At 59.2% G+C, this 56,101-nt stretch carries 60 protein-coding genes, 4 pseudogenes and 2 riboswitches (1 of these 66 running past the window's edge); of the genes and pseudogenes, 40 read left to right on the top strand and 24 right to left on the bottom strand.

Annotated features, from left to right (window positions below; all coding sequences use genetic code 11):
• Positions 1 to 1,292: the 3' portion of an NAD-dependent succinate-semialdehyde dehydrogenase gene (locus ACX80T_RS10460; protein WP_019482251.1), read on the top strand. Its footprint begins 202 nt before the window's first position; only the last 1,292 of its 1,494 coding nucleotides appear in the window; its start codon lies off the left edge, out of view; it ends in the stop codon at positions 1,290 to 1,292.
• Between the two features lie 20 nt (positions 1,293 to 1,312).
• Here ACX80T_RS10460 and ACX80T_RS10455 read toward each other — a convergent pair whose 3' ends face one another.
• The 4 genes and pseudogenes from ACX80T_RS10455 to ACX80T_RS10440 all read right to left on the bottom strand — a co-directional run.
• Entirely contained in the window at positions 1,313 to 1,531 is a 219-nt protein-coding gene (locus ACX80T_RS10455; RefSeq protein ID WP_024475856.1) for a hypothetical protein, read from the bottom strand.
• 255 nt (positions 1,532 to 1,786) lie between these two features.
• Positions 1,787 to 2,179 (bottom strand): MFS transporter, encoded by a 393-nt coding sequence (locus ACX80T_RS10450; RefSeq protein ID WP_237742080.1) that lies wholly within the window; start codon positions 2,177 to 2,179, stop codon positions 1,787 to 1,789.
• Positions 2,180 to 2,417: 238 nt separating this feature from the next.
• Positions 2,418 to 3,071 carry a GntR family transcriptional regulator gene (locus ACX80T_RS10445; protein WP_024475854.1) on the bottom strand — a complete coding sequence of 218 codons (654 nt, stop codon included), beginning with the start codon at positions 3,069 to 3,071 and terminating at the stop codon, positions 2,418 to 2,420.
• 133 nt (positions 3,072 to 3,204) lie between these two features.
• Positions 3,205 to 3,356 (bottom strand): annotated as a pseudogene (locus tag ACX80T_RS10440) (IS982 family transposase); the annotation flags it as partial.
• Between the two features lie 240 nt (positions 3,357 to 3,596).
• Between ACX80T_RS10440 and ald the strand changes: the two are divergent.
• Positions 3,597 to 4,715, top strand: a complete 1,119-nt coding sequence (ald, locus tag ACX80T_RS10435; protein WP_459304372.1) for an alanine dehydrogenase — start codon at positions 3,597 to 3,599, stop codon at positions 4,713 to 4,715.
• 354 nt (positions 4,716 to 5,069) lie between these two features.
• Here ald and ACX80T_RS10430 read toward each other — a convergent pair whose 3' ends face one another.
• The 3 genes from ACX80T_RS10430 to ACX80T_RS10420 form a co-directional block, all read right to left on the bottom strand.
• Positions 5,070 to 5,348: a LysE family transporter gene (locus tag ACX80T_RS10430; protein ID WP_459304371.1), complete on the bottom strand. Its 279-nt coding sequence runs from the start codon at positions 5,346 to 5,348 to the stop codon at positions 5,070 to 5,072.
• Positions 5,349 to 5,481: 133 nt separating this feature from the next.
• Positions 5,482 to 5,811 (bottom strand): LysE family translocator, encoded by a 330-nt coding sequence (locus tag ACX80T_RS10425; protein WP_459304370.1) that lies wholly within the window; start codon positions 5,809 to 5,811, stop codon positions 5,482 to 5,484.
• A complete protein-coding gene (locus tag ACX80T_RS10420; RefSeq protein WP_459304369.1) occupies positions 5,808 to 6,014 on the bottom strand; it encodes a hypothetical protein in 207 nt (68 codons plus the stop codon). Before ACX80T_RS10420 ends, ACX80T_RS10425 begins: the two co-directional genes overlap by 4 nt.
• A 75-nt stretch (positions 6,015 to 6,089) precedes the next feature.
• Between ACX80T_RS10420 and ACX80T_RS10415 the strand changes: the two genes are divergently transcribed.
• Positions 6,090 to 7,073 (top strand): LysR family transcriptional regulator, encoded by a 984-nt coding sequence (locus ACX80T_RS10415; RefSeq protein WP_459304368.1) that lies wholly within the window; start codon positions 6,090 to 6,092, stop codon positions 7,071 to 7,073.
• 489 nt (positions 7,074 to 7,562) lie between these two features.
• Here ACX80T_RS10415 and ACX80T_RS10410 read toward each other — a convergent pair whose 3' ends face one another.
• A complete protein-coding gene (locus tag ACX80T_RS10410) occupies positions 7,563 to 7,868 on the bottom strand; it encodes an SOS response-associated peptidase family protein (RefSeq protein ID WP_051317599.1) in 306 nt (101 codons plus the stop codon).
• A 1,170-nt stretch (positions 7,869 to 9,038) separates the two neighbouring features.
• Between ACX80T_RS10410 and ACX80T_RS10405 the strand changes: the two genes are divergently transcribed.
• Together ACX80T_RS10405 and ACX80T_RS10400 are read left to right on the top strand one after the other, a co-directional pair.
• Positions 9,039 to 9,545, top strand: a complete 507-nt coding sequence (locus tag ACX80T_RS10405; RefSeq protein WP_019483900.1) for a DUF6328 family protein — start codon at positions 9,039 to 9,041, stop codon at positions 9,543 to 9,545.
• A gap of 94 nt (positions 9,546 to 9,639) precedes the next feature.
• Positions 9,640 to 9,873: pseudogene (locus tag ACX80T_RS10400) on the top strand (IS3 family transposase); the annotation flags it as partial.
• 45 nt (positions 9,874 to 9,918) lie between these two features.
• Here ACX80T_RS10400 and ACX80T_RS10395 read toward each other — a convergent pair.
• Positions 9,919 to 10,746, bottom strand: coding sequence for a GAF domain-containing protein (locus tag ACX80T_RS10395; protein WP_024477259.1), 828 nt, complete (start codon positions 10,744 to 10,746; stop codon positions 9,919 to 9,921).
• A gap of 221 nt (positions 10,747 to 10,967) precedes the next feature.
• Here ACX80T_RS10395 and ACX80T_RS10390 point away from each other — a divergent pair, with 221 nt between their 5' ends.
• Positions 10,968 to 11,723 (top strand): GAF and ANTAR domain-containing protein, encoded by a 756-nt coding sequence (locus ACX80T_RS10390; protein ID WP_024477258.1) that lies wholly within the window; start codon positions 10,968 to 10,970, stop codon positions 11,721 to 11,723.
• Between the two features lie 129 nt (positions 11,724 to 11,852).
• Here ACX80T_RS10390 and ACX80T_RS10385 read toward each other — a convergent pair whose 3' ends face one another.
• The 3 genes from ACX80T_RS10385 to ACX80T_RS10375 all read right to left on the bottom strand — a co-directional run bounded on the left by ACX80T_RS10385 (position 11,853) and on the right by ACX80T_RS10375 (position 13,752).
• Positions 11,853 to 12,485, bottom strand: coding sequence for a class I SAM-dependent methyltransferase (locus ACX80T_RS10385; protein WP_024477257.1), 633 nt, complete (start codon positions 12,483 to 12,485; stop codon positions 11,853 to 11,855).
• Between the two features lie 170 nt (positions 12,486 to 12,655).
• Positions 12,656 to 13,549: a bifunctional hydroxymethylpyrimidine kinase/phosphomethylpyrimidine kinase gene (gene thiD, locus ACX80T_RS10380; RefSeq protein ID WP_024477256.1), complete on the bottom strand. Its 894-nt coding sequence runs from the start codon at positions 13,547 to 13,549 to the stop codon at positions 12,656 to 12,658.
• Complete coding sequence (locus ACX80T_RS10375) at positions 13,537 to 13,752, bottom strand: thiamine phosphate synthase (protein ID WP_084442919.1); 216 nt, start codon at positions 13,750 to 13,752, stop codon at positions 13,537 to 13,539. Before ACX80T_RS10375 ends, thiD begins: the two co-directional genes overlap by 13 nt.
• Before the next feature lie 324 nt (positions 13,753 to 14,076).
• Positions 14,077 to 14,186: riboswitch (TPP riboswitch) on the top strand.
• 2 nt (positions 14,187 to 14,188) lie between these two features.
• Here ACX80T_RS10375 and thiC point away from each other — a divergent pair.
• Positions 14,189 to 15,910, top strand: a complete 1,722-nt coding sequence (gene thiC, locus ACX80T_RS10370) for a phosphomethylpyrimidine synthase ThiC (RefSeq protein WP_156911348.1) — start codon at positions 14,189 to 14,191, stop codon at positions 15,908 to 15,910.
• A gap of 241 nt (positions 15,911 to 16,151) precedes the next feature.
• On the opposite strand, the gene thiE is transcribed toward thiC, so the two are convergent.
• Positions 16,152 to 16,886: a thiamine phosphate synthase gene (thiE, locus tag ACX80T_RS10365; RefSeq protein WP_459304367.1), complete on the bottom strand. Its 735-nt coding sequence runs from the start codon at positions 16,884 to 16,886 to the stop codon at positions 16,152 to 16,154.
• An 11-nt stretch (positions 16,887 to 16,897) separates the two neighbouring features.
• Positions 16,898 to 17,032, top strand: a riboswitch (TPP riboswitch).
• Here thiE and thiO point away from each other — a divergent pair.
• The 3 genes from thiO (at position 17,024) to ACX80T_RS10350 (ending at position 19,297) form a co-directional block, all read left to right on the top strand.
• Positions 17,024 to 18,283 carry a glycine oxidase ThiO gene (gene thiO / locus ACX80T_RS10360; RefSeq protein ID WP_459304366.1) on the top strand — a complete coding sequence of 420 codons (1,260 nt, stop codon included), beginning with the start codon at positions 17,024 to 17,026 and terminating at the stop codon, positions 18,281 to 18,283. It overlaps the preceding riboswitch by 9 nt.
• Positions 18,280 to 18,516 (top strand): sulfur carrier protein ThiS, encoded by a 237-nt coding sequence (gene thiS, locus ACX80T_RS10355; RefSeq protein WP_459304365.1) that lies wholly within the window; start codon positions 18,280 to 18,282, stop codon positions 18,514 to 18,516. The genes thiO and thiS overlap by 4 nt, the downstream gene beginning before the upstream one ends.
• A 4-nt stretch (positions 18,517 to 18,520) precedes the next feature.
• Complete coding sequence (locus ACX80T_RS10350) at positions 18,521 to 19,297, top strand: thiazole synthase (protein WP_459304364.1); 777 nt, start codon at positions 18,521 to 18,523, stop codon at positions 19,295 to 19,297.
• A 112-nt stretch (positions 19,298 to 19,409) separates the two neighbouring features.
• Here the strand turns inward: ACX80T_RS10350 and ACX80T_RS10345 are convergent.
• A protein-coding gene (locus ACX80T_RS10345; RefSeq protein WP_459304363.1) for an IS3 family transposase occupies positions 19,410 to 20,698 on the bottom strand; the annotation gives its coding sequence in 2 pieces (ribosomal slippage) (positions 19,410 to 20,425 and positions 20,425 to 20,698; 1,290 coding nt in all).
• Positions 20,699 to 21,015: 317 nt separating this feature from the next.
• Here ACX80T_RS10345 and ACX80T_RS10340 point away from each other — a divergent pair.
• The 12 genes and pseudogenes from ACX80T_RS10340 to ACX80T_RS10285 all read left to right on the top strand — a co-directional run bounded on the left by ACX80T_RS10340 (position 21,016) and on the right by ACX80T_RS10285 (position 30,858).
• Positions 21,016 to 21,450 (top strand): PDDEXK nuclease domain-containing protein, encoded by a 435-nt coding sequence (locus ACX80T_RS10340; RefSeq protein ID WP_459304362.1) that lies wholly within the window; start codon positions 21,016 to 21,018, stop codon positions 21,448 to 21,450.
• 190 nt (positions 21,451 to 21,640) lie between these two features.
• Positions 21,641 to 22,180, top strand: coding sequence for a DUF5655 domain-containing protein (locus tag ACX80T_RS10335; protein WP_459304361.1), 540 nt, complete (start codon positions 21,641 to 21,643; stop codon positions 22,178 to 22,180).
• Positions 22,181 to 23,090: 910 nt separating this feature from the next.
• Positions 23,091 to 23,513, top strand: a complete 423-nt coding sequence (locus ACX80T_RS10330) for a four-helix bundle copper-binding protein (RefSeq protein ID WP_459304360.1) — start codon at positions 23,091 to 23,093, stop codon at positions 23,511 to 23,513.
• Positions 23,514 to 23,695: 182 nt separating this feature from the next.
• The gene (locus ACX80T_RS10325) at positions 23,696 to 24,439 is read left to right on the top strand and encodes an MBL fold metallo-hydrolase (protein ID WP_459304358.1); all 744 of its coding nucleotides are present in this window, start codon (positions 23,696 to 23,698) and stop codon (positions 24,437 to 24,439) included.
• Positions 24,440 to 24,905: 466 nt separating this feature from the next.
• Entirely contained in the window at positions 24,906 to 25,787 is an 882-nt protein-coding gene (locus ACX80T_RS10320; RefSeq protein ID WP_459304357.1) for a manganese catalase, read from the top strand.
• Between the two features lie 98 nt (positions 25,788 to 25,885).
• A complete protein-coding gene (locus ACX80T_RS10315) occupies positions 25,886 to 26,359 on the top strand; it encodes a DUF4383 domain-containing protein (RefSeq protein ID WP_459304355.1) in 474 nt (157 codons plus the stop codon).
• A 35-nt stretch (positions 26,360 to 26,394) separates the two neighbouring features.
• Positions 26,395 to 26,799: a DUF6098 family protein gene (locus ACX80T_RS10310; protein ID WP_459304354.1), complete on the top strand. Its 405-nt coding sequence runs from the start codon at positions 26,395 to 26,397 to the stop codon at positions 26,797 to 26,799.
• 49 nt (positions 26,800 to 26,848) lie between these two features.
• A complete protein-coding gene (locus ACX80T_RS10305; protein ID WP_459304353.1) occupies positions 26,849 to 27,040 on the top strand; it encodes a hypothetical protein in 192 nt (63 codons plus the stop codon).
• A 15-nt stretch (positions 27,041 to 27,055) separates the two neighbouring features.
• Positions 27,056 to 27,415, top strand: coding sequence for a hypothetical protein (locus ACX80T_RS10300; protein WP_459304352.1), 360 nt, complete (start codon positions 27,056 to 27,058; stop codon positions 27,413 to 27,415).
• 111 nt (positions 27,416 to 27,526) lie between these two features.
• Entirely contained in the window at positions 27,527 to 28,546 is a 1,020-nt protein-coding gene (locus tag ACX80T_RS10295; RefSeq protein ID WP_459304351.1) for a glycosyltransferase family 2 protein, read from the top strand.
• 122 nt (positions 28,547 to 28,668) lie between these two features.
• Positions 28,669 to 29,076 (top strand): cupin domain-containing protein, encoded by a 408-nt coding sequence (locus ACX80T_RS10290; RefSeq protein ID WP_459304350.1) that lies wholly within the window; start codon positions 28,669 to 28,671, stop codon positions 29,074 to 29,076.
• 620 nt (positions 29,077 to 29,696) lie between these two features.
• A pseudogene (locus ACX80T_RS10285) lies at positions 29,697 to 30,858 on the top strand (IS3 family transposase).
• A gap of 253 nt (positions 30,859 to 31,111) precedes the next feature.
• On the opposite strand, the pseudogene ACX80T_RS10280 reads toward ACX80T_RS10285, so the two are convergent.
• A pseudogene (locus tag ACX80T_RS10280) lies at positions 31,112 to 31,667 on the bottom strand (MBL fold metallo-hydrolase).
• Positions 31,668 to 31,791: 124 nt separating this feature from the next.
• A complete protein-coding gene (locus ACX80T_RS10275; RefSeq protein WP_459304349.1) occupies positions 31,792 to 32,673 on the bottom strand; it encodes a manganese catalase in 882 nt (293 codons plus the stop codon).
• A gap of 614 nt (positions 32,674 to 33,287) precedes the next feature.
• On the opposite strand from ACX80T_RS10275, the gene ACX80T_RS10270 reads away from it, so the two are divergent.
• The 9 genes from ACX80T_RS10270 (at position 33,288) to ACX80T_RS10230 (ending at position 39,647) form a co-directional block, all read left to right on the top strand.
• A complete protein-coding gene (locus tag ACX80T_RS10270; RefSeq protein WP_459304348.1) occupies positions 33,288 to 33,830 on the top strand; it encodes a hypothetical protein in 543 nt (180 codons plus the stop codon).
• Positions 33,831 to 34,353: 523 nt separating this feature from the next.
• Positions 34,354 to 35,109, top strand: coding sequence for a hypothetical protein (locus ACX80T_RS10265; protein ID WP_459304347.1), 756 nt, complete (start codon positions 34,354 to 34,356; stop codon positions 35,107 to 35,109).
• Positions 35,109 to 35,567 (top strand): phage holin family protein, encoded by a 459-nt coding sequence (locus ACX80T_RS10260; RefSeq protein WP_459304346.1) that lies wholly within the window; start codon positions 35,109 to 35,111, stop codon positions 35,565 to 35,567. The genes ACX80T_RS10265 and ACX80T_RS10260 overlap by 1 nt, the downstream gene beginning before the upstream one ends.
• Positions 35,564 to 36,220: a DUF3618 domain-containing protein gene (locus ACX80T_RS10255; protein WP_459304345.1), complete on the top strand. Its 657-nt coding sequence runs from the start codon at positions 35,564 to 35,566 to the stop codon at positions 36,218 to 36,220. Before ACX80T_RS10260 ends, ACX80T_RS10255 begins: the two co-directional genes overlap by 4 nt.
• Positions 36,221 to 36,268: 48 nt before the next feature.
• Positions 36,269 to 36,736, top strand: a complete 468-nt coding sequence (locus ACX80T_RS10250) for a DUF4383 domain-containing protein (protein WP_459304344.1) — start codon at positions 36,269 to 36,271, stop codon at positions 36,734 to 36,736.
• A 114-nt stretch (positions 36,737 to 36,850) separates the two neighbouring features.
• Positions 36,851 to 37,933 (top strand): fatty acid desaturase family protein, encoded by a 1,083-nt coding sequence (locus tag ACX80T_RS10245; RefSeq protein ID WP_459304343.1) that lies wholly within the window; start codon positions 36,851 to 36,853, stop codon positions 37,931 to 37,933.
• Positions 37,934 to 37,987: 54 nt separating this feature from the next.
• Positions 37,988 to 38,422: a MarR family winged helix-turn-helix transcriptional regulator gene (locus tag ACX80T_RS10240; protein WP_459304341.1), complete on the top strand. Its 435-nt coding sequence runs from the start codon at positions 37,988 to 37,990 to the stop codon at positions 38,420 to 38,422.
• 35 nt (positions 38,423 to 38,457) lie between these two features.
• A complete protein-coding gene (locus tag ACX80T_RS10235; RefSeq protein WP_459304340.1) occupies positions 38,458 to 39,093 on the top strand; it encodes an NAD(P)-dependent oxidoreductase in 636 nt (211 codons plus the stop codon).
• Between the two features lie 167 nt (positions 39,094 to 39,260).
• Positions 39,261 to 39,647, top strand: a complete 387-nt coding sequence (locus ACX80T_RS10230; protein ID WP_459304339.1) for a DUF7793 family protein — start codon at positions 39,261 to 39,263, stop codon at positions 39,645 to 39,647.
• Between the two features lie 32 nt (positions 39,648 to 39,679).
• Here the strand turns inward: ACX80T_RS10230 and ACX80T_RS10225 are convergent, their stop codons facing one another.
• The 3 genes from ACX80T_RS10225 to ACX80T_RS10215 are packed head-to-tail and all read right to left on the bottom strand — an operon-like array spanning position 39,680 to position 42,809.
• Positions 39,680 to 40,558 (bottom strand): carbohydrate ABC transporter permease, encoded by an 879-nt coding sequence (locus ACX80T_RS10225; RefSeq protein ID WP_459304338.1) that lies wholly within the window; start codon positions 40,556 to 40,558, stop codon positions 39,680 to 39,682.
• Positions 40,559 to 40,598: 40 nt separating this feature from the next.
• Entirely contained in the window at positions 40,599 to 41,564 is a 966-nt protein-coding gene (locus tag ACX80T_RS10220; RefSeq protein WP_459304337.1) for a carbohydrate ABC transporter permease, read from the bottom strand.
• Between the two features lie 3 nt (positions 41,565 to 41,567).
• The gene (locus tag ACX80T_RS10215; RefSeq protein WP_459304376.1) at positions 41,568 to 42,809 is read right to left on the bottom strand and encodes an extracellular solute-binding protein; all 1,242 of its coding nucleotides are present in this window, start codon (positions 42,807 to 42,809) and stop codon (positions 41,568 to 41,570) included.
• Between the two features lie 445 nt (positions 42,810 to 43,254).
• Here ACX80T_RS10215 and ACX80T_RS10210 point away from each other — a divergent pair, with 445 nt between their 5' ends.
• The 9 genes from ACX80T_RS10210 to ACX80T_RS10170 all read left to right on the top strand — a co-directional run bounded on the left by ACX80T_RS10210 (position 43,255) and on the right by ACX80T_RS10170 (position 51,622).
• Positions 43,255 to 43,407, top strand: coding sequence for a hypothetical protein (locus ACX80T_RS10210; protein WP_459304377.1), 153 nt, complete (start codon positions 43,255 to 43,257; stop codon positions 43,405 to 43,407).
• A gap of 290 nt (positions 43,408 to 43,697) precedes the next feature.
• Complete coding sequence (locus ACX80T_RS10205) at positions 43,698 to 45,164, top strand: glutamine synthetase beta-grasp domain-containing protein (RefSeq protein ID WP_459304336.1); 1,467 nt, start codon at positions 43,698 to 43,700, stop codon at positions 45,162 to 45,164.
• A gap of 536 nt (positions 45,165 to 45,700) precedes the next feature.
• A complete protein-coding gene (locus ACX80T_RS10200; protein WP_459304335.1) occupies positions 45,701 to 45,985 on the top strand; it encodes an alcohol dehydrogenase catalytic domain-containing protein in 285 nt (94 codons plus the stop codon).
• A 420-nt stretch (positions 45,986 to 46,405) separates the two neighbouring features.
• Entirely contained in the window at positions 46,406 to 46,867 is a 462-nt protein-coding gene (locus ACX80T_RS10195) for a DUF4383 domain-containing protein (RefSeq protein ID WP_459304333.1), read from the top strand.
• Positions 46,868 to 46,932: 65 nt separating this feature from the next.
• Positions 46,933 to 47,346 (top strand): CBS domain-containing protein, encoded by a 414-nt coding sequence (locus ACX80T_RS10190; RefSeq protein WP_459304332.1) that lies wholly within the window; start codon positions 46,933 to 46,935, stop codon positions 47,344 to 47,346.
• A gap of 340 nt (positions 47,347 to 47,686) precedes the next feature.
• Positions 47,687 to 47,959, top strand: coding sequence for a DUF7218 family protein (locus ACX80T_RS10185; protein ID WP_459304331.1), 273 nt, complete (start codon positions 47,687 to 47,689; stop codon positions 47,957 to 47,959).
• Positions 47,960 to 48,098: 139 nt separating this feature from the next.
• The gene (locus ACX80T_RS10180) at positions 48,099 to 49,877 is read left to right on the top strand and encodes a thiamine pyrophosphate-requiring protein (RefSeq protein WP_459304330.1); all 1,779 of its coding nucleotides are present in this window, start codon (positions 48,099 to 48,101) and stop codon (positions 49,875 to 49,877) included.
• 387 nt (positions 49,878 to 50,264) lie between these two features.
• Positions 50,265 to 50,615 carry a transporter substrate-binding domain-containing protein gene (locus ACX80T_RS10175; protein WP_459304329.1) on the top strand — a complete coding sequence of 117 codons (351 nt, stop codon included), beginning with the start codon at positions 50,265 to 50,267 and terminating at the stop codon, positions 50,613 to 50,615.
• The gene (locus tag ACX80T_RS10170) at positions 50,612 to 51,622 is read left to right on the top strand and encodes a cation diffusion facilitator family transporter (protein WP_459304328.1); all 1,011 of its coding nucleotides are present in this window, start codon (positions 50,612 to 50,614) and stop codon (positions 51,620 to 51,622) included. The genes ACX80T_RS10175 and ACX80T_RS10170 overlap by 4 nt, the downstream gene beginning before the upstream one ends.
• Before the next feature lie 51 nt (positions 51,623 to 51,673).
• Here ACX80T_RS10170 and ACX80T_RS10165 read toward each other — a convergent pair whose 3' ends face one another.
• From ACX80T_RS10165 to ACX80T_RS10145, 5 genes are all read right to left on the bottom strand, one after another.
• Positions 51,674 to 52,552, bottom strand: coding sequence for a cytochrome P450 (locus ACX80T_RS10165; RefSeq protein WP_459304327.1), 879 nt, complete (start codon positions 52,550 to 52,552; stop codon positions 51,674 to 51,676).
• 214 nt (positions 52,553 to 52,766) lie between these two features.
• On the bottom strand, positions 52,767 to 53,084 hold the full coding sequence (locus ACX80T_RS10160; RefSeq protein ID WP_459304375.1) for an SDR family NAD(P)-dependent oxidoreductase: 318 nt from the start codon (positions 53,082 to 53,084) through the stop codon (positions 52,767 to 52,769).
• A gap of 292 nt (positions 53,085 to 53,376) precedes the next feature.
• Positions 53,377 to 53,985, bottom strand: coding sequence for a flavodoxin family protein (locus ACX80T_RS10155; protein ID WP_459304326.1), 609 nt, complete (start codon positions 53,983 to 53,985; stop codon positions 53,377 to 53,379).
• A 435-nt stretch (positions 53,986 to 54,420) separates the two neighbouring features.
• Positions 54,421 to 55,565 (bottom strand): IS3 family transposase gene (locus ACX80T_RS10150; RefSeq protein ID WP_459304324.1). Its coding sequence is split into 2 segments (ribosomal slippage): positions 54,421 to 55,289 and positions 55,289 to 55,565, totalling 1,146 coding nucleotides; the frame shifts between segments, so codons are not numbered across the junction.
• 297 nt (positions 55,566 to 55,862) lie between these two features.
• Positions 55,863 to 55,991, bottom strand: coding sequence for a hypothetical protein (locus ACX80T_RS10145; RefSeq protein ID WP_459304323.1), 129 nt, complete (start codon positions 55,989 to 55,991; stop codon positions 55,863 to 55,865).
• Positions 55,992 to 56,101: the final 110 nt, after the last annotated feature.

Below are 56,101 nucleotides of genomic sequence, written 5' to 3'. Positions count from 1 at the left end.
AAACGGCCGGCCGGGTGCAGAAGCAGTGGGCCAAGACCGCGCCCCGGGAGCGCAGCGAGATCTTGCGCCGTGCCTACGACCTGATTATGGCCCGCCAGGACGAGCTGGCTCTGATCATGACCACGGAAATGGGCAAGCCCTTCGCCGAGGCCAGGGGCGAGGTGGCCTACGCTGCCGAGTTCTTCCGCTGGTTCTCGGAGGAAGCCGTCCGTATCGGCGGTGACATGACCACGACCGGTGACGGCAAGAACCGCATCCTGGTCACGAAGGAGGCGGTAGGGCCATGCGTCCTGGTGACGCCGTGGAACTTCCCGCTGGCGATGGGTACCCGGAAGATCGGCCCCGCCATCGCAGCGGGCTGCACCATGGTCTTCAAGCCGGCCAACCTCACCCCGCTGTCCTCGCTGGCGCTGGCGGACATCTTGATCGAGGCCGGCCTTCCCAAGGGCGTGCTGAACGTTGTCACCACCACCAAGGCCTCCGACGTAGTGACCCCGTGGATGGAAAGCGGCATTGCCCGCAAGGTCAGCTTCACCGGTTCCACCGGCGTGGGCGTGCGCCTGCTGGAGCAGGCTGCCAAGAACGTGATGCGCTCCTCGATGGAACTGGGTGGAAACGCACCCCTCATCGTGTTTGAAGACGCTGACCTGGACCGCGCCGTGGAAGGTGCGTTCGCTGCCAAGATGCGGAACATGGGCGAGGCCTGCACGGCCGCCAACCGTATCTTCGTCCAGCGCTCCGTTGCCGCCGACTTCTCCGCCCGGCTCGCCAAGCGCCTGGGTGAGCTGAAAGTGGGCGACGGCGCAGTGGACGGCACCGATGTCGGACCCCTAGTGGAGGAGAAGGCACTGAATAAGGTCCAGGAGCTCGTGGATGACGCCGTTTCCAAGGGCGCCACCGTGGTTTGCGGCGGGTCCCGTCCCGAGGGTAAGGGCTACTTCTACTCCCCCACTGTGCTGTCCGATGTAAGCTCCGACGCGGCGCTGATGAGCGAGGAAATCTTCGGCCCGGTGGCTCCGGTCATCCCGTTCGACACCGAAGAGGAAGTGCTCCGGCTGGCCAACGACACCCCGTGGGGCCTGGCCAGCTACGTGTTCACCCAGGACCTGGACCGCGCCTTCCGCGTCGGTGACGAACTCGAGGTGGGCATGGTTGGCCTGAACACGGGCATCGTCTCCAACCCGGCGGCTCCGTTCGGCGGCATCAAGGCCTCCGGCCTGGGCCGTGAGGGCGGACGCGTGGGTCTGGACGAGTTCCTGGAGATCAAGTACATGGCCATCCCGCGCGTCTAAGCATCGCAAACCAGAAGCCGCTAGCCATGATCATGTGCATCGGGATGGCCAGCACAAACAGGCCAATCAAGGAAAAGAAACCACATTGGCTTGCCTCCGATCTTGTCGGAGCGGGCGCCGGCCAGCGGAATCATCAGCATCACGGCAATCTGCCCCACGAACATCAGAGTCAGCACCGTATTGGCAACCATACCCACCGAACCCTCAAGGTACGTAGGCATGTAGGTGAGCGCCAGCATGGGGGCGCCAATAATGCCGCACCAGGTCCTTTGCAGCTGTGCTCGTGGCCGGTTCCGGCTCTCCGCTGGCCGCCAGTTCCCGAAAAACCGGGGTGACTTCAAGCCTGTTACGCAGGTACATGCCGATAATACTCACCGGACCGCAATCAGGAAGGGAAGCCGCCAGCCCCCTTCGGTCATGGCACCTTCACCCAGGATCAGCATGCAGAGCAGAACAACGAGGGAACCGAGGGCGAAGCCGCCCAGCGTGCCGAACTAAAGGAAGATGCCATAAAAGCCGCGCTTCTTGTCCGGCGCGTATTCGGCCATGAAGTCAGCCGCACCGCCGTACTCTCCGCCGGTTGAGAATACCTCAATCATTCGCAGCAGGATCAGCAGGGCCGAGGCCAGCCAGCCGACCAGCGCGTGCGTCGGGAGAAGGCCAATTGCGAAGGTCGGGGCTGCCATTACAATAATGGTCAGCGCCAGGACCCTCTTGCGTCCCATCCGGTCGCCCAGGGGACCCCAGAACAGCCCGCCCAGCGACCGCACCAGGAAGAAAGGGCAAAGGAGGCGAGCGTCCAGACTCTTCCCACGGCGCCTTCGCCGGGGGAAGAAGTTGGCGGTGATGTATGTGGCGGCTACAGCGTAACGCCATAATCGAACCATTCAGTGGCATTACCCATAGCCGAGGCAGCGATGGCCCGATGGAGCACTTTCTTGCCTGCTCGGGACGTTTCGTCTGGAGTCGTGAACCCCGCGCCCGGAGCAAATGTGTCGTTCATCAGATTACGCCCCTGTCCCCTTGTCGAGGCAACAGGTAGGAAAGTTATCGGGGCACAGCAAAGGGCCGTTGGCACATTGCACCGGCGCCCTTCTGGGAAGGCTCAGGGTGTATCGAAGGCGATTAGGGGATCAGCCGCATCAGCGCGTCATCCATATGCTCGGCCATGAGCTTCTCGGCGAGGTCCGAGTCACCGCGGGAAATAGCCTCTGCAATGCCCTTATGTTCGGCAATACGCCGATCGGCCGTGTCGTAAGTGCTCTTGAGGGCATTGAGGCACATCTGCGTCTCCGTCAAAAGTGTGTCATGCATTTTCTTCAGGCGTGGACTCCCTGCGAGCTCTACCAGGAGGGCATGGAAGCTCATGTCCGCTTCTGTCATCGCCTCGCTGTTCGGGGACTCGGCGGTGTCCTCCATGGCTCGCACAGTTTCCATCAGCTTGGCGGCGCTACCCTGGGGGTCCGTACTGATCACGCGGCTGATGGCGGCAGCCTCAACAGCGGAGCGGGCCAGATAGATGTCCCGGAAGTCGTCCTCGTCCATCGAGACCACAAAGAGGCCCCGGTTTCGATGACTGACCAGCAACCCTTCCTGGGTGAGGCGCTGCATGGCCTCGCGCAGAGGGCCGCGGCTAACGCCGAGTTCTTTGGCCAGTTCAGCTTCTCCGAGCTGGACGCCCGGAGCGAAGTCACCGCCGGCAATAGCATCGCGGATTTTGCGGGCGATAATGACCGGAGTGGACTCCTGTACGACCGAGCCTAAGGCTCCCCTTTTCATCCTGTTTCCGTCCTTGCTGCGATGAGCTCCACCAAGCGGACCCGGTTGAGTTCTGGAACTTTTAGCGACCACTGCCATCCTGTCTCATAGTTGACAATTTAATAGTTTACTAGATGTTTAATTGCTATTGGATTCAGTGGTCGTTGGCGATCAGCGATCCTTTTCGGGGCGTGCCGGTCAGCCAGTTATGCCAGATTCCGCTGCGAGGGCCAGGAGCCGTGCGACGACGCAGGCTTTGACACCTTCAAGGGTGCGCCCGCCGTGTTTTTCGAGGGTGGGTTGGCCCCAGGTCAATGACGGCCGAAGTGGCCTCGAAGCTTCGTCTCCACTCGTCCGGCCCCGCCGGCCACTAAATCAAGGGACGCTTCGCTGTGAGCTGGGTTACACAACCCAACGCTTTGTGTAGTATTGTCAACAATACTAATGTAATTAAATTTGAGACGCCGCCCTTACAAAGGCTGTCAAGGGGAAGCCCGGACACCGAGTATCCGGCGGCCTCAGAAGAGTCTGGACTGGAGCTACGAAATGATCATTGGTGTCCCCGCAGAAATTAAGAACACCGAGTTCCGGGTGGCGATCACCGCCGCCGGAGTCCATGAGTTCCGCACGCACGGCCACGCGGTCCTGGTGGAGCGCGGCGCAGGGCTAGGCTCGGGCATCACGGACGAGGAATACGCCATCGCCGGCGCAGAGATCGTCACCGAAGCGGACGATGTCTGGTCCCGCGCTGACATGGTCATGAAGGTCAAGGAACCCATCAAGTCCGAGTACCACCGCTTCCGCAAGGGCTTGATCCTCTTCACCTACCTGCACCTCGCCGCCGAACCCGAACTCACCCGGGAGCTCATCAACTCCGGCGTCACCGCCATCGCCTACGAAACCGTGCAGGTAGGCCGCGCCCTCCCTCTGCTGGCCCCCATGTCCGAGGTAGCCGGCCGCCTCTCCGTGCAGATGGGCGCATCCTCTCTGTTGGCCCCTGCCGGCGGCAAGGGCGTGCTGCTCGGCGGCGTACCCGGCGTCCGGCCCGCCAACGTGGTTGTCCTGGGTGCCGGCGTAGCCGGCACCAACGCGGCCGCCATGGCCCTGGGCCTCGGCGCCGACGTCACCATCCTGGACATCAACATCAACCGCCTGCGTGAACTGGACGCCCTGTACCGGGGCCGACTCAAGACGGTTGCGTCGAACAAGTACGAGATCGAGAAGTCAGTGGTGGACGCGGACCTGGTGATCGGTTCCGTCCTGATCCCCGGTGCCAAGGCGCCCAAGCTGGTGACCAACGATTTGGTGGCCCGCATGAAGCCGGGCTCAGTCCTGGTGGACATTGCCGTGGATCAGGGCGGCTGCTTCGAGGACACCCGCCCCACCACGCACCAGGAACCCACGTACAAGGTCCACAACACCATCTTCTATTGCGTGGCCAACATGCCCGGCGCCGTGCCGAACACCTCCACCTACGCGCTTACCAACGTCACTCTTCGGTATGCGGCGGCCCTCGCGAACCTGGGCGTCAAGGCCGCCTTCGACCGCGACCCCGCCCTCGCCGCCGGCCTGAACATCGCTGCCGGTCATGTTGCCCACCACTCCGTGTCCGAGGCCCACAACCTACCCCTCGTGGCGGACTGGCACGAACTGGTCTCGGCCTAGCGCTTGCTGCCCCAACTCCCAAAGGACGCTATATGATCCGGAAAAGGGCGACGCCTACGCTCCGGCTGTTGTGGCCGCTCCTTCTTTAGGTTGTTCCCCTCGATTCGATAACGGACATCCGGCCCCAGCCGACTTTCTGCCCGCGATGCACACCTTGTAGCGAATTCGTTCGTATCCGCAATAACGGAGCGTAACTTGGTCAGTTGTGACTGTTAATTGGGAATAGCGGTTAATTGCGGTCTGGTATGGCGGTTCAACTGATTCCGATTGACGAGGGTTGAGCGTGCGGCTTTGGCGAACACATCGGTGATTGTTTTGGCTAGCTCTTTGGTGGCTGACGGCTAATCGGCAGTGTTAGATCAGCACGACCGTGATACCCAGGACGATGAGCACTACACCTGCTACGGCATCAATGACGATCGGTCCGGAGCCGGCGGTGAGTGACCGACCGACCCGGTCGGCAACCGCGGACAGTAGCGCACCGTAGAGCAGGATGCAGCCGGCAACTGTTGCCACGAGCAGGGTGTGGTCGATCGGACTGGGCGACTGCGGGAGAAATGGTGGCAGTAGTGCCAGAAAGAAGAGGCCGGTCTTCGGATTCGTTAGTGAGCTGATGACGCCAGTGCGGAACACGGAGCGGGCAGTGTTCCTTGTGCCGTCACCGGCTGTAGATGTTCGGGGCACAGCCGTGATTGCATCGCCTGAGCTGCCAGCGGTCGCACTCCGATCGTTCTCGGTTCCTTCCGAGTAGCGGGTCGGCAGTTCACTAGTAGTTGAAAGGGCAGGCGCTGCGGTTCCTGCCCTTCCGGCTGCGTTTCACTTGGTAGAGGGCTGATATACCCAAATACGTGAGGTAGCTGCCGCCAATCCACGTTAGGCCAGTACGGACGCCAGGGAACTGCTCCAGCAGCACCGCGACTCCCGTCAGTGCGAGCACCGCCCAGACGATGACGCCCAGGGTGACGGCTGCGGTGTAGATGAGTCCGGTACGCACATGGTGGGTACCGAATTTCAACATGAGGAAGGTGTCCGGCCCGGGTGTCAGCGCCAGGATGATGCTTGCTCCGAGGAAGGATAAGTATTCTGCGCCTGTCACCGGTGCTCCCGCTGCATCTCACCCATCACCCGGGCCAGGTCGGAATGCTGCCCGAGAGCATGCCAGCCGCATCGCAGCGTGGCCAGCACATCACCGTGGTCAAGCTCATGCCACGGGAGGCGTTCTGCCCGCGGGCAGGCGCCTCGTCCGATGCCGAAATACACCGCGCCCACAGTGCAAAGTGGAAATATCAGTGCGCCCATGGTCGACTCCTTGTGCCTCGTCCTCCTGTACCCGGTCCTCCCAGAGTGACTGGTCTTGAACAGAATGAAAAGCACATGATCGCGTACAACCATAAGGTGACGACTTATGATGGTGGGGTGTGGGATTTGAACAGGTTAAGGGTTTGGCGGGCGGTGGTGAGAACAGCTTCCGTTAGTGGTGCTGCCCGCAATCTCCAGTACGCGCCGGCCAGCGTCAGCCAACACATCATCGCCTTGGAAAGATCTGTGGGGTTTCCGCTTTACCGCAGGGTCGGGCGGGGAATCGAGATCACCGAGGCCGGTCGACGGCTCGCCGATGAATCTGAGGCGCTGTTCGCCGAAGCCGACAGGCTTGCCGCCTTTACCGAGGCGGTCAGGTCCGGCCCTCGGTCGCGACTGGCGATCGGATGCTTCTCATCGGTAGCTAAGGAGTGGATCCCCGGGGTGTTACGTGAGGCAGTCAGGCAGTTCCCGGACCTGCAGTTCAACATCATGACCAATGAGCCGCTGATGAGTGCCGAACGCCGGTTCGGCGATGTCGATATTGCCAATGAACCCGGACATGCCGGGCCTATCGGAGTGCCCGGATACCGGCGGGAGAAGCTCATCGATGACGACTACATGGTGGTTCTGCCCCAGGCCCATCCCTTGGCTCGGCAGGCAGAGATGGCGGTTGTCCAGTTGGCAGCAGAATCGATGGTCGACCTCGACGTCTTCGGCGGGCCTACCGGTGAAGTCATTGACCATGTCACCCAGGCTGCCGGCTTTACCCCCAATTATGTGGCCCGAGCTGAAGACCATTACGGCATTCTGGCCATGGTCACGGCAGGAGTCGGGGTCACGGTACTACCCCGGCTCGCCATTGGTGACCTTCCCAAAGGGCTGACCGCACGGCCACTCGTCGATCCCACGCCCGTACGACGGGTAGTACTCCTTATCCGCCGGGAGATCGAGCACCTCGACCATGTCGAGATCATCCGCCTCGCTATCCATCGCCAGGCAAGCATCAACCGAGGTTACGCGCGGGACCGCCGACCAGCACCCAAGGACGCTAGATGATCCGGAAAATGCGACGCCTACGCTCCGGTTGCTGTGGCCGCTCCTTCTTTGAGCTATTCCCCTCGACTTAGTAACGGGCGCACCGTTCCCCAGTAGACTTTCTGCCTGCGATGGACAGCGGGTTGTAACGAATTCGTTCGTATCCGCAATCACGGAGCGTAACTTGGTCAGTCCAGCAGAAACATGCCCGATTACGTAGCGGAAATCAGTACCGGTTTCTATGTTCCGCTTCTACTCGTTGGAGATGAGTTCTGGTTCGCTCAGCGTTGTGGGCGAACTGTTGGTGTGACTGTCCGCTAGGAATGGCGACTAATCACAGACTTGAGTGGCGATTGCGCTGTTCCGCAAGCCGGTCCCCCACCGCAACGCACGTTTCTAACCAGGTTTTCGGTTAAGACATTAGTGCCGTCTGACTAGGAGATTCGCGTATACCCCGCCCGAGAAATTGTCTCGCTTTGGTGGCTCAAGTGTGATTGGCAAGCTATTGGGCTAATTCGATGAGCTGTGGGCCATTGTGCCCACTGAGCCGACTTCGTTGCCGATGACTCGGGGCACCAGATGAGGCTCGGGCACGGAGCTGACCAGCTCTCGGACTTGGTTCTTGACCGTGGTCGCCGGGTCCAGCCAGTCCGCTTGGAGGACTTTGAGGATGATCAGCGGTGAGCGTTCGTGGATATGCCCCAGCGCGTCGGTGGCCGACGTCGAAATAGCAGTGGCAGTGACCAACCACTTATCCGGGTGCTCCTCGGGCAACTCGGGATTGGGCCAGAACTCATAAAGGCCAGCTACGGACAACAGCTCGCACTCGCACCTGCCAGGGCAGGTAGATCGGGAAGAAGCATCATCGCGGTGTGTCATTCTGATCCCCATTGTTGCTGGGCGGGTCTTCCGCGCAATCAGGGCGCGATGCGCCGGGAGCTGACCAAACTTTCGTTCGGCGCTCCTCCGTCGCTCATCTCCTCCCAAAAGTTCGGCCCTCTCCCGGTCCCCCAAGTTGCACTCCGGCCCCTCATGCCCAGCAGTGACTCCTCTATCAGAACGGCACCAGGAGGGAAAATCGTTCGAAAGAACTTTTACCAAAGTCATGTACCTTCCCCGCCACTGCGCCATGAAGTAGTAAGAAAGCCCACCAAGGGCTTCAGGAGAGAAAGGAGGTGACCCTGCACTGGAAACGGTAACCCACCCACCAGAACAGGCACACCCTGTTCACCATCTGAGCCAGTTTGTGCACAGTCAGAGAGCGAAACAGCCTCTGACTAGGGGAAACACTGTGCCCGAAGTGGGACTTGAACCGGCTTTCAGCCCTTGCAAACACTGGCCTCCCCCGAAAACCTCCCCAAACCTCCCCAAACCGGCACCGATCCGCCCCAGTCCGACACCCAAGGTGTGCACAATGTGCACACCCCTTTTTCTGCCCTGTTGTTGCCGCACCTGCTCGGCACCGTCGCCCTTGCCGGAGACCTACTACCTGTCCTGAGGGTTTGATCAGACTGAGAAGACAGGCGGTCCCGATATAGGACGAAGTCTCGGGTGAGTCCCAGACCAATACAGAGATGTGTACGCTCTGAAGCCGTGAGACTCATGATGTACGAACCTCCTTTCTCGAATATCTCATCGAGGAAATGACGAAAGCGCACATGACTAATGCGTGCAATGTCGCGAGATCGAAATTGACTAGTAGTCGCGTGAGATGCCTCGCGACGAACGACTATGAACTCCCTCGGGCGGATTCGCCACGGTACGAACGCGGCTCCCCGAGGCGGCAATGGTGGTCTCAGGACCATCGCCTCCCCTGGGCTGAGTATCCGATCCCTTCCATGGGAAATCCATATGAGCCCGAGATGGAACCCGCTGCTTGAAAGGGATAACAGTAATCTTCGGTCCGGACATTCGGCCCTATCCGGGTGTGAAGAGGTTCAGGTACCCTGCGCTCTTATAGGCATTGCAACACATTGAGGAAGACTTATGGAAAAGCCAGCCGACAAGACCATCGTGGATCAGACTCGACAGGAAACCCTTGAGGAGCAGTCGGATCGGAACTGGAATGAACTGCTGCAGGAACTGCGGGTGATGCAAACGGGCACACAAATTCTTATTGCTTTTTTATTCACGATCCCGTTTCAACCCACGTTCGACGACCTCGACGACGTCCAGCGTGTCACCTACCTGATCCTGGTGATTATCGCTGCAGTGATGATTGTTCTGCTGCTGGGACCGATCGGTCTTCACCGGTCATTGTTCCGGCGCCGCCTCAAACGGCAGATAGTCGAACGCAGTGCCGTGTTGGTGCGTTTTTCGCTATTGGGCACTGCCCTCCTCGCGGCCGGCGGTGCTGCCCTCGTCTTTGACATCGTGCTTGATAGAACGGCAGCACTAGTCGTCCTGATCGGCCTGTTGGTCGCCGCAGCCCTACTCTGGTTGGTCTACCCCACCGTCGTCGGACGGCAGAACACAGGTCCACCCGATCAGTGACCCTCCTCGCTTCGATCCTCACCTGAGTGGCCCAAGGATCCTCCTTGCACTTCCGCGCTCGACGGGTGCGGTATCAAATCACATTCAACGCGGCCCCGCGTTCGGGTACCGGTTCATCGCCGACGAACTCGAAGTTCGGGGCTTCACCGTCGGAGACAACGGGGTCTCCCGGTTGTGCAGCAGCCAACGCATCTGGTCCGTCTTCACCAAAAAACGCGGTCTGACCCGCAAAGCTGGCCCACCGGTCCACGATGATCATGTCCAGCGGAACTTCACGGCGACGGCGCTAGATCAATTGTGGATGACCGACATCACCGAGCACCGCACCGCTTGCATTCCAGCCAACGTTGCGATCGATACCGCAGCCCATTCCTCAGTTATTGATCTCCTGTTGGATGATCATTGCTAGGGCTTTGAGTTCTTGTTGGTCGTCTGCGGAGAAGCCCCGGGGTTTCTGGTCGATGATGCAGAAAGTGCCAACGGCCCACCCTTTCGTCCCGAATATCGGGTACCCGGCGTAGAAGCGGATGCGCGGTTCGCCGGTGACCAGTGGATTGTCCCTAAATCGCAGATCGGCCAATGTGTCGTTGATGATCAGCGGACCGGCCCGGCGGATGGTTTCATTGCACAGCGCAACGTCCCGGGGCGTGTTCTGACCGAGCGGTCCTACAACCGATTTGAGGAACTGCCTCCGGTCAGTGATCAGGGCCACGCTTGCAGAGCTGACCCCGAAGTGTTCCTGTGCCTGACGGGTGATCCGGTCGAAGCGTTCCTCGGCGGCGGTGTCTACCAAACCGGTCTGGTCAACGGCCACCAGCCGCTGATATTCGGCCTCTCCCGGCAGGAGGAAGGACACACCAGCGGCGCCCAAATCGCTGAGCGCCTGATCCACAATCTCCTGCGCCTGATCGAGGCTGCCAGAAATCATCTGACCCGTACTGTTAGTACTCGTTACCTCAGCGTCGGTGCTGTAGGGGACGCGGTACTGCGAAGTGGTGTTCTGCAGAATTTCGTTGAGGGTGAGGGCAAGGATGTCTCGTTCAACCGGGGGCAAGCCCACCACGCCTAACAGGTAGGCCTCCAGCTCAATCTGGGACAGCACTCCACCCCGGGCGAAGTACTCGATCCACAACTGGGCCGGTTTCATTCGGGTCTGGGTCGCACCGGCGACGGTGAGCTGCTGCTGTGTTCGTGCATCCATGAATAGCCTTCAACTCGCTTCCTGGGACCGACTGCCCTGTACACCAGGGGGCGTATAGTTCCCAGCGATATCAATGAATACCCCAGCCCACTAAAGGTTAGCCGAGGGCCGGACATGAATGTCAGAAAAACTGCCTCTTTGTTGTGTCAGCTTTTGTTGTGTCAGCGAGAATATGGTCCACATACCCTGGTGCGTGGTGCCGCCGGTTCTAGACTGTAGCCATGGCAGAAGGCCAGGGTGTGGGGTCGGTTGCAGCGCAGCTTCAGGAGCTGATTCTGCGGTCCGAGAATGTCGAGGTGTTCCTCGAGGCGTTCACTGTGCACGCGTCGAAAATCCTGGGTCCGAAGGTCGAGGTTCTGTGTGGGATCACCCTCAAACGAAGGGACCGGTTTGTGACCGCGGGCAGCAGCGGCGAGGCTATTGAACTGGATGAGGTTCAGCACGGTTACAGCGACAGTCCTTGCATCCAAGCTGCCCGGACCGGGCGGACTGTTGTTGTCGCAGATGTCCGTAGCGATAGGCGATGGCCGGTGTTCTTCCAAGGTTTGGAGGACCGCGGGTTTGCCTCAATCCTTGCCATACCCGTGGTGATCGGTGGAGACGACGGGGTCGCGCTCAACCTCTACAGTCGCAAGCCCGAGGTTTTCACCCCGAACGTTGTTGAACATTTTGAACTGTACGCGGGTGAGGCCGCCAGCAGCCTTGAGCTGGCCCTTAAACTGGCGTTCTATCGAGACGCTGCGGCGGATCTTCACGCAGCCATGGAATCACGCACGAACATTGACATGGCTGTGGGAATTATTATCGCCCAGAACCACTGCACCCAGGCTGAAGCGGTTCAAATACTCCGGCGGGCTGCCAGGCATCAACAGATCAAACTACGTGCGCTGGCGGAACGGATCGTCCAGACGATCAACTCGGCGCCGGCAACCACCCACTTCGCCCCCGCCCCCGGGCAGAGCTACGGGAAAAACTGAGCCGGGTTGCAGCAGAGGAATACGAGCAAACATATTATGATCTACAAGCCGGTCCGTCACCCGACGCCGCCGCCAACAAACAGGCGGCATGATTCCCGGGACGGTTCACTGAGACCGGCTATTCGGGTGTCAGTGCTTCAGGATGAAGATCCCGTCGGGTCCGGTATGAGCGTTTAGCGCACCTGGTTTGGAATGAACGCTCACCGACCAGGCTGAGTCCTGTTCGAAGGAGCTGAGGTGCCAATCGGAGAATCGATTCAGGAACAGTAATCCTGCGAGCCTTGCCGCGGCGTCTTGGGCCTTCGGACCACCCCTTGTAGCAGCGGTGGTACCAACGACAAACAAACCACCGTCTACTAACAGCCCAGAGACCTTCCTGAAAGCGTCCTCCAAAATCTCTTCAGAAAGGAACGCTGGCACGTTGCCTGACATCAGGATGACCTCGTACCGGTCGGGAAGACCCTCGGCGCGCAGGCGCTCGTCGGATAGTTCTTCCACTGCCAGTTGTCGATACCAACCTCCATCGAAAATGTCCTCGGCCACATCCAGAACCGCCCGAGTCGGATCAATGCCGTAAGCCCTGTGCCCGCTCTGACGCAGTGCGTTAGCTGCCGATCCGATGCCGCACCCTATATCGAGGATCCGACTGTTGCGGTGGGCCAGCATGTCTATAAACCGTGCGTCGACCTCGAAATCCGTACCCTTTCCCACAAGCTGGCGCATCTTGTCTGCGTAAGCATCGAGGTCAGCACTTGGGATCATGAAACCCATGGTTGGGTCCCCGGGTAGGAGTCCAGCTGGCATGAGCCCTCGTCGGTAGTCCGGTGGCACCTACGGATGGCACCGAATCATCTATTGCCCGTTCTCGCCGGGATTCTCGTATTCATCGGCGGACTTATTGGGCCCGAAACCGATAGGACACGCCCTCTTCCTTAAGGCGTGCTGCTGTCCTGTTTGTGCTGCAGGGTATGGGCCGCGGCCCATAGCTGGTGGAAGTGGTTGATAGGCCCGTTGCCGTGTCCTACCTGTAATTCGTCGGCGTGGATGAGTGTGTCCTGCAACCAGTTCTTCGCCTGGCGGACGGCATCGGCCCAATCACCGGTGCGTGCCATGACGGTAGCGACGGCGGAGGACAGGGAACACCCGGTTCCGTGAGTGTTTTTGGTTGTAACCCGAGGGTGGATGAATTCCACGACGCTTTCGCTGGCACGACCTATCCGACCGGTGACATCGACGAGTGCGTCGGGACTGGATTCTGTTGACAGGTGGCCGCCTTTGACGAGCACGATTGTTCCCGATGCTGTGGACAGCTTCTTGCCCTGTTCGATAGCTGCAGGCCAATCCTCGGCCTTTGGTTCATCCACCAGGACCGCGAGTTCGGGAAGATTAGGGGTGACCAGATCCGCTTGGCTCACCAACTCCCGTAACGCGGTTTCGGCGTCGGCAGCCAGGAGCCTGTCCCCGCTGCTGGCTACCATGACGGGATCCAGTACTACCAGCGGCGGGTGCACTTGGCGGAGCCAGTCCCGGACGACGGTGATGGTTCCCGCATCTGTCAGCATGCCGATTTTCACGGCGTCGATAGTGACGTCATCGCTGACCGCTTCGAGCTGTTCAATCAGGAAATGTGCCGGCGGCGTGTGAACGGAACGGACACCGAGGGTGTTCTGTGCCAAGAGGGACGTGACGACCGCCATTCCGTACCCGCCCATGGCGGCGATGCTTTTCAGGTCGGCCTGGATCCCGGCACCACCGGTCGGGTCTGTTCCGGCGATGCTGAGGACCCGCGGTATGCGGTGCAGCGTTGAAGCTTCTAGTAACACCATTCCTCCTTAAGCGATTCGGCTGCGGTCCGGGGATCGTCGATTGCGCAGACCGCTGAAACAACGGCCGCCCCGGCGGCACCGGCATCACGCAATGAACGTACGTCAACGCGGCTGATACCCCCGATAGCGACGCAGGGCGATGTGCTTGACTGCCACCCTAGCCTTTCAGCATCCCGTTCGTAGAACAGAGCCAGGGTCCCCAACGGATGCGGTTAGGAACAGCCCTTTTGCAGGGTGTCTGTCTCCGAAGGGTTAAGCCTAGGCAGCAGCGAGACTACGGTCACTTCCGGTAGAACGGGAGCTTGGGCATCTACTAGGCAAACAGGGCGAATGAAAGCATTGTTGGCCGCAGGAACCTGTCCGGGTAATACCGGGAAAGGATGCGTTTGATGCTCGGATTATCTACGGCCATCGTTATCACTCATTGCTCCCACAAGTTGCCCGTTCGAATCGATTTATTCGAGTTTGTTCATTGTGTTGGGGCCGGACCGCAGGTCCCACTTTTCTGGGTAGGGGTGTTAGGGTCGTTTTATCCACACGGGTGCCCTGTTGCAGGGGCTGAGATCGGGCTGAGGCAGTCCGCGACCGTTGAACCTGTCCGGGTAATGCCGGCGAAGGAAGTAGGAACCTTTGAGTGCTATGAATTCACAGTCCCTTTCGTATGTTCACGATTCCGAGCATGGGCTGGCTGTACCGGTCACGGAAATCGCCCTCGAAAACTCACCGGGCAACCGTCCTAACGAACCACTTCGCGTCTACCGCACCGCCGGTCCGGGCAGTGATCCGGTGGTGGGCCTGCCGCCGCTGAGGCGGCCCTGGATTGACGGCCGGGACGACGTCGAGCAGTATCAGGGGCGCGAACGGAACCTGTTCGACGACGGCAAGTCGGCGGTCCGCCGCGGCCGTGCCAGCCAGGAATGGAAGGGTGTGCAGCCCATCCCGCTGCGCTCCCGCGACAGGAAGATCGTTACGCAAATGCACTACGCGCGTCACGGGGTCATCACCGAGGAGATGCGGTTTGTCGCGTTACGCGAAAATTGCGACGTCGAACTGGTCCGCTCCGAAGTCGCAGCCGGGCGCGCGATCATCCCCAACAACATCAATCACCCCGAATCGGAGCCGATGATTATCGGCAAGGCCTTCCTCGTGAAGATCAACGCCAATATCGGCAATTCGGCGGTCACCAGTTCCATCGCCGAAGAAGTCAGCAAAATGCAGTGGGCAACCCAGTGGGGCGCAGACACCGTCATGGACCTTTCAACAGGAGATGACATTCACACCACCCGTGAGTGGCTCATCCGCAACTCCCCGGTGCCCATTGGCACCGTACCCATCTACCAAGCACTGGAGAAAGTGAACGGCGAGGCTAACGACCTGACCTGGGAAATCTTCCGCGACACTGTTATTGAGCAGTGCGAGCAGGGCGTGGACTACATGACCATCCACGCCGGAGTGCTGCTGCGCTACGTTCCACTCACCGCCGAGCGCGTCACTGGCATCGTCTCCCGGGGTGGATCGATCATGGCCGGGTGGTGCCTAGCTCACCATCAAGAAAACTTCCTGTACACGCACTTCGATGAACTGTGTGAGATTTTCGCCCGGTACGACGTCGCCTTCTCACTCGGTGATGGGCTGCGACCCGGGTCCATCGCGGACGCCAATGATGCCGCGCAGTTCGCCGAACTGGACACCCTTGCCGAGCTAACGAAACGGGCCTGGGCGTACGACGTCCAGGTCATGGTGGAGGGACCTGGCCACATCCCCTTCCACCTGGTCCGGGAGAACGTGGAAAGGCAGCAGGAATTGTGCAACGGGGCCCCCTTCTACACCCTCGGCCCGCTCGTCACCGACATCGCGCCAGGTTACGACCACATCACGTCGGCAATTGGGGCGACCGAAATCGCCCGGTACGGCACCGCCATGCTCTGTTACGTGACGCCGAAGGAACACCTCGGCCTGCCCAATCGGGACGATGTCAAGACCGGAGTGATCACCTATAAGATTGCCGCGCATGCCGCCGATCTAGCCAAAGGACATCCGGGCGCTGGGGAGCGGGACGACGCCCTCTCAAAGGCACGCTTCGAGTTCCGGTGGCGTGACCAGTTCGCGCTTTCGCTGGACCCCGAGACGGCTGAGCAGTTCCACGACGAAACACTTCCTGCCGAACCGGCGAAAACTGCACACTTCTGCTCGATGTGCGGACCGAAATTCTGTTCCATGCGGATCTCCCAGGACATCAGGGACCAATTCGGGGGCGCCGCCGCGCAGGAAGCTATCGCCGGGATGGCAGGAAAGTCCGCCGAATTCCGCGCCTCAGGCGGCAAGGTTTACCTTCCCGAACCCGCTCTACCCCAAACCTAAAAAGCACAAAGTAGCCATGGGATCATCCGTTGCCTGCGCAGGCGGGTCACGGAGATAGGACGTTTGCGGTACTTGTAGTGGCCCTGCGCCTCCGAATTTGTTGGTCCTTTGATATAAGTTCCGTTTTGCATCCAAGGGATGAACTACCCCGCCACCCGAGCCACAGCTTGGGACTGTTTCATCAATGGTGTGTCACTTATGCAGCAAGGTAAAAGTTGATTGGCCCTGACACGTGGAAAGGTTAGGTGGGCGCTGGGAGGGCTGATTTGAGGGACCTGGCGGCGGAGGATGGGTCGTCGGCTTCTGTGATGGCTCGTACGACAACAACCCGGCGGGCCCCGGCTTCGACGACCTGGCCAATGGTGGTGTGATCGATTCCTCCAATGGCAAACCAAGCCCGTGGGGACGAGGTCTCGGCCGAACGTGCTGCTGTGTAACGCACCAATTCAAGCCCGGAGGGAGCACGGCCAGGTTTCGTGGGTGTAGCCCAGACAGGGCCGGTACAGAAGTAATCCAGCCCACTTGTGGTCATGGCAGCGGCGACTTGGGCCGGGGAATGGCAGGATAAACCGATGATCGGTTCGGGGCCCAATAGATGCCGGGCGTCAGGTACTGGCAGATCTTTTTGTCCTATGTGGAAGACCGGTGCGCCGCTGAGTCGGGCTATGTCTGCCCTGTCATTGGCGGAAAAGAGTTTGCCGTGTCGATCCGCTGCCGTACGCAGAGCCACGAGACAGGCGAGTTCTTCGACTGCGTCGATCTTTTTGTCGCGAAGCTGGATGATATCCACACCACCGGCATAGGCGGCGTCGACGAACTCCGCGAAGTCGCCCCTTTCCTTTCGTGAATCCGTGCACAGGTACAACTGCGCTGATGCGAACTGTTGCCGGTGCAGGTCTGCCGTACTGACCGTTGACGCCGTGTCACCGTCGTTCAGAGCCGGCGGGAGAGGGAAAACATCTGAAATAAAGGCCATACGCCTTAGACTAATAGCTCCACGGGAGCCCGATCTTCCGCCAGTGTTCCTACACTCGCGGTCGGTAGGGCTGAGAGGGCGTTCGACGCCGACCGTACGAACCTGAACCGGTTAAGCCCGGCGTAGGAAGGACTCTGATGACTATTCATAACCCGGACCGCCTCGCGCACACCGTCATTGTCGGTGGCGGGATCATCGGATTGGCCATCGGCTGGGAGGCCAGCCGTCGCGGCCACCAGGTCACGCTGATTGATCCCGCGCCCGCTTCCGGAGCTACCCATGCTGCGGCGGGGATGCTGGCCCCGGTCAGTGAGTTCCATTATCAGGAAGAATCCTTGCTGGACCTGACGCTGCCCTCGGCCCGGGCATACCGAGACTTCATCACGGAGCTGGAGGCCGCCTCCGGGATTGGAACCGGCTACCAGCGCAGGCAAACCCTGGTCGCCGGTGTCGATGCGGCGGATCGGCAGGCCCTGACCGACCTGCGCTCTGTCCAGTCAAGTCTTGGACTTCAGGTGGAAGCACTCACCACTAGTCAGGCGAGGCGTCTGGAGCCGCTGCTCGGCCCGCAGCTTTCAGGAGCGTTCCTGGTTCCCGAGGATCATCAGGTTGATCCGCGGGCTATGGCCGTTGCCCTCCAAGCAGCACTAGCCAAACAGACGACCGCGCGCACGGTGCCCGTTTCGGTTTCCGCACTTATCCATGACGATGCTACTGACCGTGTTGCTGTGACCGGTGTGTTGCTGGAGAACGGAGAGCGGATTGATGCTGATGAGATCATCCTGGCTAACGGGCTCGGTGCGGTAAACATTGATCGCCTGCCGACAGGGCTGCGGCTACCGTTACGTCCGGTGTACGGGGACATTCTCCGCCTGCGCGTACCCGAACACCTTAGACCGCTCATAACCTCCACGGTCCGCGGGTTGGTCCGCGGGTCGTCCATATATGTGGTGCCCCGGCAGGATGGAACGGTGGTGATAGGTGCCACTCAACGGGAAAACGGGTCCGCGGGGCTTTCCGCGGGAGGTGTCTACGAACTACTCCGGGATGCTCAGACGCTGATCCCGGCAGTCGCGGAACTCGAACTGCTCGAAGCCCTCTGCCGCTCCCGACCGGGGACCCCGGACAACGCTCCCCTGCTTGGCCGGTGCAGGGACCCGGACGGCTCCGATGTGCGTGGACTTGTGGTCGCTACCGGTTTCTTCCGGCACGGGGTGCTGCTGGCACCGATCACCGCCCGCCTCTGCGTGGACCTGATCAGCCAAAACATACCGGAGATCGACATCGAGCGATTCCGACCCGACCGGTTCAGTAACCCCCGGCACTTCGCCGAAGCGTCCCGTCCTCATGCTTCCCGTCATAACAGTTTTCCTGATGAAGTAAGGATTGCCCTATGAACTTCACATTGAACGGACAACCCCGGAATACCGTTTCGGTTTCCACCCTCAAGCACCTAATCACCGAGCTGACCGGCCGTGAGTTGACCGATGCCGGGCAACCAATCGATAAAAAACAGTTGGGTGTAGCCGTTGCAGTCAACGCTGAGCTCGTACCCCGCACCCGTTGGGTTGAGGTAACCATCCAGAACGGTGACGACATCGAAATTCTTACCGCCGTCCAGGGAGGATAAAACATTGACTGACAACGACGCGTTAACGATCGACGGGGTTACGCTTAGCTCCCGGCTGATCATGGGAACCGGGGGAGCCCCAAGCCTGGAAGGCTTGGGGGCGGCCCTGGCAGCATCGGGAACGGAACTGACAACCGTGGCGCTGCGAAGGTACAACCCCGAGACGGGTGGGTCCTTGTTCGAATTACTCAACGAGCAAGGGATCCGGATATTACCGAACACGGCAGGATGTTTCACTGCCCGCGAAGCGGTCATGACCGCTGAACTGGCGCGGGAGGCACTGGCAACGGACTGGATAAAACTTGAAGTAATCGCCGATGAACAAACCTTGCTACCCGATGCGCTGGAACTCATCCAGGCCACCGAAACACTGGTCTCGAAAGGCTTCAAGGTCTTCGCATACACCAACGACGATCCCATCCTGGCCCGACGACTAGAACAACTCGGAGCTACAGCCGTTATGCCCCTGGGGTCCCCTATTGGGACGGGGCTGGGTATCCTAAACCCCCACAACATCGAACTAATCGCCTCAAGGGCAACAGTTCCGATAGTTTTAGACGCCGGGATCGGCACAGCCTCCGACGCCGCACTGGCAATGGAACTGGGCTGCGACGCGGTCCTGCTCGCCACAGCAGTCACCAGAGCACAGAACCCGATAATAATGGCGACAGCCTTCAAACACGCCGTTATCGCCGGCCGGCTCGCCTCACAAGCCGGCCGGATACCCAAACGCACCCACGCCCAAGCCTCCTCCCCCGCCCAAGGTCTCCCCCACCTCTAACAAATGTGCTGATATCCGAAATCCGTGACAACGGGTACGAAAAACCCTATCTACGCTGAACATCGAGAGATCGGCGGCGTCCGCCGGGATGAGATTTGAACCGTCCCGGGAATCATGCCGCCTGTTTGTTGGCGGCGGCGTCGGGTGACGGACCGGCTTGTAGATCATAATATGTTTGCTCGTATTCCTCTGGGGTTTGGTGGTCCAGGGCGGAATGCAGGCGTTCGTTGTTGTACCAGTGGACCCATTCGAAGACGATTGTCTGCACGTCGGTTTCGGTCTTCAGGGCTCCGGTGCGGAACGGTGAACCCTTCGCGACGGCCTCGTTCTTGAATAGCCCCATGACCGTTTCAGCGGCGGCATTGTCGTACGCGTCGCCGACGCTGCCGATCGAGGGTTGCAGGCCCTCTAGGGCCAGGGTGTCGGTGTAACGGATGGAGGTGTATTGGCTTCCCGCGTCGGAATGATGAATCAGCCCCTTCGCGGCTGGCCGGCCGGTGTGGTGGCGCCGCCACAAAGCCATCCGCAGGCAATGTTCCACGAACGTCGTGTCCTTCACGGTGGAGGTTTCCCACCCAACGATCGCCCGGGAATACAGGTCAATGACCAATGCCACGTAGACGAACCCGGCGTAGACCGGCACGTAGGTGAAGTCCGTGACCCAGACCTGATTCGGGGCCAGCGCTGTGAAGTCCCGATTCAGCAGATCCCCGGCACGGCGGCCGTCCTTACCAGGCACCGTGGTGCGCATCTTGCGGCCCCTGACCAGACCGTTCATGCCCTCCTCGCGCATCAGCCGGTCCACAGTGTGCTTGGAGGCTTCCGGGAAACCGTTGCGGCGCAGCCACTGCGTCATCTTCCGCCGACCGTAAAGGGTCTCGCGGCGGGGGCGTCCCTTGACGTCGGTGACTCTCAAGCTCCGCAACGCATCCGTAAGGCGGGCGTCTTCAAAGGTGCGCAACGCTGGCAGGCGGGTCTTCCACGACCGGTAAGTTCGTGCGGCAACCTGCACGCCCTGATCTCGCAGGACGGCGCAGATCGACTCGACCGCGTAACCAAGAGCGCGCATTTCGTCGATGAATCGGCAGATCAGCGGCGGCGAGGGTCGAGTTCCCTCGCGAAGAAAATCGACGCCTGTTTCAGGATCTCGTTGGACTCCTTCAGATCCCGCACCTCAGCACGGAGCCGCCTGATTTCCTCCAACTCCTCACTGCTCGGCCCGGTCTTTTCACCGGCATCGATCTGAGCCTGGACCACCCAACGACGCAGCGATTCGGCACCGACTCCCAGCTTCGGCGCCAACGCCTTACAGGCCGTATAAACAGAGGGATATTCGGACAGCCGATCCACCGTCATGCGCACTGCACGATCACGGACCTCGGGAGGAAACTGCTTAGGCATAGTCACTATCTTTCTCACAGAAGATAGCGGCATCAAACCCGGGACGGTTCACATTGTGGGGCACCGCTAGTTAGGCACTGGCGCTAACCAGTTGACTATCTAAGGGGTAAAAATGGACTGATCGGTACTGTGCGCCGTAACGGCGAGACTGAGACGAGCCGGATCACTGCCAGCGGTGGCACCTACAATGAAGCCCGCGAGGCTTTAGAGGCGCTGATCCCGGTGGCCTAACGCCGCCTTACTTCGCCTGCTCCGGGACGAGTCGCCGCGTCTTTTCCTATTGCAGGACAAACACTGGTGTCAGTAATGGTCGAATAGTGAGCCGTTTGCGGGCGGCGGATCTCAGCGGTCGTCACAACGGCTTAATTTCCGACCGTCACCGACAACTGGTCGACGTCCCACCATCTCCACAGGCCCAATGTGGAGCTTCACATTTCTACGTCGGTGGCGATGATTTTTATGTCGATCTCCTGTTTTTCCACGTTGCACAGCTGCGCTACTTCGTCGTCGAGCTCAAGACCGGCGAGTTCCAGCCTGAATACGCAGGGGAACTGAACTTCTACGTCGCCCTGGTCGATGGCAAACTCAAGCTCCCCGCCCACCGGGAAACGGTTAGCATCCTCGTCTGCGGCAGCGAGAACGAGCACACCGTCCGATACGCCCTCGGCCGGGCTGATTCTACCCCTGGCTGTCTCCACCTACACCTAAGAATCCCTTCCAACAGCCGAGAAAGAGGCCCTCCCCGCCGCTGAGGAACTCTCCGCAGCCGTCGACCAGCTCGAGTCCCCCACTGATCCTGTCGACTAAGGAGCCAAGGGTCTATGATCCCCGCAATTGAGAGTGTGGATCGATGAGCCTTGGTACCCGCACCGGTCAGGCACTATTCAGTTCCCGCTGGCGGCTAACCTTGCTTCCATGGTGGAAATGAAAAGCTGACGTTCCATGGTGTATTCGAATCTGGAAATGTTGGAGCGCAAGACCGGGCACGATGCGAGAACGTGGGTCGGTAGGGCCAATGACGCAGGCATGGACTCCCGTGAGACGTTGAAACGGTGGCTTAATGCTCGAGGGGTGACCGGTTACAGTGCCGTTGCCGTGGAGTGGGAGATGTTCGGTTATCCGACGTTTTTACTTCATTCCCCGGAGGAGTTGCTGGATGACCAGTACGCGGACCGGCAGCAGCTTCGGCCCATTGTGGACAAACTCCTCGCCTGGGCCCTAGCCGCGGAGGGCATAGAGATCCAGCTCCGCAAAACCTACGTGTCGCTGCAAACAGCCCACCGCAAGTTCGCCCAGATCACTCCAACCAATAAGACCTCTGTCGACCTATTCCTTCGGATAGACGTACCCGGGGAGTACAGACTGGAAAAAATCCGAGTGCGGGACGATCCTTTCAACCGCCGGCTTCGGCTCAAAACCGTAAGCGACATCGACGCTTCTCTGATTGCGGCCCTGGCACATGCCCGAAATGACAGCAGCTAACGAGCCCGCACTCAACCACTGAGTTGTGCCTCAGAATCCGCGACACTAATACTTGCGGCGAACTCGACCGCCTAACCGAGAACGTGCCACACCTCGCTGCGATCCGTAAACAGTGCACGCTCATGGCCGCTAATGGTGGCCTGCCACATGATGGTGCCGGCACCTGAAGAGTTGGGAGAACTCTGAGGCTACCGACGCCGAGGGCCCCCATCCCGGAGAGACCCTGCCCAGCTGCACCTCGGGGGAGTGTGCAGATCAGGACAGCCTACTGATGATCTCGATAAGTTGCCAGAGCGTCGAGCACAGTGAAAGTCGACCACTCTGAAAACGGGTCGGCGGTCAGTGATCGTGTTGTGTTCGGCGGCCCAGTTTAGTCAGCGAATCCCATCGGCGGGCTGCCAGTCTGCGTAGTTCGTTGTTCGACTCCGTTGACTGGGTTCGCTTGTGGGAACCTCGGTGAACTGGACTAGCCGCCGATCCGGCCGTTGATTTTCGCATCCGTGGCGACTCTGCCGGGCTCCTTGATCGGTCTACTTGGTCCATACCCCATTATGGTCCCTCTCCTTGCCCGAGACCACCCTGATCCGGGTGAAAATAACCCCTCATCGTAAGACGCTGTAGCCATTCAATCGAGCGGGTACGAACCGTGTCTCCGCGTGAGGTGGGCTCCCAAACGGAGCCGTCTGCGTAGGGCGGCTAAACGGCTCCGTTCGAGATACCAGTATGAACACGGCTCGCCCGGCAGCGAGTCAACTAATAAACCGGTCCAGCGTGGTGCTCCGCGGGCCCTTCTAGGTGCAGCATTCACATCTGGCCTGAGCTGGTCTGACCCGATTGATAAGGCTACTGTTGACTGGAGGGCTCGTGGCCTGCGGCCCTTGCTTTCCGTCGATAAATCAGGAGCAAGACAATGACTGACATCACTACCATGCTCGAGACGTACCCGAAGGATCTCGGCGACATAGACCGGGAAAGGTTAGCCGAATGTATTGCCGCCTGCTTTGAATGCGCACAGACCTGTACTGCCTGCGCGGATGCCTGCCTGAGTGAGGATATGGTCGCGAAGCTTACCAAATGTATCCGCACCAACCTGGATTGTGCCGATATCTGCGCTACCACGGGGAACATTCTGTCCCGCCATACGGGTTACGACGCCAACGTCACCAAAGCCATGTTGGAAGCCTGCGCCGCGGCCTGTAAAGCCTGCGCCGACGAATGCGAGCAGCACGCCGAAATGCACGATCACTGTCAGGTCTGCGCAGAAGCATGCCGCCGCTGCGAAGCCGCCTGCAACGAGCTACTCGCTTCCCTCGGAAATGGGGACTCCACATAAAACTCCCTCCAGGTCGAGGTATTTTCTCATAAAAACCGCCGGAAAGAGCCACCGTCTCAGATGCCATTCCTGACCTCACGATAGGCAACCCCAAACCCTGGCATATCCCGCACCGACACCGAACACCGGGTCCACGCCGCGACACCGCAAATCCGCCGTACATTCCGAGAATCGAGACAGACATGCTGATCCGCGACGTAGGCCCCGGAATCCATTGGCTGGAACACGCCGGAGTGAATCTGTACCTGGTGGAAGATAACAACGGCGTCATGATCGTTGACTCGGGGCTGCCCGCCGTTTGGCCGCACCTGAGATCGGCGCTGCGGGAACTGGGTTACCAGCAGGATTCCATTAGGGCTCTGGTACTTACCCATGCCCACTTTGACCATTTGGGAACAGCCGCCAGGATACGCTCGCGGCTGCGCGCACCCATCCTCGTTCATCGGGAGGACGAATACATCGCCGCCCACCCGTACCGCTACGACCACGAGAACAGCAGGCTGCTCTACCCCGTAAAACACCCGAAGAGCATTCCCTACCTGACCCGCATGGCCCTTGCCGGCGCGCTGAACGTCCGTGGAGTTACGGACGTCCACTATTTAAGGGAAGGCCACTGCACCGATTTGCCTGGCTCACCGGAAGTCATCCATGTACCGGGGCACACCGCCGGGCATACCGCCTTGAATTTCAGCGACCGGGGAGTTTTGATCTGCGGTGATGCGCTGGTTACCCTCAACCCCTACACAGGGATTACAGGACCGGCAATCGTCTCGGGAGCAGCAACCGCTGATAGTGGGAAGGCTTTGGAATCACTGGAAAAACTGGCAGGCGTGGACGCGGACATCATGCTCACCGGTCATGGCGAGCCCTGGCGAGCGAGCCCAGCGGATGCCGTCGCCATAGCCAGACGCAACGGCCCCTCATAGACGAACCTGCGCCCGCACACTTTGCAGCGTCGCTCCCACCGCTAAAGAAGGGCCCCAGCCCGACCAAAAGCCGGAGGCCTCGTAAAAACGAGCACGCAATGACCTCCCTCTTCTTTGAAATATCCTGTCATTGTCCCCAGCAGCGAACCCGTGCTGAAAGTGTCGCGCATGAAACCGCACCATCTGATAGCGCCGGCCCCTATAAGGCCTGGATTGAAGATAACCTCCACATCACCGCGTATTGGCCTAACTTCGAAACGACCAATCCCTGTGGTCTCCTACTAAACCAAAAATTCTGAGCCTAGAACACAACGGTCTTTTCGCAACCCATCAACTAATAAGCACGCTTAGCTCTTCACAAATGTGTTCGTCCTCGCTAGCGTCGTCTACACACCTTGTGTTGACCGGCCATGGGGTAACTGGCTGGGATCAGAAGGCAAAGGGATCCGAGGAAGGCAACCAACCGATGTTTTTCCATAAGCAGGAACTTCAGTTCACATCCACACCGGACAAGCCAGACGCTGTGTACGCGCGCAAACTCCAGGAGGTCCTGGGTGGGCAGTATGGCGAGATCACTGTGGCCATGCAGTACGGTTTCCAGGCCTGGAACACGCACATTCCGGGCAAATACAGGGACCTACTGTTCGGCATCGGCGCCGAGGAATTCGGGCACGTCGAAATGCTAGCGACGATGATCGCCCAGCTTCTCGAGAAGGCGCCCCTGGGGATTACGGACGACGCCGTGCAATCCGACCCGACAGTGGCAGCGGTTATCGGTGGCACCGATCTGCAGCAGGCGATTGTCGCCGGCGCTGGCGCCCGCCCCGTGGACAGCATGGGCAACCCGTGGCAGGGCAGTTACATCACCGCCAGCGGCAACCTCCTGGCAGACTTCCACGCCAACGCGAATGCGGAAATGCAGGGACGGGTTCAGGTGGCCCGGCTCTACCATATGACCGACGACCACGGGGTCAGAGACCTGCTGTCCTTCCTCCTTGCCCGAGACACCATGCACCAAAACCAGTGGCTCGCAGCAATCAAGGAACTCCAAGAAGAAGGAACGGAGAACCTTCCGGTGCCGAGCAACTTCCCGATCAAGAAGGAAGAACGATCGGTGTCCTACCAGTACCTAAATTTCTCCGATGGAAAAGCTGCCGCCGAGGGCTCCTGGGCATCCGGTCCAACCCCCGACGGACTCGGGGAATTCACCTACCACGACGGGCCCACCACAAGCGCCCCCATGCCACCACCAACTCACCCGGACTCCCGTTTCTACGGGACTACCGAACTGCCGAACACCATGGAAAAACTGGCCGGAACCGTACAGGACAAACTACACAAAGAGTAACCAGGAGGATGAGCCAGGAAGAGAGGCCAGCGTCACGCCTTCGCGGGTTTCCAACAGGCAGTGTCTTGCTAGTCCTCTTCACGATTTAGGAGATTCCTATGACCGCACACAATCAGCAAGTCCCTGAAACCCGGAGCAAGACAACAATGCAGAAAGCGGCAATCGCCGTCGGTGCCGTTTTTCTCCTCGGCGGTGTCCTAGGTTTCATTCCGGGCATCACCAGCGAGCACAACCACCTGGAGATGGCCGGCCCCGAATCCGAAGCGTTACTGCTGGGGATCTTCCAGGTATCGATCCTGCACAACATCGTGCATCTCCTGTTCGGCGTGGCCGGCCTGGTGTTGGCACGCACCTACTCAAACGCCAAGAACTACCTCCTCATCGGCGGAATCATTTATCTGGTGTTGTGGGTTTACGGGCTCCTCATCGATCAGGACTCCACCGCCAACTTCGTCCCGGTCAATAGTGCGGACAATTGGCTGCACCTCTTCCTGGGTGTCGCCATGGTCGGTTTGGCGTTGATCCTGCGCCGGAAGCGCGACAACACCGCAACCGCCACCAACCGGGCCTAACACCGAGAGCCACAGTCCTTTGAGCGAAGGCAACGATGAAGTACGGAACCATCACCACTCTTTATGATCTGGAGGAGATAGTCCGCACCGAGGGGACGGTCTATCTGCGGTATTCAGAAAAAATCGAGACCCAACCCGGGAGCATCGATGGGGAAAGCGGATTGCAGCTCCCCGGGCTCTCGGTCAACCCGCTGTCGCCGGAAGCGTGGTGGACACGACCGTTGAAGGATTGGTTGGCGCGCCAAATCTGCCAATACAAGCACATCGGCGAGAAGCATGGCCGACACGCATGGATACTTTCTGGTGACTGCGTCGCGCGGGGCCCCGACTGTGAACCGCTGATTGACCAGGTATGCCCGCTAGGACGACTGGACCAGCATCTTCTCGACGAAGCCGAGCAGGCATACACCAAGCTTTTCAACACCGGGCACGAACCTTAAGCGTATGCACTCCGGAACCATTCGACGACGCCATTTTGAAAGGATCCCCATGCGTAAAAATATGAAAGCGGCGATCGCCGCTACAGGCCTGCTTGCACTCTTCATCACGGGCTGTGATGACCCGAATCATGACAACAACGACGGGATCGACACCGACCACCAGGTCGATGACTCACGTGGCAACGACCTAAAAGACGACCCCACCGGGCCCGAACAGACAACCACAGAAGGCGAAAACTAAGTTCTTCTGCCGGTCATGGAAATGGAACTCTGGCAGTTATCCCTCTTCGAACCTCCCCTCGAGGTGGCGATAAGAGAATCACGATTCCAGTTGCAGGTCATCGAGTTCACGTCGGTGGCCACCCTGGTGACGATGCAATGGCTGCCTCCCTCTACGCCAGCGACCGCCCCTCCGAAGTTGTCCTTGACCGATGACCAGCGCAACATCTATTTGCTGCACTCCTTCGGGGGCCACGGCATGGACCTTCACCTCAAGTTCGAGCCGATGGAACGATCCGCCCGACTACTGGAAATTTGGTCTGTCGGTTCGACGACCGCCCAGCGGAAAATCGCTGAAGTCCACCTCCACCTCACCTCCGAGAACGAGCACCGGTAAACCTACCGAACGGGCAGGAGCACCATGTCAAGTGTCGATCCGACGAAGCTCCAACCCACTTGTACCGCTAGCACGCACCAGACCGTGTCTCAGGCTGCTTACCTTCTACCATTGAAGTGGACCTCTGATAAGGGACTGAGGGAACTCACCGAATACCTCACCGAGCTAGCTCACTGGATTGACGTATTAGTCATCGACGGGTCACCAGAACCGCGGTTCACCGAACACGCCCGGACTTTCCCGCCTACGATCAAACACACCAAGCCTTTGCCTCTATGCCGGAACGGCAAAGCTGCTGGCGTCATGACCGGGATCGCACTCACAGATGCCCCCATCCTCGTGATCGCCGACGACGACGTCCGTTACGACGCCCGCACCCTCCACCAGGCAGTCGCGTTCCTCAGCGACGCAGACATGGTACGTCCGCAAAACATTTTCACAACCTCACCCTGGCACGCACAGTGGGACACCGCCCGAACCCTCATCAACCGCGCCTTCGGAGCCGACTTCCCCGGCACCTTGGTCATTCGCCGGGAAGCCTTGCTGCGTACCAGCGGATACGACGGAAACGTACTGTTTGAAAATCTTGAACTACTGCGCACCATCGGCGCGGCCGGAGGTATCGAAGTGCGAGCAAACCACCTCTTTGTAGGACGCCTTCCACCTACCCTCAAACAGTTCCTGCACCAACGAACTCGTCAGGCCTACGACGACTTCGCACAACCCGGCCGCCTCATCGCCGAACTATCAATCCTCCCTCTCGCCCTAACCATCCCCCGGATGGCCCACAGAAAGGCCCCGGTCTATGGAGTCCTGTTAGCCATCACCTGGCTCATCGCTGAAATCGGTCGCCGCCGTCAGGACGGCACGCAGAGCTTCCACCGCTTCGCAGCCCTGTGGGCACCGCTATGGGTAGCGGAGCGCTCAATCTGCATCTGGGTTGCTCTCATCCTTCGCCTCACCGGCGGAATTCCCTACGCCGGGACCCGTTTACGCCACGCAGCAACCTCGCCGTCAACCCTCAGGAAACGGCACGGAGGCAAACTCCACCCTGAACTCAACGAACCGATCCTAGAACCGGGACCCCCACATCCCCGAGACATTAATTTCGTCAAAGGGGCTTGCACATAAACTGACCCTCTGTCCCAATAGTATGTATGCTTCCGCAGTTCGTTACATCAAGCCGGTACGGAGCACACAACTGATGCGCCGTGTTGGTGCCGGCGGCGATGATTCCCCAACGCGGGAGCAACGTGACGAACCACCCTGGAATAACGGGCTGTTTTATTCGGGACGAACGCCAGTTAGATACTGAAAGCTGGGATGATCCTGTGCGTGGCAGGATCGATTTCAGGACTTTCTTCGGGAATGGCACATCCACCTCGTCATTGGTCACTGGCGTCGCAGAGGTGCCTCCCGCTGCAGCTTTTGCACTTCATCAGCATGATGCTGTTGAAGCTTATTACATTGTTGAAGGACACGGCGTTGTATCCCTCGGCGGGAAGGAATTTGTCGTAGGCCCGGGCATTAGTGCCCACGTCCCATCCGGAGTGGAACATGGCATTCGCAACACCGCAGACGTGCCTCTGAAGATCTTCTATGTCTTGGCGGCGGATTCCTTCGCCGAGATCGATTACAGATTTTCTGCTCACCCCGAATAACTGTGCTCAGCGTCCGTGCATGCGCTCATTGCTCTTATCCGTCTACCATTCGCCAGACGCATCGTCTTCTTCGACCACATCTGAACGAGAGCGGTATCAGCAGTACAAAGGGGTATAAACGCACTGCCCCATCCCACCTACACGGCTATTTGAGGGAGAAACGTTCCATGGCAGTTCTTGCGATCGATACCAGGGTGGAACGCCTCATAGAACGTGTTGAACGGGCAGAAACGCTCGACGCGCCTGCGGATAAACTCCCTTCTTTAGGCTGAGGCGTGTCTTCCACACTGCTCGTACGACCCGATCGCGTCACTTGAACCATCGCTACCGGACCCCACCCTCACCGTGAGGGGACAAAAGAAGCCGGGCCCGAATACGAACGGGCCCGGCCTAAAACAACCACGCTTTTCCTACTTTTGGTCGCCATCTTTCTGCCCATCCAGGGCATCTTTTGCTTTTTCCTTGCCCTGATCGACCTTCTCCGGATTGTCCTTTGCTTAATCCTTGGCTTTGTCTGCTGCTGCACCAATGTCCGCCATGAGTGCATCCGGGACTGCTGAAGGTTTGCTTGACACTTTGCCTGTGAGGATTTGGTCCTTGCTGGTGGAAGGATGTTCATCATGCCTAAAGCCTTTCCTGAAGAGTTTCGCCGTGACGTTATTGCGGTGGCCCGTAAGGGCGAAGCGTCCATGACCCAGATCGCGAAGGACTTCGGTGTTTCGCCTGCGGCTTTGCACCGCTGGCTGAAGATCGCTGACCGTGAAGACGGAGTGAATTCCGGGGCCGTGTCCGATGATTCCGTGAAGCTTCGGGAGGCCAATAAGCGGATCCGTTTGTTGGAGCAGGAAGCGGAAGTGATGCGCCGTGCGGTGGCTTACTTGTCCAGGGATATCAATCCAAAAAAATGATGTACCTGCTGGTCCGTGAATTGGCTGCCCAGGATGCCCCGGTCAGGGTTCCTGTCGCAGTGTCCTGCCGGGTGTTGAACTTCTCCAGACAGGCCTACTATCTGTGGGCCGCCAACCCCGTTTCGTCCCGGGATTGGAGGAAGCTCATCTGATCAACGCGGCCCTTGATCATCACCGTGATGACCCTGCTTTCGGGTACCGGTTCATCGCCGATGAAATCAACGCCGGCGCTCACCAGCTGGTGAGTGAACGAAGGATCTGGCGGCTGTGTTCGGCAAATGGCATCCTCTCAGTGATCCACCGTCGGCGCCGCTCCGGGATCAAGACCGGCCCACCGGTCCACGACGACCTCGTGGATCGGGACTTCACCGCGGCGGCGGCGAACCAGAAATGGTTAACCGACATCACCGAACACCCCACGGACGAGGGCAAGCTCTACCTCTGCGCGATCAAAGACCTGCACTCGAACCGGATCGTCGGATACTCCATGGACGGTCGGATGAAAGCCTCCCTGGCAGTAGCGGCTCTTGACCATGCCGTTTCGTTCAGGAAACCCGTGGGCACGGTCCTTCACTCCGACCGAGGATCCCAGTTCAGATCCCGGAAATTCGTCTCAGCCCTGCACGTCTACTGGCTGAGCGGATCGATGGGGAGGGTGGGTGCCTGCGGTGACGATGCTGCGATGGAATCGTCCTTCTCGCTGCTGCAAAAGAACGTCCTGAATCGGAAGCGGTGGGAAACCAGGGACGAGCTAAGGCTCGCCATCACGACCTGGATTGAACGGACTTACCACCGGAAACGCCGGCAACGCGCGCTCGGCCGGCTGACCCCGATCGAGTTTGAGACAATAAACAACGCGGTCACAGCCGCATAGAAAACTATCAACCCCAGCTGTCAACTAAACCTTCAGCAGTCCCGTATGGGGATCGGAATCACCATGGCTTCGTTCGGAAGACTCCCGCGAAGCAGTGTCCTTTCGGGTGTGCTCCGAGCCTGGGTTGTCGTCCCGGGGTTGTGCTGAACCTGCGCTGGTACTCATCTGCTTCTCCTCATCTCAATGACCTTCGAAAGCCGGGCCGCCAGCGGGACACCATCTCTAGTGGCGTCATATGCCGATCGCCGCCCGGTCAGCGCCTATCTGTCCGACAGTCGTCGGCTTTTGTGCCAGTGCCAGTGCCGGTGCCGGTGTCGGTGTTTTCTTTACGAACTTCCTCGGTGACAGTCTTTTCGTCGGTGACGGTTTCCTTACCCATCCGGACACGTTCCACCGGCACGGTCGCCTTTTCCACAACTTTCAACGCTCCGGCCAGCGCCATACGGGTTAGCGTTGGGATGCCCCGTGGGTAGCGCAGTGGGTAGAGAATTCGGGACTTCTCGTGCTTGTACCGGTAGGGGTGGGCCGCGATATAGGCGTCCTCGGGGTGCACGAAGATAGGCACGGACTCATCCTCTTGCAGCCGGGCGGCGAACCCTAGGTGGTCAAAGTGTGCGTGCGTGAGCACCAAAGCGGTGATGTCACGGGGGGGATCTACCTAGTTCCTGTAGCGCTGAGCTCATCATGGGCCACATCGGCGGCAGACCGGAATCGACAATCATAATCCGGTCGCCATCTTGAACGATGTAGCAGTTGACGTTGGCATGCTCGATGAGGCGTATGTTGTCGGCTGCATCGCGGTAAAACATGGAAGCGTCCCTTCCGTTGGTAGTCATCCAGGCTGGGCGAACCGAGCAACTGTGAAGCCCGGTTCGCCCCTTTGCTCTATGAAGCGTTACTTCGAGGAAAATCGCTCCATCTTGTCCTGTGCGGCTATTCCTTGTGTAGTTTGGTTTGAACGGCCCCGGCGACTTTCTCGACGAGGTTTGGCAGTTCGGTGGTGCCGTAGAAGCGGGAGTCCGGGTGAGTTGGCGGCGGCATCGGGGCGCTGGTGGTGGGTCCATCGTGATACGTGAACTCGCCGAGCCCGTCGGGTGTTGGCCCTGAAGCCCAGGACCCTTCGGCGGCGGCCGGTCCGTCCGAGAAGTTCAGGTACTGGTAAGACACCGATCGTTCTTCCTTCTTGATCGGGAAGTTGCTCGGTACGGGAAGGTTCTCGGCACCTTCGGCCTGCAATTCTGCGATCGCCGCGAGCCACTGGTTCTGGTGCATGGTGTCTCGGGCAAGGAGGAAGGACAGCAGGTCCCTGACCCCGTGGTCGTCGGTCATATGGTAAAGCCGGGCCACCTGAACCCGTCCCTGCATTTCCGCATTGGCGTTGGCATGGAAGTCCGCCAGTAGGTTCCCGCTGGCCGTGATGTAGCTGCCCTGCCAGGGGTTGCCCATGCTGTCAACCGGACGGGCCCCGGCCCCCGCAACAATCGCCTGCTGCAGGTCGGTGCCGCCGATCACCGCGGCCACGGTGGGATCGGACTGCACGGCGTCTTCGGTGATCCCCAGTGGCGCTTCTTCCAGCAGTTGGGAGATCATCGTGGCGAGCATTTCGACGTGCCCGAACTCTTCGGCTCCGATCCCGAAGAGCAGATCCCGGTATTTACCGGGGATGTGAGTGTTCCAGCCCTGGAAGCCGTACTGCATTGCTACCGAAATTTCGCCGTACTGTCCTCCCAACACCTCCTGGAGCTTGCGCGCGTAGACAGCATCGGGCTTATCAGGGGTGGATTTGAACTGAAGTTCCTGCTTGTGAAAAAACATCGGATCTGTAACCTTCCGCAGAAAGAAAGCCCTACGATTCCGGCCAGATACACCCATGGTCGGTCAACTCAAGGCGTACCTCTGACGGTAGTCACCCACCACGAAGATGTGAAGTACTAAGCGTGCTTTCATTTTGATTCTTCGATCCCCGGCTAGTGGAAAGTGGGCCGAACCCTGATGGTGCGAAAATAGATTCGCACCGCTTCAACGCTCACCTTCCAGATGAAACGCAGGTCCTAGGAGGTGACAATAGAGCTCCCACTGTCAGTGTTGATAGTGAAGCAACACGGAAAACCGGACATCCCAATACTGGAGTGCAACTCCTGCGCCTCCAGTGAGCAGCTGGCCCTTGTCGCTTTTATTCCGTGCGATGCAGCCAGCGTGAGCAGCTGTCGGAGCGGAGGTCATCTGCGTTTTTTTGTTGCACCCAATGTTTGGAATACCATCAGTTTGAGGTACCACCGGGATGGACTCCGCCAGCATGGCCGAATCCTTGAACGGTCGTGAAGAAAAGTGTTTCCAAAGGGTTGTTGGCCAACCCATAGTAAGTATGCTTATCGAATAGGTTCCCTGTCAGTCGGACAGGGAAGCATAGAGATAAGGAAGTGATCATCATGGCAGGAAATCTGCTAGCACGTTCAGTTCACGATCTAAGTGCCGCCGCCTGGTTCGGTGGTTCCTTAATGGGTGCGGTCGGCCTCAACGGTGCCGCATCCGAGGCAAAGGATCCCACGGAACGAGCCAGACTATCGACTATTGGCTGGGCCAAATGGAGCCCGGTTCAAACGGCGGCGTTCGGTGCGCACATTGTGGGCGGAATCGGTCTCATCCTGGGAAACAAGGGCCGAGTGGCAGAACAAGAGGGCGCGCTGGTGAATACGACAGTCAAGTCCGTCATCACAGTCGCCGGAATGGGCCTGTCACTTTACTCGGGAATGCTCGGCAAGAAGGTCGGTGAACTGGCCGGCGAAGGTACGGCCGGCGCGACCGAGCCAGGTGCGGCCACATCGGATGAGTTGGCGAAAGCCCAGAAACAGCTCGGAACACTGCAGTGGATCCTGCCTATAATCAGCGCAGCCGTCATCATTCTGGGCGCCCAACAAGGAGAAATGCAACGACCACAAAACCGGTTTAGTGCACTCTCCAAACGACGCTGACCTCACCCGCCCATGGCGGCTAACCTCACATGCGTGAACCGCGGTCGCACTAACCGCTCGATGGCGTCGGCGACCACGTGGTCGCCGAGGCCATCGACCTGAAAGACCACTGAACACCACAAACGAACAGGCAATAGCATCCCGCACGAAGAGGGGGCAAGCCCTGCGACGGAACCGCACTTCTGCGGGGTGCCTCACTCACACGCGGTGAGGTCGGCAGCCGGCCCCTCGCGGGTTAGGCCTCACGCATTAGACCATGAGAAACCTTTTGCCCTGCACCCTTGCGAAAAAGTAATCAGCGTGCTTACCTTTAACCGTAAAGCTAAGCATGCTGTGCTTACGGTGATCAGCGGCCCCGAGTTGCACGTCGAGGTCACCAGAACTTTGAACACTTATGTGGGAGGGAAGAACAATATTTTTCCGCTTGAACAGCCGGCTTCTCGCCCACCGCCTGCGTCATACCCGACGCCACATCAATAAGGCCGAGCTTTCCCGCCTCGGTCGCGTACCAAAGGAGAACATTATGAGCACCCAAAACTGGTCGGAAGACCCAGTCATCCCTGTGCCTGCTACACCAGGATCCAACAGCCCGGGCAGCCCAGGTGGTAGCCAGCCATCGTCAACCCAGGCGAAAGACGAGGCAAAGAACCTTAGCCACGAAGGTGCGGATGCGGCAAAGGGAGTTGCCAAGACCGCGGGGGCTGAGGCGAAGAATGTCGTCTCCGAAGCCGGTACCCAGGCGAAGAACCTCCTCGGAGAGTTAGGGTCCGACCTGAAATCCCAGGCCGGGGAGCAACAGCAGAAAGTCACTGAAGGACTGCGTTCGCTCAGCGATGAGCTGAAGTCCATGGCGGAGAAAACCGACGAGGACGGACCCGCAAAGCACCTCGTGCAGCAAGCCGCTGATCGCACCGGTTCCGCAGCAGGCTGGCTGGAAGGCCGCGACCCCGGTTCACTGCTCGATGAGGTCAAAGGCTACGCCCGCTCACATCCCGGAACCTTCCTGATGGTGGCCGCTGGCGCCGGACTGTTGGCAGGTCGCCTAACCCGTAATCTCAGCGGATCCAGCCATTCAGGTTCAGGCAATACCTCCACCGGCACTCAGGGTGGGTCACCATCGCGCACCCCTATGACGCCGCCCGCCGGAACACGGACTCCCGCCCATGCTGCGCCGGTTCCATCCGATGCCCAGGTCCTGGACCCGGCGGATACCTATCCAACGGTTCCGCCAGGAACACCCCCTAATGAAACCCTTCCTGGCCGGCGAGAGATCCGCTGATGAGTCACCAACCAACAGGCGGCTCCCCATACTCGAGCCCCGGACAGCCACCCCCGAGCGAAGCCCACGAAAAGGCCGAACACGAATCTCTTGGCAGCCTTCTGGGCGATGTCAGCCGTGACATCTCGACCCTGATGCGTCAGGAACTCGAACTCGCTAAGGCTGAACTGCGCGAAACCGGAACCCAGGCTGGTAAAGGCGCGGGAATGCTCGGCGGAGCCGGCATCGCAGGGCACTTTGTTCTGCTCTTCCTGTCCCTGGCCTTGATGTGGGGTCTGGGAGATCTGATCGGTCTTGGCTGGTCCTCGGTCATCGTCGCCGTACTCTGGGGCATTGTTGCCGCCGTCCTCGCGATGAAAGGCAAGAAGGAACTCAAAGCCGTCCGCGGAATGCCCGACACCGCCGAAACCCTCAAAGAAGTCCCTCCCACTCTGAAACCAGGTGAGCACACCCCATGAACAAGACACCAGAGCAAATCCGCGACGAGATTGAACGGACCCGGGCCGGCCTCGGAACGAACGTCGACGCCGTAGCCGACAAGGTCAATCCATCCAACATCGCCCACCGGCAAACAGACAAAGTAAAGCAAGCCGCAGGAAACGTAAAGGACAAAATCATGGGCTCTGCCGACAACGTCAAAACAAGTGTCATGGGTTCCGCCGAGAACGCCGGAGGCTCCGCGAAATCCGCCGTCCACCACGCCGGCGACGCCGTGCACGACGCCCCCCACCAGCTCGGCCAAAAGGCCAAAGGCAACCCTCTGGCCGCAGGGCTGATCGCTTTCGGCGCGGGCATGCTCGTCGCGTCCCTGATTCCAGCAAGCGAAAAAGAGAAAGAAGCCGCCGCAGCTTTGAAGGACAAAGCCCAGCCGCTGACAACCGAAATCACAGATTCCGCCAAGCAGGTCATGGAAGACATGAAGGAACCTGCCCAGGAAGCAATGGATTCGGTCAAGGAAACAGCAACCGAGTCAGCTCAAACCGTCAAGGATGAGGGGACCGGTGCGGCCTCGGATTTGAAGGACAAGTCACAGGACGCCAAAAGCAACATCCAGTCCAGCCAAGCCGCCAGCACAGGAACCAGCACCACTGGAACCAACCGCACCATCTAGTACTCGCCAGGATCCAAGGAATCCGAACACCTATCTCTAGGAGGAATCATGACCGCAGCTAATCAACCGGTCCGCCAGGACCGGGAGAAAACCAACATGCAGAAGGCCGCCATGGCCGTCGGCGCTGTGTTCTTGCTCGTGGGAATTCTGGGCTTCATTCCCGGGGTCACCAGCCAGCACGATCAGATGGACATGGCAGGACCTGAATCTGAGGCTCTCCTACTGGGCGCTTTTCAGGTGTCGATTCTCCATAACATCGTTCACCTCCTCTTCGGGGTCGCGGGACTGGTCCTTGCCCGTACCTACTCGAACGCCAAGAACTACCTCCTCATTGGAGGAGTGATTTACCTGGTTCTCTGGATTTACGGACTGGTCATCGATCAGGACTCAGACGCGAACTTCGTTCCCTTCAACGATGCTGACAACTGGCTGCACCTGTTCCTGGGTGCAGCGATGGTAGCACTAGCGCTCATCCTCAAGCGGAAGCGGGACCACAACACCGCTAACCGCACCTGAACAGCGGCAACGCGGACCAGATCCAGGCAACACCCGCCGATGGGGATCCCAACCCTGGGATCCCCATCGGTATCCAGACCGACCGTGGGGGTCTCAACATATAAGGAACCAATAATGAGCATTGCCGCCCCTGCCCGTAGCGTGCGCGTTTCCAGACCCAACGACGTCGTCGCCTCCTACTCGACGCTGTTGAAGCAGGTGCGTAAGGAAGGCTTGCTGAACCGGCGACGCCGTTTCTACGTCGCGGTCTTCGCTGCACTGGCCCTGACCATGGGCGCCGCCTGGACCGGATTCGCCCTCCTGGGCGACACCTGGTTCCAACTGTTGATCGCCGCAGTGCTCGGCATCGTCTTCACCCAGATCGCGTTCCTCGCCCACGAGGCCTCCCACCGCCAGATTTTCAAGACCCGCGGAGCCAACGACTGGTCCGGACGGATCCTCGCGGCCGGCGTCGTCGGCATCAGTTACCAGTGGTGGATGAACAAACACACCCGCCACCACAACGATCCCAACGTTGTGGGCAAGGACCCCGACATCGAGATCGACACCATTTCCTTCATCGAGGAAGATGCCGCGAAAGCCAAAGGCCTGCACGCCTGGATTACCCGCCGCCAGGGCTACCTTTTCTTCCCGCTGCTGACCTTCGAAGGCCTGAACCTGCACGCCAAGTCGATCGGCACCTTGTTCCGGCCCGGAGCGGTGCAGGGCCGCTGGATAGAACTGGCCCTCCTCGCGATGCGGTTCGGCGCGTACCTGGGCGTCCTGTTCTGGTTCCTGCCCGTCGGCATGGCGTTTGCCTTCATCGGCGTCCAGATGGCCGTATTCGGCATCTACATGGGAGCCTCCTTCGCCCCCAACCACAAGGGCATGCCGATCATCCCGAAGAACAGCAAACTGGACTTCTTCCAGAAACAGGTCCTCACCTCCCGCAACATCCGCGGCGGCAGCTTCGTCAACAACGCCTTCGGTGGCCTGAACTTCCAGATAGAACACCACCTGTTCCCGGATATGCCCCGCCCGCACCTGCGCCAGGCCGCCCTGATCGTCCGCGAGCACTGCGAACGCCTCAAAGTCCCCTACACCGAGGTCGGCGTCGCAGCCTCCTACGGCGCCGTGGTTTCCTACCTCAACCGGGTCGGCCTCGCCGCACGCGACCCCTTCGACTGCCCCATGGTCAACAAATACCGGCACCAATAACCCGAACACGCATCGGGCTGATACTGACTAGAAATTATGAAGGAGGTTAGTGTAATGCAGGACCTGGACTTGGATCAGTGGTCAACGAGCCGCCTCCTGCAGACCGCCACCCGACTAGTCGAAAACGCTTGGAACAAGGAACTCTCCGATTTCGGGATCACCCACGCAGGACTGACAGTACTTCTCGTGATCACCCTGCAAGGGTCGGGTACTCAAGCTGATATTGCCCGCCACGTTCGGGTTCAACCTCAAACTATGACCAGAACGCTTGACCACCTTGAGTCCAAGGGCTTCATCGCCCACTCGAAACCTACGGTCGATCAGAAACGACGAACATTCACGATTACCCCGGCGGGCACCAAAGTTCTGCAAACAACTGACGAAACAGAACACAACATTTTGCCGCAAAGCCCAAACGACGGAGACGTACGGCGCTATCTACAGCAAACAATTACCGAACTGACTCACCGTCGGATCGAGCACTTGTAAACATGCAGGGTTGAAACCAATCGGAAGGAACGTCTGTGAGAATCGCCCTCATCGGTGCGACTGGACGCACAGGCAAGCACGCCTTAGCCGCTGCTCTGGAGCAGGGCCATGATGTGACAGTTCTCGTCCGAGATCCCACTAAACTTCCGACATCCGCTGCCGCCCGCATCAGGGTCATCGTCGGGGATACCTCGAGCCGGGAAGATTTACGGAAGCTTCTTACCTCGGCCGATGTCATCATCTCCGCTCTCGGGCCAACCGGTAATCAACCGTACCTGCACACCCGCACAGCCATAGCACTCGTACCACTTATGGTCGCGGGCGGCCCCAAACGCTTCATCGGCGTCAGCTGCGGCCACGTCAACAGATTCGGCGACGAAAAACGTTTCATCAATAAAGTAATCGACGCTCTGTTCCGCCGATTCAACAGAACCGAAGCAGCAGATAAGTCCGGTGAGTTTCCCATCTGGTCCTTCAGTAAGCTCAACTGGACCTTGGCCCGGCCTCACAGACTTGTGGATGAGCCCGCGTCCGGAAGGCGTCTCGGGCACCATCCCCACCAACCTCCGCGCAACACCACGATCGCCCGCGCCGATCTCGGAGCATTCCTTATTGAGATCGCGGACAAGAACCTATATTCGCGTGAAGCACCCTTTGTGGCAAACGGCTAGAAGCATTGGCACTAGCTTTTCACCCGAAGCAGAAGGAAAACATCTAATCCCCACCAGAACGATGCCAGACGTCGCACAATGAAACATCACCAAGTTAGCCGGCCAATAATGAACCAACAGGTCGGGCTTACCACGAAACACAAATAAAGACTCAGAATAGAGATGTGATGACGGACGGAAAGAAAAGTCAACGACGGTTCTCACTCCTCCCCCAGGACGCCGGCTACATCCAAGTTGACTGGGACGAAGGGCTCACAGTTACCGAGCACGACGCCACGGAACTCATAACTAGCCTTGAAAAACTGTCACCGTCGTTGTGCCCACCGATGCTCGTTCATCTCAACAACATGATCTCGCTCAGCAGACCGGCGCTCAGCGCTTTCGCGACCGGGCTCAATGTTTCAGCACTGGCCATCGTCGGACCTACAGCGGTCGACCGGACCATCAGCACCTTCTTCATGGAAGTATACGAACCGCCCTACCCTACCCAGTACTTCGAGAATGCGATCGCCGCAGAACGCTGGCTACTGAACCCGTACAGAAATCAGGACTGACAAAGGTTTCAAGAAGTCGAAAGCTGGGCGGGTCAGCCTTTGCTGCCGGTGGTTGCGATCCCGGCAACGAAATGTTTCTGTCCGAGGAAGAACAGGATGATCATGGGGATGGTGGTGATGACACTTGCCGTTACGACTATTTCCCAATGCCAGTCACCCCCGAACCCGTACTGGTCAAGTAGGGCCTTGAGACCACGGGGAATGGTGAAAGTGGAACTGTCCCGCAGATATATCAAGGGACGCATCAGGTCGGTCCACGCGGCCTGAAACTCGAACAATAGAGTGACGACCAGGGCCGGTCGGCATAGCGGGAGCGCGATTCTCGAAAAGATGTGCCAGTTGTTTGCGCCATCGATACGGGCGGCTTCAAAGAGTTCACGGGGTAATCCGAGGAAAAACTGGCGCAGGAGAAAAATGTAAAAGGCGCTGCCGAAGAGGTTCCCAGCCCATAACGGGGTCAGTGTCCCCACCTGGCCCAACCCGTTCCAGATGAGGAATGTGGGGATCATGGTGACGGCGCCGGGGAGCATCATGGTGGCAAGGACGAATCCGAACAGCAGGTTCCGTCCTTTAAAACGGAAGTAAGCGAATCCCCAAGCCACCAGTGAACTGGAAATGGTCACACTCAGGGCCGCGAGAACCGTAACCAGAACCGTGTTGGCCATCCATAGTGCAAGCGGTGCCTCTTGCCAAACGGTCAGGTAGTTCTCGAAGGTGAAGGTTTCCGGGATGAGTTTGTTGTCAAAGACGTCCGAACGTGGTTTGAACGAGGCGCTGAGAAGCCACAACAAGGGGTAGGTGAAGATCACCGTCGCGACGCCGAGTGCGATCCACGTGAGAATCCTGGCGGTGGGTTTGCGCCGTTCACGACGGATGGTGGGAATAGGAGACAAAGGCGGTTCAGCCTTCACCGGGCGTGTATCCAGTGGGGGAACTAGCCCGGATTGCATGTCAGGCATCGTTGTTCCCCCCTTCGTAATAGACCAGCCGGCGGCTGATCACCACCTGCAGGCCGGTCACCGCCATGACGAGAACGAAGAGCAGCCATGCCATTGCTGAGGCGTATCCCATGTTCAGGAACTCGAAGGCCTGCTGGAAAATGTAGATCGCATAGAACAGAGCGGCGTCGTTGCTGTAGGTACTGTTGCCGGAACCGAAGAATGCGGTGTAAGCCTCGGTGAACGTCTGGAAAGCAGCGACGGTATTGATGATCACCAGAAAAAAGAGGGTGCCGCTGACCATGGGGATGGTGATTTTGGTGGTGGTATGCCACGCGTTTGCGCCGTCGACCCTAGCGGAGTCGTACAGTTCTTGCGGGACGTTTCGCAGTGCTGCGAGCAGAATGATGACTGAAGCGCCCAGCGTCCATAGACTCATCAGGACTAGCCCAGGTTTTATCCAGTTCGCATCAGTCGTCCAGGATGGTCCGTCAATCCCGAAAAAGCCGAGAACGTCGTTGATGAGACCGTTTTGGCCATTGAACAACAACAACACGAGGATTCCGATGGCCACCGGGGGGGTCATATTGGGCAGGTAAAACACGGTACGGAAGAAGCCTGAAGCGCGGCCTGCCCGGTTCAACAGCAACGCCAGAAGCAGGGCAACTATCACGTGCACCGGCACTGAGAGCGCGGTGTAAATGAACGTATTCCACAAAGCGAGGCTAACCTTCGGATCCTCGATCAGCCGGAGATAGTTTTCTATCCCAATGAAGTTGGGTGTATTGATCACGTCGTAGTCAGTCAGTGACAGATACCCGCTGTACAGCACGGGCCACAGGGTGAAAATCAGAAACCCAATAATCCACGGGCTCAAAAACAACAAGGCAGCCCGGGTCGTGCGAAGCCGCGCCGCCCGTTGTCCCGGCCGCAAGTTCCCTTCACGACCCTGTTTCAGAAGCGCCACCTTCTGACTCACTGATTACTCTTCATCCCAGCTACTCCACGCTTCATCCAACGCAGACTGCGCTTCTTCTTGAGCCTGATCCATCGCTTCCTGAGGATCTTGCTGCCCGTTGAGCACCCGGTTGACACCATCCTGCCAGGCAGTTTTGAATTCAGCGTCTGCAGGATTCGCAGGGAGAGAAAATGATGCTTCGTTTGCTGCATATGAAGCGTTGATCGCCTCGTCCCACTTGGCATCATCCGATGGCTTCACGTACTGCTCACGGATCTGATCATCGGCAGTCTGGTTGCCGGTGAACAGTCCGGTGAAAGGTTTCCCTTCAGCCTGCCGTGCCTCTGCCCGCACCCCTGCGGCCATCACCCAGGTTTCGGTACTGGTCATTTGTTGAATGAACCGGCAGGCTGCCTCTGGGTTACCACTTGCAGCAGGAATCGCCCAGGCCGATCCGCTGGAAAAGCTCAGGTCTTCACCGGCAGTGTCTTTGACCGTGGTGAACGCCATCTCAGCCTCTGGAGAAACATCGTTGAGAATATTGATGTACCACTGTTCCATTGGCATTGCTCCGAGCGTGCTGGCAGCAAACTGATTCCCGGAGCCGAAGAAGTCGGCAGAATCTCGATAGGCCTTCACCGCACTGAATCCGTCCTGCATGTCGTAAAGCCCGGCAGCGAACTCCAAAGCTTCCACGACGGCTGGATCGTTAAGCTGTGCGGTACGCGCATCCTCGGACAGTAAATTGGCGCCATTGGCTCGAGCCCAGATAGGAAGAAACTCAGGCAGCTTCGGGTCGTATCCGATAACGCTGATCCCGCCACCGTCATCCGTGGCGAACACCTTTTCAGCAGCTTCGGTCAACCCGTCCCAGCTGGAACCGTCGACATCCGCCAGCGTCAAACCGGCATCCTCCAACAAGCCGGTATGGGCCATAGTGACCTGGACCTGATTGAACTCTGGAACCCCGTACACCTCGTTCTCGAACGTTACTTGGTTCATGGCCGGTTCACGAAAGTCATCAGCGTTTATGCCTTCAGCATCCATGCACTCGTCAAGGGGCATGATCGCACCCCGAGAGGCAAAAGTGCCCAACTGGTCCCGATTCGCGTAAATAAGCTCGGGCGGTTCACCGGAGGCGACAGCAGAAAGGAACTGCTGTATATCTAGATCGCCTTCAACCAAACTAATCTCCACTTCGGGGAGCTCAGCCTCGGCCAATTCCAGCCTGCTTTCCGCAATTTCGTCGCTAGCACCGAAACCCATCACGCTTAGTTCCCCGCTGATCGCGTTCTCAGCGTTGAAGTCCGCGTCCGGTGTGCTCTGGGTCCCGGTCCCCGTGGCACATCCGGTAACTAACAAGGTTGTGACGCTGATGAGTGAAAGTGAGCGAACGGTTCGTGACCCTCGTGTCATGTCCTAATCTCCTCCACCCTGCTCTCGCGGATTTTCAGGTATCTTAAACTTCACACAGGGTACTTATCATTTGTTACCCGAGAAGCGCTTCTGTCAACCACTTGTGCAATCAATCCGGCGGCCCTGACGCCCGCGATGCGCCGCTTCGGGTGTTTCGGACATATCCCACCGAAGACGTCAGCGATTGTCTGAAAGGTTTAGGATTCCATTGAAATCGCTCAAGGACAGATCGGCGCCGTCGTGTGCGTCGGTGCGCAGACACCGAGAACCGAACTTGGGAGGAGAAAGCCATCCGGTGAACGCTAGCCTCCCACTGTCGATCGGCCTCGTTCAGGAACCGGTACCCAACTCCGCCCGCAAGGTCCGAACCATCCGAACTGCGGTAGCTTTCTCCTCCGGCGAACACCGACGTGCCGTCGACTTCCCCATCCCTGACTCGTTGCCTTGACTCTATTCTCGTTTCCAAGTTCAGAGGTCTCCATCAAACCCAGGGCGCTTCAAGAGAACCGAAACAGACAGCTCGGTTTGTCGTTTCATATGGCCGACCACTTTGACGCCGGACGCCCAACCTCACTGGGGATAACCGGCCGAGTCAGTACCGCGACGTGAGCGGCTGGGCGGCTACGTCGAATTTTGGATTACTGCTGTCGCTGGCATTTGAGTGGTTTGCGCATCAGTGTCAATAGAAAGGTCCGAGGGTTCGCGGGCCTCCGCGTCGTGAAGCTGGTAGAACGGAGTATGACCAGCGACGCGTTCGAACCTCACCCGATTGTCCGCCTGCTCGGCAAGCCGTCGGCCGACTTCACTGCCGACGATCTCGTGCGGGCCGTCGAAGAGCTGGGGTTGCATCAGGTGAACCTGCGTTACGTTGCCGGCGACGGGCGTCTGAAGACCGTGGCCTTCCCCATTAATTCGCGCGACCATCTCATCGAGGTGCTGACGCGGGGTGAGCGTGTGGACGGCTCGAGTGTCTTTGCTGGCACCGACCCCGACAGCAGTGATGTTTACATTGTTCCGCGTCACCGCACCGCTTTCCTCAACCCTTTCGGCGAGCGGTGCTCGCTGGACGTGTTGTGCTCTTTCTACGACGAGGCCGGGAAGCCGCTGTCCTACGCCCGGGAGCAAATTGTGCGCCGCGCTGCTGAGGCCTTAACGCAGGAGACGGGTATGACGCTCGAAGCCTTCGGCGAGCTGGAGTACTACCTCGTTGACGCGCCTGACCGGATTTATCCCGTCGAGGAGGAGCGCGGCTATCAGGAGTCGGGGCCCTTTTCGAAGCATCAGCGGGTTCGGGAGCAGGTGCTAGGTCATCTCTGCTCGATGGGGGTGGCATTGAAGTATGCCCACGGGGAGGTCGGCAACATCCTCGAGGACGACCGTCAGCTGGTCCAGCATGAGATCGAACTTCAACCTGTGCCCTTGGAGCAGGCAGCCGACAACCTTGTCCTGGCGAAGTGGGTGGTGCGCGAGGTCGCCCACGCCCATGGTCTTGAAGCGACCTTCGCCCCTTTGGTGAGCGGGAAGGGCGCAGGAAACGGCCTGCACATCCATAGCCGGCTGGTGCGCAGCGGCGCCAGCACCATCGTCGGTAAGAATGGAATCAACGACACCGGGCGCCGGCTGATCGCTGGCTACCTTTCGGTGGCCAGGGCGCTGACCGCGTTCGGTAACACTGTCCCCACGTCCTACCTGCGATTCACCGACGGTGACGAGTCACCTGAGGACATCTGCTGGGGCATGAAGGACCGCACTGGTCTGGTTCGGGTCCCGCTGGCCTGGGGCGGGGACGTGTTGGCAGGCATGGTCGCCCACGCTAATCCTGGCAATGCCGAGCCCGTTCCCCGACCCGCCACGGACCCCCAGACCGTCGAGCTTAGACTCGGCGACGGCTCGGCCGACGTACACCTTCTCCTAGCCGGCATGGCCGTCGCGGCGAAGCGCGGGCTAAGTGATCCCGGGAGCTTGGAGCTGGCCGAGAGGCTCAGCACCGCCACCCACGACGACTTCGAACGACTACCTGCCTCGTGCTCGGAATCGGCCGACGCGCTCGAGGCCGAACGGGAAATTTTCGAGGCCGACGGCGTCTTCCCCGGTGCGCTCATCGACGCGTTGCTCGCGGGCTTACGCGACACCGACAACGGGAAGTTTGCAAAGGACGAAGCTACTCGCGAGGAGCTCATTCGCCGTCATTGGCACACCGGGTAAACCCGGCGAACTTTTGGGCCGCGCCCACCCACACACAGACCCCGTCCCATCCTCAATAGAGGCGACTCGATGCACAGTTCCGGATCGACTCCTAACTTCCCTAGCAACGTCCGCATTATCCGGATCGCAGCAGCCCTTACCTCCGTCGAATATTGGCTCCCCGTCGATGCCCGCGACACTTAATGTCCTACCACGGCTCCATCTTTACCCCGAGTCGAGAGCTTTTATGTGGTCACGGCTGATTCCAGTCGTCCCTGTCGGTCGGCAGAACTCGACCGCCGTGATGTACTTGCGGCACAGCAGCCGCAGGAGACAGACGAGTCTTAGTAGGTTAGGCGCCTACGCTTTATGGACTACGTCCCCTACAGGCAAGCGCGTGCAAGCCTTCAGGTGCGGTCGTAGCGTGGGAAACTCATGCACAGCCCACCTAACCCGGCACGAGGAGTTCTCATGAAAGCACTTGTACGGCACGGTGAAGGCGATATCCGGCTCGATAATGTGGGGATCCTTCTATCCAGGATACCCACGACGCGGTTGTGCAGATCACCCGCAGCGCTATCTGCGGCGCTGATTTGCTACTCACTCGAGGCACCATGGCAGGGATGAAGGAAGGCACCATCCTGGGTCATGAAGCGGTGGGAGTGGTGACCGAGGTCGGCTCCGCTGTCCGGAGGTTCAGCCCCAGCGACCGGGTCATTGTGTGTTCGACGATGTCTTGCGGTGTGTGCAGTCAATGCCGGGCCGGACACACAGCGCAATGCGACACCGCTAATCCGAACGGATCGCGGGCTGGCACCTGCTTCTTCGGCGCCTGCCGATAGCCCGCAAATCTTCGCTCGTCAGCCGTACCGGGCTGCCATGTCCATTCAGCTCACGCTTTCCCGTGCCCCCTAAACCCCGTAGTTTGTCTCCGGTGTTTCGTCTCTCGTCCATCTAGAAATAGTTCCACAGGACCGCCCTCACAGAGGAGATACTAACCGGATTACGCCGATTCTCGACAACTAGCGGTCGAACAACGCGGGAACCTGGCGGCGAATCCACCGCGGTGGTGCCAGCCATGAACTACGAAAATGGGCGTTCAATAACGGAGGGCCGCCACTATGGTCGGTGACTCCATGTGCGCCGGAGCACCACCGGATACCTAAGCATGCTTCCTATTAAGTTGTGGTTGTGCCAGTGTGGATATCGATAGCACTCCTGTCGGCAATCGGCCGGTACCGGCATCGAGGGGGGAATCGATCATGGTGTTCGAACGTATTGGTGGCGAGAAGCAAGCCACGGGGAGAACAGCGCTGCAGATAGCTGCCCTAGCGGTCGGGGCTGTTTTTCTGCTAGTCGGAGTGCTGGGGTTCGTGCCGGGGATTACCACCAACTATGACCAGCTCAGCTTCGCTGTGCACATATCCGAAGCACAGCTACTAGGGCTCTTTCAGGTATCAGTCCTTCACAACATCGTGCACCTGCCCTTCGGCGTCGTCGGCGTAGCCCTGGCGCGCACCAGAAGCGGGTCCTACTGGTTTCTTCTTTGGAGCGGCATCATTTACGCAGTGTTGTTCGTCTTCGGGCTGATTGTCCCGCATGACTCCGCAGCCAATTTCGTCCCAGTCAACGCGGCCGATAACTGGCTTCGTCTTGGACTCGCCGTCGGCATGACGGTACTCGTTCTCATCCTTGCCCCGAAACGCAACACCACCGCCACTTAGACCGCCCACCCAAGCTAGGTTCATCCGTTCAACTGCAGCAACAGCTAAGGAAGCAGGTACTCAAAATGGTCAACGCACGCGACATCATGACCGGCGGCGCTGAATGTATCGGGGAAAAGGAAACCCTGGAATCAGCAGCCCAGAAAATGAAACAACTCGACGTCGGATCTCTACCCATCTGCGGTGAAGACCAGCGCTTGAAGGGGATGCTGACGGACAGAGACATCGTCATCAGATGCGTAGCCGACGGTGACGATCCACGCACTACAACTGCGGGAGAACTTGCCGAAGGAAAGCCCGTCACCATTGGGGCCGACGACAGCGTGGAAGAAGCCATCCGCACCATGCAGGACCACAAAGTCCGCCGCCTCCCGGTCATCGATGGACACGAACTCATCGGAATGCTCACCCAGGCAGACATAGCCCGAAACTATCCAGAGGACCGCGTCGGCGAACTCGTCGAATTCATCTCCTACTGAATAAGACCGACGAAAACTATTAAGGAGTGCGGACGATGGCGATCTGCGACACATGCGGTACCGACTACGACAAACCACTAACTATCAGCGGCGGATGGATGCGCATGCAAGACTTTAAGACTTTCGATAGTTTCGAGTGCGCCATCCAGGATTTGGCACCCACCTGTGCTCATTGCGGTTGCTGTGTGCTTGGGCATGGAGTGGAAAACGGTGATGCCATGTTCTGCTGCGCTCACCGTGCCCGTGATTTCGGCGAATCGGAGCTGGTGGACCGAGTGTAAGGAACCACACAAGCTTCTGCGCCAACAGATTGCACCGTGTCAAGGAAAGGTGATCAGAAATGAGTCTTCAAGGACGTGGATCGAAGAGCCTGAAAGATCCCGAAGTGTACGAAAAACTCCGCGACGAGGGTGCATCCAAGGAAAAAGCAGCGCGCATTTCCAATGCCGCCAGCCAGAGAGGCCGTTCATCCGTCGGCCGTGTAGGCGGCGAGGCAGCGTCTTATGAAGACTGGACAGTTCAAGACCTTAAAGGTCGGGCCAAGGAACTTGGCTTGAGCGGGTATTCGGGGTTGAAGAAGGAACAGTTGGTTTCCAAACTCCGCAACCACTAGCCACAACACGGAACCTCGCAGTACAGCACAAGATCAGAGCCACACAAAACCCGGGCGCGAGGCCACCCGGAGGTTTCACCGCCAAGAGGGTGGCCTCCAGGATTAGGGTGGCTTCGACCGTAAATGTTGAGGAGTAAGCATGACTGAACGACTCGTTGCGGACCTGGTAGTGGAACGGCTACAGGCTTGGGGAGTAGAACGCATTTTCGGTTACAGCGGTGACGGCATCAACGCGTTCCTCGGGGCCCTACGCAGGTCCGGTAAACCAGAGTTCATTCAGGCCCGGCATGAGGAGAACGCTGCGTTCATGGCGGTGGGGCACGCGAAGTACACCGGCGGGGTGGGCGTGATGACCTCCACGCAGGGCCCCGGGGCCGTCCACCTGCTCAACGGCCTCTACGACGCCCGGATGGACAGCGTTCCGGTGGTCGCCATTATCGGGCAACAGAGTCAAAGCGTTCTCGGGTCCGCATACCAGCAGGAAATTGACCTACTGACCCTCTTCAAGGACGTTGCCTCGGCGTTCCGCCAACAGGTGGACAGCCCCGAGCAGGCACCCATGGTGATCGACCGGGCATTCAAAGCCGCACTCGCCACCCGGTCCCCCGCCGTCGTCATCCTGCCCCACGATGTCCAGCAGGAACCCGCACCGGAGATGGAACACACCCACGGTGTCATCCCCTCCGCTCCCATCTGGAATCCCGGCCGGGCCGTTCCGCATATGCAGGATGTGGACGACGCGGCCGTGCTTCTTAACGCTGGATCCCGTGTGGCGCTGCTGGTCGGGCAAGGAGCAAAAGATGCCCAGGACGAGGTGGTCGCGATAGCGCAGAAGCTGGGCGCCGGAATCGTCACCAGCCTGCTAGGCAAGCCGTACGTGGACGAATCATTACCTCTCGCTGCCGGAACCATGGGACATTTGGGTACCAGCGCCAGTGCCTTCGTGCTAGGCAATTGCGACACCCTACTGATCGTCGGCTCCAACGACCCGTGGACGGAGTTCTACCCACCGCCGGGCGCGGCTCGGGCAGTGCAGATCGACATTGATGCGAAAGTCATCGGCAACCGGTACCCGGTGGAGCTGGCGCTCACCGGGGACGCCGCCGAAACCCTGCGGGCCCTGCTACCAAAACTGACCGGTGGCGACCGATGGTGTGCCGACGTCGAGAAGGCAGTGCGATCCTGGCGGTCCTTGGCCCGGCAACGCGCGGAAACGCCAGCCCGACCGGTCAATCCCGAGCTCGTAGTCCGGGAACTAAACGGGCGGCTGCCGAAGGACGCACAGATAGCCGTCGATGTGGGCAGCTGCGTGTACTGGTATGCCCGCCAGCTTTCGCTACCCCGCGGTGTGCCAGCCCACCTCTCCAGCACCCTGGCAAGCATGGGCTGCTCCGTGCCCTACGGCATAGCAGCGAAACTCGCATACCCTGACCGCCCCTTGGTGGCATTAACCGGGGATGGTGGCATGCAGATGACCGGCGTCGCGGAACTCATCACTGTCAGCCGGATGTGGCGGAGTTGGGCTCATCCCGGATTTGTGGTGTGCGTGCTGAACAACCGCGAGCTTGCAGAGGTGACCTGGGAGCAACGGGAAACCGAAGGCGAACCCCGGTTCGAGGACAGCCAGGCACTGCCAGACTTCGACTACGCCGGATACGCCCGCCTGCTGGGGCTCTCTGGCACCCGGGTCGATTCGTCGGACGCACTCGGTGCCGCATGGGATGAAGCACTCACCGCCGACCGCCCATTCGTGCTTGAAGTGGTCACCGATCCCGATGTTCCGCTGCTGCCGCCGTTCCCCGCCGGAAAGAAGCTCGCTATAACCATGGAGAAGGCCCTCACCGCCGAAGGCCCGGCCGGCGAGCACGCGCTGGGTCTGCTGCGCGAGTATGTGCGGCAGGAAAACGGATTGAGTTAGGCGGTCACCTCTGCGCGTGGTGGTATCACCCAGTCGCTCGTCGACGCCTATACCAGAAACCCGCAACCTTCGTCGGGTAACCCACTCCCCTTCGGCTCACCGCGTCCTACCTGGGCGGGGGCGCAGCTACGCAGGGCCAGTGAACAAAGGCTTCAGGAAACAGTGGAGGCCGTGGTGAACAATCCACTTACTATGTAGCTCATTCTTGCTGATGCGCGTTTATACGCCGGATAACGGGCTCCGAGGGAGTAGTTTCGAACCATGAGAAACCTAGGCAGACTAGCTGCGGGAGTCAGCGTGCTGCTAATGAGTGGTTGTGGGTTATCGATTCCCTCTGACCCGGACGGAACTCTAGAGAGTGTGTCCGGTGGGACGCTTCGTGTGGGCGTGACCGAAAATGACCGGTGGGTGGACACCCTATCTGGCGGCGATCCACAGGGAATGGAGCCGGATCTGGTGCGGGAATTCGCATCGACCGTTGGGGCGGACATCCAATGGTCCGAAGGTAGCGAACATGATCTGGCGGAAAGCATCGAACAAGGCCGTATTGATCTGGCGATCGGCGGATACCACGATGACACACCGTGGAGCAGCCATGCCGGAGTCACCCGCCCCTATGTCGAATCCGTCAACGAGCAAGGGCAGACCGTTCGACATGTGATGCTCGTGCCCAGAGGAGAAAATGCATTCCTTCTGGAATTGGACCGGTTCTTGCTGAAACAGGAAGTGTCGCCGTGAGCCCGGCCTCGGGGCCCCCGCGCTTTGGGCACACCGAGCTGCCACAGGAACAGCAGGCCGCGCTACGTCGGGCGGTGAAGTTCGAATGGATCACTATCGGGTTCCTCGCCGTCACCACAACACTGGTGTTCCTAGTACTCGGTAATTCGCAAGCCATGAAAGCTGCCTGGATCGAAGACTTGCTTTCCTTCCTGCCTCCCGTTTCCTTCCTCGTCGCCGCCCGGATTATTAGGAAACGACCTACAGAGAACCACCCATACGGGTTTCACCGGGCAGTGGGAATAGCCCATCTGGTAGCCGCCGTGGCCCTGTTCGTCATGGGCGCCTACCTGCTCATCGAATCAGGAATAGCTTTGGTGACGGCGGAGCACCCGACCATCGGCGCCGTGGAACTATTTGGTCACAGTTTCTGGCTGGGCTGGCTGATGATCCTCGTCATGCTGTTCACCGCTGGCCCGCCCGTCTATCTCGGCTGGGTGAAAATGAAACTCGCTAAACAGCTCCACGATAAGGTGCTGTACGCGGACGCGGACATGAATAAAGCCGACTGGACCACTGCGGTAGCGGCTGTCGTCGGCGTTCTCGGTATAGGCCTAGGACTGTGGTGGGCCGACTCCACCGCGGCCCTTCTCATTTCTTTGAGCATCCTCCGCGACGGTATAAAGAACCTTCGCGCAGCAGTCGGCGGGCTCGTCGATACCCGCGCGAGGACCTTCGATGACTCCAAACCGGACCCCCTAGGCGGCCGCATCGACGTTTATTTGCGTAACCTACGGTGGGTCAAAGATGCCCGCTCACGCATCCGGGACGAGGGCCACGTATACCATATTGAATCCTTCGTCGTCATCAACAGCCGCCGGATGCCCAAAGTCCAACACCTCGAGGACGCCCGCCAGGCCTGTATCGACATGGACTGGAAAGTTCAAGACATCGTCATCATCCCCGTCTCTGAGCTACCCGAAGAGTACCTACCCGGCATTAGCGCCTCCGGCGGAGAACGAACCTAAAGCAATCAATTTCCACCCGTCGACGTTGAAGGGACCTAATTTCAGTCAGGACTAGCTGTGGACGCCGAACCGGAGCCTGTAATTGTTGAGGGTCCCCGGCAGTGGTGCGGCCGCGTCCAGGGGATGAGGGTGTTTGAGAGTGATCTCCCTTGACTCGACGACGTGAGCGAGCATGGCGCTAGTCAGCATCAGGACCAGCTGACGGCCCGGACAGACCACTGGTCCGTCGCTGAATGGGACAAGCGCCCAGTCTGTTGACTGGTGATCTTCCTGCCACCGTCCGGGTTCGAAGCGGTGAGCACCCGGGAGGTGGCGTTCGTCGCGGTGGAAGAACGGGGCATGGATCAACACGCCGCAGTTCTTGGGGATGGTGCCATTGTGCCAAGAGACTTCTCGTGTGGTCTGACGCAGGGTCAGCGGTGTTGTGGGCCATAACCGCAGCGCTTCCAGGACACATGCCCGCAGGTAGGGCAGGTGCTTCCGGTTTGAAGTGTCCTCGCTGATTTCCTGACGTGCACGGTCCAGCGTTCGTTCCTGGGTGGACAGGGCCGCTAAGGTCCTGAATGTCGCCATTCCTGCCGGGTCGAAAACAAACAGCCATTGCGGGATCTGGTTGGCCGGTGCCGCCCCGTCTTTTTTGATGGTGTTGGCCATGATGTGAGCCAGGCTTCGGGCATCGGCGGTGAGCATCCGGTCTCGTGCCTTGGCCAGAAATTGGGTGCGCAGTTTTTTGCGGACTGGTTTGAGGAAGGCCCAGTTGGCGTCCGACCGTAACTCGGTGATCATGTCGGTCAGCTCGTGGTCTTCGCGTGCAGCGTCGCCGAAGACTACTCGCCGCACGACCTTGTCCCAGGTCTCGATGAAGTCATCCCAAACCAGTTCTCCTCTGGCATCGGCGTCCTTCATCAGCTGCCCGGCTTCTTCGTTCATGATCGGAATGAAGGACTCAGCGAGGCGGTGAACCGGGCTGTGCGTGTCGAGGACCTGTTCCTGCAACGCGCGCCGAACGGTTCGTTCCTTTCCCTTCGAAATGAGGGAGTTCCGGGGTTCGAAATGTAACAGGGCTGCGCGTTTTCGTCGCTGGCCGGAGAGAACGGGTCCGGGGACTGTTTGAGTACTTCGTGCTTATGTTCAGGGGACAGCACTACCGCCTGTTGCCGGATGGGAATACGCAGTAACAGCGGTCCCTGACCGTATTTGGTTCCCGGCAATGTGCTGGCTCGGAGAGCTCCCCGTGAATCAGGACGGCTTTTTGCCCCGCCTCCTCGACCAGACGCGCGGTGTCTTGTGCATCCTCGTGCTCGTTCAAATAAGAGATGAGGACGTCGGCTCCTTCGCGGGCAAACGCAATAGCAACAGCACGGCCTATCCCACTATCCCCGCCCGTGATGACCGCGGCCTTCCCCGTCAATTTTCCGCTACCGCGGTAAGTGTCTTCCCCACAATCGGGTGTCGGCGTCATCTCCGCCTGCGTACCAGGTACTTTCTGCTGCTGGGCTGGTTGATTCACCAAACCCATCCTGTGCTTTGACGCGCATGGAACCTACTATCCGTACAGTCAGCATACTAACGACCAGCTCCATCTGCGCTGACCCAACAATTTGATTCACGTCAAACGACCCGAACCGAAACTTTTAGATCGGTCTCCAATTGGCGTTCCCTGTGGGTGGAAGGAACGGGACTACTGGCGGTTTTCGCCCGACTCAAAGAGAACGTCTAACCGTCAGTAGATGATCGCTTAGGTCGAGGAGGATCTATTCCGCTGGGTATGGAGCATTTTTGAGGGCTCGGGCGAGATGGACCGCGTTGCGTGCTAGGCCCGCGTTGGTGGAAGCAACAGGGTCCGGGACCTGGTCGAGGTCTTTGAAGTCGATGGTTTGCATGGCTTCACCCACCCAGTACGTGCCGCCCTGGGCGGGAAGGGTGAACCCGACGTCGTTAAGTCCTTGCATCATGTCGGCAATGGTCTTGTGGGCGCCGTCCTCGTTACCGACGACAGCGACAGTGGCAACTTTGCCGTACAAGATGGGCCGGCCTTGCGAATCCGTCTCGGACAGTTCCGCGTCGAGGCGCTCCATAACTTGCTGGGCGACGCTGGAAGGGTGACCCACCCAGATGGGGGTCGACAGGATGAGAATGTCTGCGGCGAGGATCTTTTCGCGGATTTGGGGCCACTCGTCTCCGTTGCCCATATCTGTCTGGACGCCACGTTTAACGTCATAGTCAATCACCCGCACGGACGACGTGGCGACGCCTTGTTCTGCTAGATGGTCGAGGATGTGCTGGGCCATCAGTTCGCTGCTCGAGGGCGACGGTGACGGCGTGAGGGTACATACAAGAGCGAGGGCGGAAAGATCAGTCATATCAGTGAAGCCTTTCAGATGGATTGTTCAATGTGCCGAAATCTAGATGGATCCGCGTCGCCTACAGGACAACTGGCCGGCCAGATCCGCCGGTGTCATGGACATGAAGATCCGTGTCTTTGAACAGTCCATGATGAACAGAAACTTCTGCCATGAAGCGCCTCCAACATTGAGATGGGATCGGCGTACAAAACCGACTCTACCCAATTCGTCAGCAGGCTGTCTTTCGGACGGGATCTTCGCTACATTCCGTCGTCAAAAGCTTCAAACACTGAGCGGAGAATGACACTAACCAACCTCGAACCTAGCGCCCACTAGTTGCGCCCGCACGCAAGACCAGGAAATGAAGCGACGAAAGCCCATCTGAATTTTGTACTAACGGCCGACACATCTGATTCTGGACGGGACTGCCCCGGCTTTTGTTGACTCGGGGTCTTAGGCCGCTGTGAGCGCGGTTCGGTTGATTGTTTCATATTCGATTGGGGTGAGCTTTCCCAGACGTCGTTGTCGCCGGCGTCGGTGATAGGTCCGCTCGATCCACGTCGTAATTGCTAGCCGGAGTTCCTGGCGGGTGCTCCATCGTTTGCGGTCCAGTACGTTCTTTTGCAGCAGTGAGAAGAAGGACTCCATCGCCGCGTTATCAGCGCAGGCTCCGACCCTTCCCATCGAGCCGGTGAGCCCATGATGCCGCAAAGATTCCACGAAGCTCCGCGAACGGAACTGGGACCCGCGGTCTGAGTGCACCACAGTTCCGGCCGGACGTCGTGAGCGGACCGCGTTCTCCAACGCAGCGACCGCCAGCCGGGATTTCATCCGTGAGTCCATCGAGTAGCCCACGATTCGCCCGGAATAGACGTCCTTCATCGCACACAGATAGAGCTTTCCTTCCGCGGTGGGATGTTCGGTGATGTCCGTTAACCACAGCTGGTTCGGCATTTTTGCGGTGAAGTCCCGTTGCACCCGGTCGTCATGAACCGGTGGTCCGGGCTTGCGGTTCAAGCCTCGCTTCCGCGAGAACACGGACCAGATTCGGTGGTCGCGACACAACCGTTGGACCCTGTTCTCACCCGCGGTGAAACCTTTGCCGGGGAGCTCGTCGGCGATGAACCGGTACCCGAACGCGGGATCGTCGGCGTGGATCTTCAGTGCTGCGTTGACCAGATGCGCATCAGCCCAGTCCCGGTCGGTGACCGGGTTGGCTTTCCACCGGTAATAGCCCTGCTTGCTGAATCCCAACACCCTGCAAGTCACCGCGACGGGAACACCATCAGCGGCAAGGTCCGTGACCAGCGGGTATGTCATTTTGGGTTGATGTCACGAGCCAAATACGCGGCGGCCCGGCGCAGCACCTCATTCTCCTGCTCCAATAGCCGGTTGCGTTTCTTGAGGTCCCGCATCTTGGCCGAGTCATCCGCTGCACGGGTTACCCCGGTTTCCTTCCGATCCGCGATGGCGAGCCACCGTTTCAACGTCGTGACTGAAAGCCCGAAATCCTTAGCGATCTGCGCCAACGGCGCTTCACCCTTCCGTGCCACATCAATAACATCCTGGCGGAACTCCGCCCCATAAGCCGTCGGCATGGTCAACATCCTTCCACGAGCCTCAGCTCGTTAGGTCAAGGAGTCAACAAAACCGGGGGCAGTCCCGACATCAATTTTAGTCCTGCTGGGCGTCGTCCAAATATTCCGCTTTTCGGCCTTGCGGTAGTTCATCGATCAGTTCATTGATTGCCGGGGCGATCGTGCTGCGCCACTCCAAGCATTCACGGGTCGGATACGTCTTGCAAAGCATCGTTCGCGGACACTTCAGCGAGGGTTGAAGCACAAAGAAGCCGGGCCCAGTAAACACGGGCCCGGCCTAAGACAACGACGCTCTTGCTACTTCTGGTCGCCGTCTTTCTGCCCATCAAAAGCGTCCTTTGCTTTTTCCTTGCCCTGATCGACCTTCTCCGGATTGTCCTTTGCGTAATCCTTGGCTTTGTCTGCTGCTCCACCAATGTCCGCCATGACTGCATCCCTTCGTTGGTTCTAGCCAGGGCCACCACCTTTGAGAGCCCCGGCCTGACACATCCATCCTGATCCAAACCGCGCCAAGAATCTAGCCCTGTTAGAAGGGC

This window comes from Arthrobacter sp. Sr33 (assembly GCF_054511195.1).
The sequence above is the reverse complement of the archived record's forward strand: the minus strand, read 5'-3'. Positions and strand labels throughout refer to the sequence as shown.

Coding starts and splice junctions, on each gene's coding strand:
- ACX80T_RS10390 (WP_024477258.1), top strand. CDS start 10,968: ATGGCAGAAGGCCAGGGTGTGGGGTCGGTTGCAGCGCAGCTTCAGGAG.
- ACX80T_RS10445 (WP_024475854.1), bottom strand. CDS start 3,071: ATGAAAAGGGGAGCCTTAGGCTCGGTCGTACAGGAGTCCACTCCGGTC.
- ACX80T_RS10265 (WP_459304347.1), top strand. CDS start 34,354: ATGAGCACCCAAAACTGGTCGGAAGACCCAGTCATCCCTGTGCCTGCT.
- ACX80T_RS10395 (WP_024477259.1), bottom strand. CDS start 10,746: ATGGATGCACGAACACAGCAGCAGCTCACCGTCGCCGGTGCGACCCAG.
- ACX80T_RS10160 (WP_459304375.1), bottom strand. CDS start 53,084: ATGACGCCGACACCCGATTGTGGGGAAGACACTTACCGCGGTAGCGGA.
- ACX80T_RS10215 (WP_459304376.1), bottom strand. CDS start 42,809: ATGGGTTTCGGTGCTAGCGACGAAATTGCGGAAAGCAGGCTGGAATTG.
- thiC (WP_156911348.1), top strand. CDS start 14,189: ATGAATTCACAGTCCCTTTCGTATGTTCACGATTCCGAGCATGGGCTG.
- ACX80T_RS10250 (WP_459304344.1), top strand. CDS start 36,269: ATGACCGCAGCTAATCAACCGGTCCGCCAGGACCGGGAGAAAACCAAC.
- ACX80T_RS10385 (WP_024477257.1), bottom strand. CDS start 12,485: ATGATCCCAAGTGCTGACCTCGATGCTTACGCAGACAAGATGCGCCAG.
- ACX80T_RS10310 (WP_459304354.1), top strand. CDS start 26,395: ATGAAGTACGGAACCATCACCACTCTTTATGATCTGGAGGAGATAGTC.
- thiD (WP_024477256.1), bottom strand. CDS start 13,549: ATGGTGTTACTAGAAGCTTCAACGCTGCACCGCATACCGCGGGTCCTC.
- ACX80T_RS10260 (WP_459304346.1), top strand. CDS start 35,109: ATGAGTCACCAACCAACAGGCGGCTCCCCATACTCGAGCCCCGGACAG.
- thiO (WP_459304366.1), top strand. CDS start 17,024: ATGACTATTCATAACCCGGACCGCCTCGCGCACACCGTCATTGTCGGT.
- ACX80T_RS10455 (WP_024475856.1), bottom strand. CDS start 1,531: ATGCTGGCGCTCACCTACATGCCTACGTACCTTGAGGGTTCGGTGGGT.
- thiE (WP_459304367.1), bottom strand. CDS start 16,886: ATGGCCTTTATTTCAGATGTTTTCCCTCTCCCGCCGGCTCTGAACGAC.
- ACX80T_RS10190 (WP_459304332.1), top strand. CDS start 46,933: ATGGTCAACGCACGCGACATCATGACCGGCGGCGCTGAATGTATCGGG.
- ACX80T_RS10330 (WP_459304360.1), top strand. CDS start 23,091: ATGACTGACATCACTACCATGCTCGAGACGTACCCGAAGGATCTCGGC.
- ACX80T_RS10180 (WP_459304330.1), top strand. CDS start 48,099: ATGACTGAACGACTCGTTGCGGACCTGGTAGTGGAACGGCTACAGGCT.
- ACX80T_RS10230 (WP_459304339.1), top strand. CDS start 39,261: ATGACGGACGGAAAGAAAAGTCAACGACGGTTCTCACTCCTCCCCCAG.
- ACX80T_RS10325 (WP_459304358.1), top strand. CDS start 23,696: ATGCTGATCCGCGACGTAGGCCCCGGAATCCATTGGCTGGAACACGCC.
- ACX80T_RS10205 (WP_459304336.1), top strand. CDS start 43,698: ATGACCAGCGACGCGTTCGAACCTCACCCGATTGTCCGCCTGCTCGGC.
- ACX80T_RS10300 (WP_459304352.1), top strand. CDS start 27,056: ATGGAAATGGAACTCTGGCAGTTATCCCTCTTCGAACCTCCCCTCGAG.
- ACX80T_RS10145 (WP_459304323.1), bottom strand. CDS start 55,991: ATGGCGGACATTGGTGGAGCAGCAGACAAAGCCAAGGATTACGCAAAG.
- ACX80T_RS10195 (WP_459304333.1), top strand. CDS start 46,406: ATGGTGTTCGAACGTATTGGTGGCGAGAAGCAAGCCACGGGGAGAACA.
- ACX80T_RS10315 (WP_459304355.1), top strand. CDS start 25,886: ATGACCGCACACAATCAGCAAGTCCCTGAAACCCGGAGCAAGACAACA.
- ACX80T_RS10415 (WP_459304368.1), top strand. CDS start 6,090: ATGATCGCGTACAACCATAAGGTGACGACTTATGATGGTGGGGTGTGG.
- ACX80T_RS10245 (WP_459304343.1), top strand. CDS start 36,851: ATGAGCATTGCCGCCCCTGCCCGTAGCGTGCGCGTTTCCAGACCCAAC.
- ACX80T_RS10405 (WP_019483900.1), top strand. CDS start 9,039: ATGGAAAAGCCAGCCGACAAGACCATCGTGGATCAGACTCGACAGGAA.
- thiS (WP_459304365.1), top strand. CDS start 18,280: ATGAACTTCACATTGAACGGACAACCCCGGAATACCGTTTCGGTTTCC.
- ACX80T_RS10185 (WP_459304331.1), top strand. CDS start 47,687: ATGAGTCTTCAAGGACGTGGATCGAAGAGCCTGAAAGATCCCGAAGTG.
- ACX80T_RS10275 (WP_459304349.1), bottom strand. CDS start 32,673: ATGTTTTTTCACAAGCAGGAACTTCAGTTCAAATCCACCCCTGATAAG.
- ACX80T_RS10165 (WP_459304327.1), bottom strand. CDS start 52,552: ATGAACGAAGAAGCCGGGCAGCTGATGAAGGACGCCGATGCCAGAGGA.
- ald (WP_459304372.1), top strand. CDS start 3,597: ATGATCATTGGTGTCCCCGCAGAAATTAAGAACACCGAGTTCCGGGTG.
- ACX80T_RS10320 (WP_459304357.1), top strand. CDS start 24,906: ATGTTTTTCCATAAGCAGGAACTTCAGTTCACATCCACACCGGACAAG.
- ACX80T_RS10240 (WP_459304341.1), top strand. CDS start 37,988: ATGCAGGACCTGGACTTGGATCAGTGGTCAACGAGCCGCCTCCTGCAG.
- ACX80T_RS10270 (WP_459304348.1), top strand. CDS start 33,288: ATGGCAGGAAATCTGCTAGCACGTTCAGTTCACGATCTAAGTGCCGCC.
- ACX80T_RS10420 (WP_459304369.1), bottom strand. CDS start 6,014: ATGGGCGCACTGATATTTCCACTTTGCACTGTGGGCGCGGTGTATTTC.
- ACX80T_RS10335 (WP_459304361.1), top strand. CDS start 21,641: ATGGTGTATTCGAATCTGGAAATGTTGGAGCGCAAGACCGGGCACGAT.
- ACX80T_RS10450 (WP_237742080.1), bottom strand. CDS start 2,179: ATGGTTCGATTATGGCGTTACGCTGTAGCCGCCACATACATCACCGCC.
- ACX80T_RS10155 (WP_459304326.1), bottom strand. CDS start 53,985: ATGACTGATCTTTCCGCCCTCGCTCTTGTATGTACCCTCACGCCGTCA.
- ACX80T_RS10305 (WP_459304353.1), top strand. CDS start 26,849: ATGCGTAAAAATATGAAAGCGGCGATCGCCGCTACAGGCCTGCTTGCA.
- ACX80T_RS10255 (WP_459304345.1), top strand. CDS start 35,564: ATGAACAAGACACCAGAGCAAATCCGCGACGAGATTGAACGGACCCGG.